Here is a 41,421-nt window from a genome sequence, read left to right as displayed (position 1 = left end):
TGCCCGATACGCGGTCCGGGCCGAGCCCGGTGGGGTCCGGGGCTTGCCCCGGTTCGGGAAGGGGCGGGTAGGGGACAGGCCCCGCGCAGCGGCCCCGCCCGCACCCGCCGCGCCCGTCACAGCTCGACCCGCAGCTCCTCCAGCCCCCGGATCACGAAGCCCCGCTTCCACCGCGGCTCCTCCACCAGCCGCATCCCCGGCGCCTCCCGCAGCAACTCGCCGAACGACGCCGCCAGTTCGACGCGGGCCAGCGGCGCGCCCAGGCAGTAGTGGATGCCCGCTCCGAACGCGACGTGCGGGTTGTCCGGGCGGGCCAGGTCGAGGGTGTCCGGGTGGGGGAAGCGGGCGGCGTCGCGGTTCGCGGAGCCGAAGAGCAGGGCGAGCTCGGAGCCGCGTGGCACGACGGTCCCGTCGATCTCGATGTCGTCGAGCACCCAGCGTTCGAAGAGCTGGAGCGGGGTGTCGTAACGCATGAGCTCTTCCACAGCTGTGGACAGCAGCGAATGGTCCGCCCGCAGCGCGGCCAGCTGCTCGGGATGGCGGAAGAGGGTCCACCATCCGTTGGCGGTGGTGTTGACGGTCGCCTCGTGGCCCGCGTTCAGCAGCAGCACGCACGTGGAGATCATCTCCTGCTCGCTGAGCCGGTCCCCCTCGTCGTGCGCGGAGATCAGCGCGGAGATCAGGTCCTCCCCCGGCTCCGCCCGCCGCACAGCGATCAACTCCCGCAGGTAGCCGGTGAATTCGACGGACGCCCGGACCGCACGCGCCGCCGTGTCCTGTGACGGATTCAGCTCGTACATCCCGCAGATGTCCGCCGACCACGGCCGCAGCAGATGACGGTCGGACCGCGGGATGCCCAGCATCTCGGCGATCACCTCGACCGGCAGCGGCTCCGCAATCTCGGCGAGCAGGTCACCGCCGCCGGCCTTCTTGAAGTCGGCGACCAGTCCGGCCGCGATCCGCCGTACGACCGGCTCCAGCGCCTGCACGGTCCGGGGTGTGAACGCCTTCGTCACCAGCCGGCGGATACGGGTGTGGTCCGGCGCCTCGAGGTCCAGCAGCCCGTGGTCGTTGAGCGTGTGGAACGGGTCGTGCTCGGGCGGCGGGGGCGTACGCCCGAACTCCTCGTGGCTGAAGCGGTGCAGATACGTCCGCCCCAGCCGCCGGTCCCGCAGCAGCGCCGACACGTCCGCGTGATGCGGCACCAGCCACTGCCGCGTCGGCTCGAACCAGTGCACCCGCCCCCGCTCCCGCAGCTCGGTGAGAGCCGGATACGGATCGGCGACGAACGCCGGGGACCAGGGGTCGAAAGGCACGTCCATGCCGGGGAACGGTAGCCCCGCTATCCGGGTGTGACCAGCCTCGCCTCGTACGCGAACACCGCCGCCTGCGTCCGGTCCCGGAGCCCGAGCTTCACCAGGACCCTGCTCACATGCGTCTTGATGGTCGACTCCGCGACCACCAGGTGCGAGGCGATCTCCGCGTTGGACAGGCCCTGCGCGATCAGCACCAGGACCTCCGTCTCGCGTTCCGTCAGATCACCGATCTGCGTCATCGCCGCCGGCCGCGGATTCTCGGAGAGTTTGGAGAACTCGGTGATGAGACGGCGGGTGACCGTCGGCGCGAGCAGCGCCTCGCCGGCCGCGACCACCCGCACGCCGTCGGCGAGCTGCCGGGCGGAGGCGTCCTTCAGCAGGAAGCCGGACGCCCCGGCGCGCAGCGCCTGGTACACGTACTCGTCGAGGTCGAAGGTGGTCAGCACCAGCACCTTCGCCTCGGCGTGCGCGGCGACGATCTCGCGGGTCGCCTCGATGCCGTTCAGCTCGGGCATGCGGATGTCCATCAGGACGACGTCGGGCGCAAGTTCCGCGACCTTGGTGACGGCCTCGCGGCCGTTGACGGCTTCGCCGATGACCTCGATGTCCGGCATGGCGTTCAGCAGGACCGAGAAGCCCTCGCGGACCATGATCTGGTCGTCGACGATGAGGACGCGGATCGTCATGAGGTCTCCTCGGAGGCGGCGGCCGGCTCGGTGGTGGCGACCGGGATGAAGGCGGTGACCTCGTACCCGCCCTCGTCGGTGGCGGCGGCGGTCATCTCGCCGTTCAGCATCGTCACACGCTCCCGCATGCCCGTGATGCCGTGACCAGCGCCGGGCGAAGGATTCACCAGTCCTCGTGGCGCGGTGTTGACGATCCGCAGGCCGAGGCCGCCGAGCACGTAGGAGATCTCGACCTTGGCGGTGGAGCCCGGCGCATGGCGCAGTGCGTTGCTGAGCGCTTCCTGGATGATCCGGTACGCCGAGAGTTCCACACCCTGGGGCAGCGCACGGACCGCTCCGGTGACCGTTTTCTCGGTCTGCAGACCGGCCTCGCGGACGTTGGAGAGCAGATTGCCGAGGTCGGCGAGGACCGGCTGCGGGGCGTCGGGGGCTTCGTAGTCCTCCGCGCGTACGACTCCGAGGATGCGGCGCAGCTCGGTCAGCGCGGCGACCGCGTTCTCGCGGATCGTGGCGAACGCCTTCTCCAGCTCCTCCGGCGGGTTCTCCACCCGGTAGGGGGCGGCCTCCGCCTGGATGGCGACGACCGACATGTGGTGCGCGACCACGTCGTGCAGCTCGCGGGCGATGGTGGTGCGCTCCTCCAGCAGCGTGCGCCTGTCCCGCTCGGTGGCGGTGACGGTCTGCTGGGCGGCGACTTCCTGCTTCGCGTCACGGCGGACCAGGAACATGCTCACGATCAGCAGGCTGACCGCGGAGGTGAAGAGCATCCCCGGCACGGTGGCCCCGTAGCCGCGCTGGATCACCGTTTCGGCGACCACCCCGTAGGCGGCGGTGATGAGCCACATCCAGGCCGCCGTACGGGGCCGGGTCCGCAGGGCGACGACGGTCATCACGGTGAGATGGGAGAGAAACCCGGCAGGTGCCCAGGGCCAGTCGCCGTAGGAGGCGAGCGCGCTCACGAACGGTGCGCTCACGATCGACACCCACCATGCGCCGACCGGCCGCACCAGCGTCATCACGACAGCGGCTGCCGGCACGAAGCCGCCGAACAGCATCGACAGGCTGCCCCCGTCGTCCGTGTACGCGACGACCAACGTGATGAAGGCGAGGAACAGGACCACGGCGTGCGGCAGCCACACGGCCGCCCGGCGTATCCGCTCTCCCGGCAGCCGGCGGATCACCGGCCCGTCGGCGCGCAGCGGCGACAGCGGCCGATAGGCGAACGCGTTGTGGAAGAGGTCCTGGCGGAGGCCGCTGAGCGCCCCTTGGGCCAGGTCGAATTCGGGGCTGCGGGTCTTCTCGGTCACGTATCGAAGGTACGGGGCCCGGCGGAGGCGGTCGTCAGCATCGATGCGGATCCTGCGGCATCCGTCCTGAGTACTACCTGGTGGGGCCGGGGTTTCAGTAGCCGGCCGGGCGGACGAGGCCCGTCTCGTACGCGAAGACGGCGGCCTGGGTGCGGTCCCTGAGTCCCAGCTTCACCAGCACCCTGCTCACATGGGTCTTCACCGTCTGCTCCGCGACCACCAGAGTGCTCGCTATCTCCGCGTTCGACAGGCCCTGGGCGATCAGTGAGAGCACTTCCGTCTCCCGCTCGGTCAGAGCGCCGATCCGTTCCTTGAGCGGGGCTCGCGGGGCGCCGGTGGTGCGGGAGAACTCCGCGATCAGCCGCTTCGTGATGTTCGGTGAGAGCAGTGCGTCCCCGCCGGCGACGACGCGGACGGCATGCGCCAGCTCGTCCGCCGACGCGTCCTTCAGCAGGAAGCCGGAGGCCCCGGCGCGCAGCGCCTCGTAGACGTACTCGTCGAGGTCGAAGGTGGTCAGCACCAGCACCTTGACGTCGGGCAGGTCGGCGGTGATGCGCCCGGTGGCCTCGATGCCGCCGAGTTCGGGCATCCGGATGTCCATCAGGACGACGTCGGGCAGCGTCCGGGCGACCTGGTCGACGGCGTCGAGCCCGTCGACGGCCTGGCCGACGACCTCGATGTCGGGCTCCGCGTTCAGCAGGACGGTGAAGCCCTGGCGGACCATCATCTGGTCGTCGGCTATCAGTACCCGGATCGTCATGTCTGCTGCTCCGTGGGGAGAAGGGCGGTCACTTCGTACCCGCCGTCGGGTGTGGGTCCGGTGGCGAGGTCGCCCCCCAGCATGGCGGCTCGCTCCCGCATCCCGAGCAGCCCGTGCCCGGTGCCCGGCGACGGCGGCGCTGCTCCGCGCGGCGCGGTGTTGATGATCCGGACGCGCAGCCCGGGGTCGGTGTGGGCGAGCTCTATCCGTACGGAGGCGCCGGGGGCGTGGCGGATCGCGTTGCTCAGCGCCTCCTGCACGATCCGGTAGGCCGACAGTTCGACGCCCGGCGTCAACGGCTCCTGCCGGCCGGTCCTCACGTAACGGACGGACAGTCCGGCGGCTCGCGCGTTCTCGACGAGGGCGCCGAGGCGGGAGAGCGTGGGCAGCGGCGCGTGCGGCGCCGTCTCCGCCGCCTCCGGGTTCTCGGACCGCAGGACGCCGAGTACCCGGCGCAGTTCGGTGAGCGCGTCCAGCGCGTTCTGCCGGATGCCCGCGAGGTTCTCCCTCAGTTCCTCGGTCGGCGCCTCGACCAGGTGCGGAGCGACCTGCGCCTGGATGGAGATCACCGACATGTGGTGCGCGACGACGTCGTGCAGTTCGCGGGCGATACGGCTGCGCTCCTCCAGGACGGTGCGGCGGGTGCGCTCCTCCGCGGTGAGCACCTCCTGCTCGACGAGCCTGCCGCGCGCCTCCCGCCTCCCCCGCAGAGCCGATCCGAGCACGACGGCGACGATGAACAGGATCGTCGCCGCGGGCAGCGACGACTGGTGTCCGCGGCCCTGTGACACCGCCTCCGCGACGGCACCCGTCAGCACGGTGATCAGCAGCACCTCGACAGCGACCCGGACCCGCACCCGCAGGGCGAGCAGCAGCACGATCAGCCCCTGCGTGAGCATCCCGGGGAGCGGCCACGGCCACGGCGTGTCGAGCTCGAGGGCGAAGAGGGTGCCGGACCAGGCGCCGGTGACAGTGAGTCCGGTCGACAGCCACCACGCGGGGACCGGCCGGAACATCGCGAGCAGTGCCGCGCCGCCGAGGGCGACGGCGAGCGGGACGGCCGTCGAGGGAGGAGTGCGGTAGGCGTTCATGAGCTCGAAGGCCTGCAGAACGGTGAGGGCCCACACGACGCAGACGACGAGCAGGTGGGGAAGTCGGCGCAGCAGTCGCGGCCCACCCATCGGCGGCAGCGGGTCGTGGGCGGCGGTGAGGAGATCGTCGCGCAGGGCGCGCCACACCCGTGCCCCCACTCCCCCCTTGGCCATGCCCTCAACCCTAGGCATGTGTCACCTTCTTGGGTGCGGCCGGGGGTGCCTCGGGGGTTCCCACGGGGCGCGGGCGGTGTTCGTACGTGCGGAACGCCGCCCAGCACACCGCGAGCGCGACGGCGAACACCGGCAGCCAGGCCAGCCGGGCCGCCACCCACACCGGGCCGTCGGGGACGGTGTGCAGGCCGGGCAGCGCCCGTCCGGCGAGCAGCCCGGTGGCCGTGACGGCCATCAACGCCGTCTGGTGCCACAGAAACAGCGTCATCGCCGACAGGTTCACCAGGGCGATGGCCGCCCAGAGCGCCGGCCGCCTCATCGCCCTGCGCAGCGGCCGGAGCAGCAGCAGCGCGGCACCGCACTGCGCCAGGCCGAAGGTGACGGCCGCGAGGGTCGGCGGGTTGAGGTTGGAGACGGCCGCGCCGGGGACGCCCACCATGGACGCGGGATACCCGGCCCACAGCACAAGGCAGGCCGTCGCACCGGCGCCGGTGACCAGCAGCGCCCAGCCCGTCGCCCGGCCGCGCAGCTCACCGCGCGCCCACACGGCGCCGAGGCAGTACGGCACGAGCCAGCCCGCGGCGAGGTTGACCCAGCCCAGAGCGTCGGGGGCACCGAACCCGAAACGGAACACGTCGACGTGGAGGACCACCGCCAGCGGCCACAGCGGGTGGAGCCGGGCGACCAGCGGCGTCGCGGCAGTGAGCAGGGCGAAGACGAGCAGGAACCACAGCGGTGACAGGACCAGCGTCAGCAGGGTGCGCAGCGTTTCCAGGGACGTCCCGCCGGCGAGCATCGCGCCCGCCGCGACGGTCCACAGGACGAGGACGGCAGCGACGGGCCGGAAGAGCCGACCGAGGCGTGCGGCCAGCCACCGGCCGTGGGTCGTCCCGCGGGCCCGCGCACTGGTGTGGCTGCGGGTGGCCACGTAGCCGCCGACGAGGAAGAACACGGCGAGGGTCTGGAACGCCCAGGAGACCGGGGCGAGCGGGGGCATGTGGGCGAGAGGGCTCGTCCCGTGCAGCGTGCCGCCGTCGGTGACGAGGGCGGTGACCAGCCAGTGCCCGAGGACGACGCCGAGGATGGCGAACGCCCGCAGGGCGTCCACGGCCCGGTCCCGTCCGGGCGGTGTGGCGGCGCCGACACGGCGCACCAGCTCACGCACCGGGCACCTGGCCGGCGCGGCCCGCGGCGATGAGCGCGAGGTTGTCGAGCGAGACGGTTCCGGGCCGGAGGTAGTCGCTGTGCCCTCCGTCGCCGGCGTCGAAGACGCGGGCGCCGAAGCCGTCGGACACCGGGTCGGTACCGAACCCGATGTCCGTGCCGGGGAGTTCGAGGCGTACGTGGGGCACGTCCGCTATCCAGTCGCCCCTTCCGCGGCCGGCCCAGACGGTGGCGCGGGTGCCCAGCTCGCCGACGGAGTCCGCGCCCGTGCCGGGGCTGCCGTAGAAGGCGATGTCGGCGGCGTCGAGTCCCTGGGCGGCGCGGGCGCACACGACGGAACCGTAGGAGTGGCAGAGCAGTGACAGCCCGGCGCGCGGTCGGGCGGCCTTCATTTCCCGTGCGAACGCCCGCAGTTGCCGAGCGGCGTCGTCGGCGCGGCCGGTGGTGAGCACATCGGTGCTGACGGTCCCCGGCGTGGCGTAGCCGAGCCAGGCGACCACGGCCGTACGCGTTCCGCCCGCCGCCCGGGTGGCGTCGAACAGCGTCACGGCTCCGGCGCGGAAGCGTTCGTAGGTGTCGAGGTTCGTGTCGGAGCCCGGGACCAGTAAGGCGATGCGGTCGGCGTGGGCCAGGTCGCCGAACACCTCGGCGGTGCGCCCGCCGTCACGGCCGTCGAACGTCAGGAGCTGCCGCCCGCCCGCGGCCATGACGTCCAGCGAGGCGGCCCGCCTCCGGTCACCGTGATCGGCCGCAACCCGTGCGGCCTCGCGGATGTTGTCCCGGTTGGCCGCGAACCGTGCTTGCAGAAGCGGGAGTTCGGCCGCGTCGAGCGGACCGAGGGCGGCGGGGGGCGGTGCGGGTACGGCTGAGGGCCCCGCGGCGGCCGAGACAGGGAAGACCACGGCAGCGGTGACGAGCGCGGCGAGCAGGGTGCGCCGAAGGCGGGACGCCATGAGGTTCCTTCCGGTCCGGATCGCTGTGTCAGGACCAGAAGTTATGAAGCGGGGCCGGTCGTCGGCGTCCCGCTGGGGAGCGCTCCTGCGTGGTAGCTCTCAGGTATTACGGGTAGGGCAGGGCCCTTGTGGATCTTGCCCCGGCCCGTACTCCGGACGGCTCGGGGCGGTCGCGGCCCTGGTCGTGGAGCTGATCGCTCTGCGAGCTCGCGCGGCTCGACGCCGGGACACGCCCCGCGACGCTCGACACCGGGACACGACCCGCGATGCCCGCCACCGGGACACGACCCGCGATGCCCGCCACCGGGACACGACCCGCGGGCGTCAAGGGCGCAGGGAGCCGCGCCGCGCCCCCTCCAGGCGGGTGCCGGTCAGCACCGCGCCCTCGGTCCGCGCGGAGATCAGCACCGCGTCCGACAGGTCGGCGCCCGTCAGATCCGCGTCGGTGAGATCGGCCGCGACGAGCCTGGCCCGGCGCAGTGACGCGCCGCGCAGAACCGTGCCCACCAGGCGGGCGCGGGACAGCACCGCGTCGTCCGCGCCGGCGTCGCCGAGATCGGCCCCGGTGAGATCGCTGAGGCCCGCGTTGACCCGGGTCAGCGTCGCGCCCGCCAGCTTCGCCCCACGCAGGTCGGTGCCGGTCAGTTGCGCGTCCGTGAGGTCGCAGCCGCGCAGGTCGCAGCCGCGCAGGTCGGCGTACGAGAGGTGAGCGCCCGTCAGGTCCCTCCCGGAGAGGACCGCGCCTTCCAGCGGAATGCCGGCCAGGTCGTTCTCGGCGCTCCACGGCCGCGTCCAGTCACGCACCAGAGCGTGCCGGTCGCCGTCGCCGGTCAGCGCGTCCCGGATCGCGGCGAGGGCGGAGGCGTTCTCCGGCCGCGACCAGCGCTCCCGCACCTCGGTGGCATGGCTGTTGTCGTCCGGTGACGTCACCGGTCCGGGCAGTCTTCCACCGAGATCTCCGCCACCGCCGCATTCCGGACCTGCTCGAGGTCGGCGATGTACGGCGGCGTGTCGGGCCGGGGCGTGCAGAAGGTGACGTGGGCGGTCAGGAGGTCGTCGTCCGTACCGCCGAGGGACAGGGAGAGGTACGCCAGCACCTGCTGATCGCCGAACTCCTTCTCCGCCGACCGAAGGCAGGCGCCGATGTACGCCAGGGACCGCCGCAGCAGCACCTCGGCACGTTCCTTTCCTGCGCCCGCGGGGAGGTCGTAGTCGGTCATGCCGCGTCCGTTGACCGTGGTCTCCTCCGCGAGCCGGTCGAAGTAGGACCGGTCCTCGTCGGGGCGGAGGTCGGCGAGCACGCGAGCGCCGCTGCCGGTCAGGGACCACCCCCGTTCCACGACCTCGCGGAACATCGGCGGGATGTCCCGCACCGACAGGCAGGTGAGGTCGGCGTCCGCCAAGAGGTCGGCCATCTGCTGGTTGCTGCGCACGTCTATCCCTCGCCGAGTGCGGCGAGCCCCTTCCTGATTCCGGCGATGAAACCGGGGTTGTTGCCGACGGCCTTCTCGATGCTGCGCGGAAGCCCGTCGAAGTTGCCGGTCTCGAAGTTGTACTGGTACTTCGCGCCCTTGTTGCTCTGGTCCTGGAAGTGCAGCTGTCCCGGTCGTTCGCCCGGGTTCGGATTCTCCACGTCGATCCGGTACGGCCCATGGTTCCACAGCGTCTTGCTGGTGATCTGCGTGCCGTTCGCGCCGATCATCCCGGGGCCGTCCGGGTCCTTGATCCCGTAGAGCTCGCGGTTCTCCTTGATGCGGCGCTCGACCACGTCCGGGTGGTACGGGTCCTTCTCGAACCCCGGCGAGGAGGTGTAGCCCTCGCGCAGCGGGTCGTAGGGGGCGAGCCCCAGCGGGTCGGCCCAGGTGTGCGGATTGTGGACGTAGGCAGACGGGTTGGGACCCGGAGCGAGGCCGAGGGGATCCTGGGTGAGGTAGTGGGCGGTCTGCGGGTCGTAGTGGCGGTGCAGGTTGTAGTGAAGGCCGGTCTCGGGGTCGTAGTACTGGCCCGGGAACCGCAGGGGCGTGTAGGTGATGCTCCCCGACGGCCAGGCGGTCTGGCCCCACAGCGTCGTACGCGTGCGCCAGGCGACCTCACCGGCCTCGGAGACGAGTTCGGTAGGGGTTCCGACGAGGTCCGTGGCGATGGCGAAGAACCGTTCGTCGAAGGCCTGCTGCGACGCGTCCGCGCCGAGCACACGCTCCGTCTGTGCCAGCGGCTGCAGCCCCCGGTGGTCCCAGGTCAGGGTCACCGGCCGGGGCAGATCGGGGGCCGTGGTGGTCTGTTCGCACAGGGTCGTGCCGTCCCAGGTGAACAGCACCTCCTCGACGACGGTCTCGCCGTCCGCGGCCAGGCGCTGCTTCGCGGTGCGCCGGCCCAGCGGGTCGTACCGGTAGCGCCAGCACGTCCCGTCGGGGGTGACGACCGCGGTGAGACGGTCCTCGGCGTCCCAGGTGTAGCGCCAGGTGTCGGGCTTGCGGGAGAGGCGGGTCTTCTGCCGCAAGGTGGTGCGGCCACCGCCGTCGTACTCGTACCGCACCGCTCCGGCGCGGGTGAGAGAGGTGCCGTCGTAGCTGCGGGGACCGGTCGCCTCATGGCCGGGGTGCGAGGCGGGCCAGGACGCCGCCGTCTGGTTGCCGGCGGCATCGTAGGCGTACGACTCCGTCCAGCCCTCGGCGGTCACCGCCGTCACCCGGCCCACCGGGTCGAGGTCGAAACGGAAGGAGCCCCGCAGGGAGTCGTCGAGGGCGGTGAGATGCCCGTCGGCGCGGTAGGTGTAGGTGCGGTGGTTGACGGTGCGGTCGCCGCTGACGAGGTCCTGGGTGGTCAGGCGGCCGGCCCCGTCCCTGCCCGACACCAGAGCGAGGGTGTCACCGAAGGTCCGGAGCCGTTCGCGTCCCGCGGAGTCGTGCGAGAAGGTGACGCGGTGCTCGCCGCTGGTCAGGTGGGTGGGGCGGCCTGCGGCGTCGTAGCCGTAGGAGGTGGCCAGGCCCGTGGGGGTGACGCGGCGAACTCTGCGGCCCGCGGCGTCGTAGGCGTAAGTGGTGGCCCGGCCCTCGACGATCTCGGCCTTGAGCAGACCTCGGCGGTCGTAATGCCGGATCAGGCCGCCGTCCGCGCCGGTGGCCTCCAGCAGTCGGCCCGTGGCGTCGTACACGTAGTCGGTGACGGCTCCCGCCGCGTCCTTGCGGACCACCTGACCGAGCGGTCCCCGCTGGTAGCCGACGGACGTGCCGAGCGCGTCGGTGCGGGCGGTGACCTGTCCGGCGGCGTCGGTCGTGTAGCGGACGGTACGTCCGTCGAAATCGGTCTCGGCCACGAGCCGGCCGGCCGCGTCGTACGTGTAGGACCAGGTGTGTCCCTGCGGGCCGGTCACCCGGGTCAGGCGCAGTGCGGCGTCGTGCTCGAACTCGTGACGCACCCCGTCCGGCCCGGTGCGGGCGGCGAGCAGATCGAAGTGCGTGTACTCGAAGCGGGTCGCCAGGCCTGATGCGTCGGTGTGCGCGGTGCAGTTGCCTTCACCGTCGTACGTCCAGGTTTCGGCGCTGCCGTCGGGGCGGACCCGCCGGGCCAGTTCGCCGTCGTCGGTCCATTCGAGGGTGGTCACCGCCCCGAGGGGATCGGTGATGCGTACGAGCCGGCCGAAGGCGTCCCGGTCCCAGTGCGTGGTCCCGCCGAGCGGGTCGGTCACTTCCACGGGCATGCCGGCGGGATCGCAGCGGAACGTGGTGACGGCTCCGAGCGCGTCGGTGGAGGAGACCAGGTGACCGTGGCTGTCGTAGACGTACCGGGTGGTGTGCCCGGCCGGGTCGGTGACGCAGGTGGGATTGCCCCGATCGTCGAACTGCCGCTGCCAACGTGCCCCGTCCGCGTCGGTGAACTCCACCGGCAGACCGCGTTCGTCGCGGACGGTTCCGACCCGGCTGCCGTCGGCGCGGACGATCGTGAGCAGACGGCCCGCCTCGTCGTACACGTAGCCGGTCGTGCGGCCGAGGGCGTCGGTCCGGCTGAGCTGGTTCCCGTGCGTGTCATAGGTGTAGCGAGTGGTGTTCCCCGCCGGGTCCGTGGTGGCCACCACTCGGCAGGCGCTGTCGATCAGATGACGGGTCGTGCGGCCGTCAGCGGTGGTCAGTGTGGTGCTCCGGTGACCGGTGACCGGGTCGGGGAGGCCGTAGGACAGGGTCAGTTGGAGGTGTCCGGCCTGGCCGCCCTCGCCGATGACCCGGTCCTGATCGTCGTAGACGTAGTCGTAGCGGCTGTCGTTGGAGTCGATCCAGGCGATGACCCGACGGCGGTCGTCGTACTCGTAGGTGAGGGTGGCGCCGGAGGGCTTGGTGACGCTGGTGAGGTCGCCGTCCGTATGGCCGTACCGGACGACGGGCTGTGCGTTCCCGTCGGGAAGCCGCAGGGACAGGCCGGTCACCCGGCCGTCGGCCGCTTCGACGTCGAGGTGGTACCCCGCCGAGTGGACGAGGGCGAGCGGCGTTCCGTCGTCGGTGCGGTCGACGGTGACGGTGTGCCCGTTGCGGTCGCTGATCCGCGCCAGCCAGGCGTCCCCGTCACCGCCCGGCTCCACGCCGCGGGGCGCGGTGTAGTGGCGTGTCACGCCGCTCTCCGGGTCGGTGAGCGTGTAGTCGCCGCTCTCCTCTCGGGTCAGCGTCCGGCACACGGTGCCGGACTCGGGGAGGGTGGGCACGCCCGGGACGGGATGCGGGTAGGTGAGCAGCAGGCCGTCCTCGGTGACGTGGACGACACCGAGCGCGTCGATCTCCAGGCGTTCGTCGGCGGTGGAGGACCAGGAGGGCCCGAAATGCCGGCCGCAGGTGTAGCCGGACTCGGTGCGACGGGTGAAGGCCAGCGGCAGCGTGCCGGGGAGCACGACGTCCGTGTGCGGGAGGAACATTCGGCCGGAGGCGAGGTCCACCGGGTCGGTCTCGCCGGAGTGGCGCCGGCCGTCCGGCCGGTTGTGGGTGCCGTTCGGGGCGTCGTCGATCAGCCTGCGCGCCCGGTTGGCGTCCGAGGCCAGGTCCGCCGCCTCCGCGGCGAGGCGCACCCCCTTCACACCGGCCCCGGCGCCGCCGGTGGCGGCGGTCAGCAGCAGGTCCGGCACGAGCCGGCCGAAGCCTTCCGCGGGGTCCTTCATGAAGTTGTCGAGCATCTGCTTGCCCGCGCCCCACGGGTCGTTGGCGACCAGCACCAGGCCGGAAGCCAGACTGTTGAGGCTGGTCGCGTACTCGGCGGGGTGGGTGATGTTGTACGGGTCGGTGGGGTTGACGCTGCGGACGAAGTTGACCAGGCCCGCTGTGCCCTTGACGATGCCGGCCCCGAAATGGGTCTGCATCACCTGGAGTTCCTCCAGTCCGTCCATCGCCTGCTCGCCGTACGAGGGCTTCGGCGGGGCGGCGTCCCTGGCCGCCTGCACCGCCGTACGGGCGGTCTCTGCGGCCGCGTTGCGCTGCTTGCGCGCCTCGGCGAGGATCTCCTGCGCCTCCTCCATCTGCGCCTTGCCCGGGTCGCTGAACGAGCCCGGCTTCGGCGGCAGGGTGGACGGGTCGCGCTCGTCCACCGGCTGGGCGTTGTAGCGGTCGGCGGCCTTGTTGTAGTCGTCGACCTTCTTGTTGTGCGCCTCCACGGCGTCGGACGACGCCTTGGTGCCCGCCTTCCACTTGTCGATGGCGGTCTGCGCCTGGCCCTGCGCCCACTCGACCGTGAGGGCGAAGCTCGCGAGCGCGTCCGCCGCCTTCCCGAAGGCGTCCGCTCCCTTGAACCACTTGGGCGGCTCGATCGACACCGTCTCGCGGAACGCGTCCGCCGCCTCGCCCTTGACCGCGGACGAGTCGAGGCCCTTGAGCCCCTGGCCCACCAGATCGAACGACTTCTCGAGGTCCCGCAGGTGCGAGGCGGTGGACCGCAGCTTGGACGGGCTGCCGTAGACCAGTTTCGTCTTGTCCTCGGTCTGCCCGAGGTCCATCTCGTCGACCTCGGCGCCCATCCGGTTGGCCAGCGAACGGGACTGCTCGCGCACCCAGTCGGCGCCGGACTCCCAGCCGACGTCCTCGAGCCGGTCGGCGGTCCAGTTCCCCGCGTCCTCGACGCGGTTGCCGGCCCACTCGACGCCGTCCTCCACCGCGTCCTCGACCACGTCCGGCGTGATGTCGCTGACGAAATCCCCGATGCCCACGGCTCAGTTCCCCCCGTCGCCCGGCTGCTGCTGCGCTGCCCGCTCCTCGGGTGAGGGGCCGAAGGTGTCGTCCACCGCGCGGTCGAACGCCTCCTGGTCCACGCCGAGCATCTCGTTCAGGATCCGGGACTGACGGCCGCCGTTCCCCTCCGTGAGCACGGCCCGGCCGGTGTCCTTCCAGGTCTGTCCGATCTCGTCGCCTGCCCGCTGGAACGATTCGGGGCTCCAGTCCGGGTTCAGGTAGTCCGGCGTGAACACATCGCCCCAGTTCTGCTTGACGACGTCCTCCTCGGAGGCGTGCGGATTGCCGACCGCGGCATTGACGGCGATCTTGAAGGTGCCCTGGATGTACTGGTCCTCCTCCCAGAGCAGGCCGGCGGAGAGCCCCAGAGTCGCCGCGATGACGTTGGCGTCCTGGAGGAGCGCCCGCACGCCCCATTCCCAGCGCTCGCAGTAGTCCTCGAAGTCCACCGACAGGCCGTGGTGCCCGGCCTCCATCCCGGTCATCGCCATGTCCGAGAAGCCCTTGCCGAGGACCGCCCCGGTGCCCGTGCCGATGTCCCGTAGTTCGGCCATGGCAGAGCGCATCCCGCTGGTGATGCGCTGCACGCTCTGCGGATCGAGCCGCAGGTCCTCCGCGCCGCCCATCAGGCCGCGCCGTCCCCGGCCGGCACGTCCACGGCGACCGCGTCCGGCACGATGCCTCTGACCGGCGGGAAGGCCATCGCCCCGTCCGGATCGGCGATGTCGACCGCCACGCCCGCAGGCACACCCATCGCCGGCACGATCTCGTCGAGCAGCCGCGCCCCGCGCATCTCGGCGAACTCCCAGGAACGGCCCGTCTCCCGTCCGTCGCCGGTGTCCCGCGCGCGGGCGAACCGGGCCAGGGCGGCCTCGTCGGTGAAGGCGCAGATCCAGCGCACCCCGCCGAGCTCGGCGGTCCACAGGCCGCCCCCCTCGACGGGCACCAGGACACGGGCGCGCCGCAACTCGCCCACCAACTCCCGAGGATCGCCCGAGCCGTCCCGCCGCTCGGCGATCCGTTCGGCGAGTGCAGTGCCGTCGCTCACCCGGAACTCCTCCCAGATCGTGCCGGCTTCCGTTCCGCTTCCGTTTCGCCTCGCCGGACACCACGCACGAGTATGGCCCGTCGGTTCCGGGGGCGGGGAGGTCCTCGTCAACTGCCGGCCGCGAACCGGACGGTCGAAGAAGAGGCCGCGGACCGGACCGTCGGAGGGAGAGGCCGCGGACCGGACGGTCAGGGGAGAGGCAACGGACCGCGGTCGGCCGCGGGCGATCCGGCGCTGGTCGCCGTCGCCGTCCACCGGGTCGAAGCCGAGGGTCCCTCGGCGCGGGCGGGGCAGGACTCCTTGCAGCCCTGCGCCACCCGCCCCCCGTGTCAGGCCCGGAAGGCGTCCGCGTGCTCCTCGGCCCACTGGGCGAAGGTACGGGCCGGGCGGCCCGTGACCCGCTCGACCGTGTCGACCACGGTGCGTCCTTCGACAGGCGTGTTGCCGTAGACGTCCAGCAGGAACCCGATGACCTCCTCGGACTGTCCCGCGGCCTTCCACTGCGCGACCGCCTGCTCCTCGCTCAGCTCCACCAGCCGGATCTTCCGGCCCCGGGCGGCGGCGATCGTGTCCACCTTGTCCTCGACGGTCAGCACTTGCGCCCCGGTGATCACGTACTCCCGGCCGTCGTGCCCGTCCTCGGTGAGGGCGACGGCCGCGACGGCGCCGATGTCGGCCTCATGGACCATGGCGCTGAGCCTGCCGACGAACGGTTCGCGTACCTCGCCGTCGGCGCGGATGCCTTCCGCCCATTCAAGGGCGTTGGCCATGAACTCGACGGGCATCAGCACGGTCCAGGCGAGGTCGCTCCCCCTGACCGCGTCCTCCAGCGGGCTCGGACCGCCGCCGTGCAGCACGGTGACCCGCCGCACGCCGGCCTTCCGGGCCAGCTCCACGATGCGCGGGCCGGTGGCCGGCGGGGCGAAGTACGGGCCGCCGAAGGTGATCAGGTGCAGGCCGGTGACGCCCTCCAGGGCGGCGGCCAGGCTCTCGGCGTCGGTGAGGTCGCCCTGCACGACGTCGACGCCTTCGGGGAAGTCGGCCTTCGCGGGGTCGCGGGTCAGGGCGCGAACGGAATGTCCACGGCGGAGAAGCTCCGCCACGACCTGGCGGCCTACGGTTCCGGTTGCTCCGGTCACGAGATTCGTCATGGGAAGAACGTATGAAGCCTTGCGGTCAGTTTCTGTCCGCGATCCCGTGTCACCAAGCGAGTTGGGCGATTTCCTCCGCGACCACCGCGCAGGCGTCGGCCGCCGGGTCGATCAGCGGGAAGTGCCCGACCTCGTCGAGCAGCGTCCACCCCACGGTCTCGCCCGCCTTGGCCGCCGCGCAGACGTATGCCTCCGCGACGGCCTGCGGGACGACGATGTCCGCACGCCCCTGGACCACGACGGTGGCGATACCGGTCGGCACCAGAACGGCGGGATCGGCGTGCGGCGCACGCTTCTCGTACTCGCCCTCGCCACCCAGCAGTTGATGGACCGCGCCGCCGCACACGCCGCGCTCGACGGCCGCCGCGAAGTCGGCGATCGGCGCGAGCGCGACGACACCGCGCAGTGCGGGCGGCGCGGGCAGCCGCCACGGCGAGTCGGCGGGCAGCACGTGACGGGCGGCGGCCCAGAGCGCGAGATGACCGCCGGCGGAGTGCCCGGTCACCACGATGCGCCGCGGGTCCGCCTGCGGCAGCGCCTGCCGCGCCAGGTCCGGGAGCGCGTCCATCGCGGCGGCCACGTCGTCGAACGTCTCCGGCCACCGGCCGGCGACCGGCTCGGCCTCGGTGCCGTCGCCGCCGCCCCGCCGGTACTCGACGTTGGCCACGGCCAGTCCGCGGTCGGCGAGGAACGCGGCGAACGGTGTGATGTGCCGCCGGTCGTACGGCGCGCGCCACGCCCCGCCGTGCAGCACGACCACGAGCGGCGCACCGTCCTGCCCGCCGCGCGGCGCGTAGAAGTCCACGACCTGATCGGGATCGTCCCCGTACGCGGCGGACGCGTCGGGCTCGACGGCGGGGTGCGCGAACGCCGAGGCTTCCTCGGTGGCGTCTCGGGCGACGAGGTCCGGCATGTGGTGCTCCAACAGTCCTGCGAGGCCGATGTGTTCGCTCTGATCAGCGCGGACGCTACCACTGGGCGTCTGCGCGCCAGGCGTCAGTGGGTGGTGGTCTCTTCGGGACGGAGTACGTACGTACCCATACCGGCCTCGGATCGGGTGAGCCCCTCGGCGCGGACCGACTCCATCGCTCGCTGAGCAGTCGAGTTGACGACGCCGAACTCGTTCGCAATCTGCACCACGCTGGGGATCTTGCTGCCGGGCGGGTAGGTGCCGTTGCGAATGCGCTCAATGATCACTGCGGCGATCTGTGGCCACATGGCGCGAGTCCGATCAATGCTCATAGGCCTAGTTGAGTGCGCCTCGGTATTCTTCGCATCCTCAGCGCACTTCGGTATACTTCGGTATGGTGGGCCAAGTTAAGGCCCCGGCGGGTACTGGCGGGCACCCCCGGGGCATGGCCAACGCTTCGAAGGAGCGTCGACGTGCACGACCTTATCCAGGCCCTCGTCCGGTGGGCGAGGCTCCTGCTCATCCCTCCGGGCACCGGCCGGCACCGGCCGCGTCCGGCTCACCCCAGGGCCGCGACCGTGCCGCCCCCTACCACGCGGCTGCCCGCGCTCCGCTCGCCGTACGGGCTCGACGTGCCGTTGAACGGGCACGAGACCGCCATGGTCCGGCCCTACCTGCTCGCGGACGAACAGCGGCAACGGCGGCTCGCCCTCGTGCTCGCCGCCGACTTCGGCCTCGACCTCGACCACCACCTCGTCGGAGCGCAGGGGGCCGCATGACAAAAGACGCCGACCGGCGCCGCGGACCAGTGCGGATGTGCGTGCGCTGCGACCGGATCACCACCGAGCCGGTGCTCGTCTCCGAGGTGCACTCCGCTTCCGGGCCCGGGTTCAACGTCTACGCCTGCATCGGCTGCGCGCCGTTGTTCCCCAGGCCGCCCGATGCGCTCGACCTGCTGGCGACCGGTCTGCGGGACCGGGGGGAGGACGAGCACTGACCGCGCCGGGTCCCGGGGGCGTGTCCCCCGGGACCCTTGTGGTCAGCCGGCCAGCACGTCCGCGAGGACGCGCGCCGCGCGTTCCGTGTCCGCGAAGCCCACGTACAGCGGCGTGAAACCGAAACGCAGCACGTCCGGGCGGCGCAGGTCGCCGACGACCCCGCGGGCGATCAGTTCCGCCATCACCCGCGGAGCGTCGTCGCAGCGCAGAGCGACCTGGCTGCCGCGTTCGGCGCGCGCGGCCGGGGTCAGCGAAGTGACCTGTCCTGCCGGGAGATACGCCTCGACGCACTGCAGGAAGAAGTCCGTCAACGCCAGACTCTTCTCGCGTACCGCCTCGATGGCGATCCCGTCCCAGACGTCCAGCGCCGCCTCGAGGGCGAGCATGGACAGGATGTCCGGGGTGCCGACCCGGCCGCGTACCGCGCCGTCCGCGGCCTCGTAGCCGGCGGTCATCGCGAACGGGTCCGCGTGCGACGTCCACCCGGGCAGGGGCGAGTCGAACGAGGCCTGGTGGCGCTGTGCCACGTACAGGTAGGCGGGCGAACCGGGGCCGCCGTTGAGGTACTTGTACGTACAGCCGACCGCCAGGTCGACGCCGTGCTCGTCGAGCCCGACCGGCAGGGCGCCCGCGCTGTGGCACAGGTCCCAGACGGCGAGCGCGCCCGCGTCGTGGATCGCCGCCGTCAGGGCCGGCAGGTCGTGCAGCCGGCCCGAGCGGTAGTCGACGTGGTTGAGGAGGACCGCCGCCGTGGTCGGGCCGAGCGCGGACGGCACGTCGGCCGGGTCGACGGGGACGATCCGGTGGCCGGTCATACGCGCGGCCGACGCCGCTATGTATCCGTCCGTGGGGAACGTCGTCGCGTCGACGAGGACGTCCGTACGCGCCGGGTCGTCGACGAGCCGAACCGCGCCCACAACAGCCTTGAAGACGTTCACACTTGTGGAATCGCCGACGACGATCTGCCCCGGCGCCGCCCCCACCAGGGGAGCGATCCGGTCACCGATGCGCTCGGGCGCGGTCCACCAGTCTCCCTCGGTCCAGGAGCGGATGCGCAGCTGCCCCCACTGGCGGTTCACCACGTCGGCGACCCGGTCCGGGACATGTGCCGGCAGCGCGCCGAGCGAGTTGCCGTCGAGATACACCGTGTCGTCCAGGGCGAAAAGCTTTCGCGCACCGGCGAGTTCGTCTGCGGCGTCCAGCGCCGCGGCCCGCTGGGCCAGGGACTCAGACATGGCTGCGCGCCGTCCACAGCTCGGGGAAGACGTTCTTGCGGGCGCGCTTCTCCAGCCAGGAGACACCGGCGGACCCGCCCGTACCGACCTTCGAGCCCATTGCCCGACGGGTCGCGACCAGGTGGTCGTTGCGCCAGCGCCACACCAGCTCGCCGACGTCGGTGAGCGCCTCGCCGAGGCGCACCAGCTCGGTGTCCTGCTCTTCCTGCGAGTACACCTCGGCCCAGACCCGCTCGACCGCCTCGGACGGCTCGTACTTCTGCGACAGGTCGCGCTCCAGCACCTCTGCCGGCACCGCGTACCCGCGGCGCGCGAGCAGTCGCAGCACCTCGTCGTAGAGGCTCGGCTCGTGGAGCGCCTTCTCCAGCTCGGCGTGGACCCTCGGTGCTCCGCGGTGCGGCACGAGCATGGAGGCGGACTTGTCGCCGAGCAGGAACTCCATCCGCCGGTACATCGCCGACTGGAAGCCGGAGCCCTCGCCGAGGGCGTCACGGTAGGCGTTGAACTGCGCGGGCGTCAGGTTGGCGATCGGCCGCCACGAGGCGTTGAGCGCCTCCAGCTCGCGCGTGGACCGCTTCAGGGCGTCCATCGCGACAGGTATCCGGTCCTCGCGCAGCGCGCGAGCGGCGGTCTCCCACTCGTGGACGACAACGGTGAACCACAGCTCCATGACCTGGGTGGTGACCAGGAAGACCATCTCGCCCGGGTCGTCCGACCGCGGATGCTGAAGGTGGGTGAGGACGTCCGCCTGGACGTAGTCCTCGTACGGCGTGGTGCCCGCGAAGTCCAGATTCGGGGCGGAGTCATGTGACATTGCTGTCTCCTCGACATCCGGGTAGCGGTCCGCCCCTTCCTTCTCGGTGTGGGCCCCGGTCCCCACCGGCATCATAAGCAGAAGTTCACGCGGGCGGGCCGGTGAGATATGTCCCGTCCTCGTCGAAGGGCCAGGCATTGGAGACACACCCGTTCAAGCCCTTGATCTGCTGCATCATCACCGGAGCGGGCTTTCCGGCGCCGGGGCAGCCCATGTGCGTGCGGATGCCGATCTCGTGTCCTATCTCGTGGTTGATGATCAGGTGGCGGTACTCGGCGGGCGTCCCGGCGAACGTCGGCGAGCCCAGCAGCCAGCGCCGCAGGTTCACCACCACCCCTTCGGCGGTCTCGCAGTTGAGTTCGCCGCGGGTGTTGAGACCCACGGCGAGACAGAGCTTGTCCGCGGTGGACGGCGTGGCGATCTTGATCACGAAGTCGGCGTCGGAGGAGACGAGCTGGAAGCGGCCCCGGCCGTTCGCGGCCCAACCGCGCGGGTGGGCCAGGATCTCCTGGATCTGGGCGGCCGCTTCCCGGGCGGAGACGTCGATGCCGTCCTCGACCTCGACCTTGTAGCGACGGAGCGTTCCCTCGCCGGCCGGAGCGCCGTTCGCCCGTGCCGCGGTGAACGTTCCCGGCCCGGAACGGGGAACCGCGGACGACTGGCTGCTGGGCGGTGACGCCTTGGGCTCCGGGGAGCTGGTCGGGCTCTTCGACGGGGACTGCGAAGGCGAAGGCGATGCCGAGGGCTTCGGCGACGCCTTGGGCGACATCAGCGGCGAGACCTCGGGCTCTTCGGTGGGGGCCGCCGCCTCCGTGACGGTCGGCCGGCCTTCCTTCCAGTGCGCGAGGGCGGCGCCGCCGCCGACCGACATGAGGGCGAGGCACAGGCCCAGCAGCACTATCGAGCCGGTCGACCGGCGCCGGACCGTACTGCTGCGGCTCCGTCGGCGGCTGCGCCCCTTGCGGGCGGCGGCGCGCTGGCCCAAGACAGACCTCTCCCCTGGTTCGGGCCGGTGTTTGGGGGGAGAGGTGAGTGGGGCCTCTGCACCGGCCGTGCAAGCGTGAATTCGGCAGTGCGTGCGATCGTACCGGCCGGGGACCGGCGAACCCGGTCCGGGTCGCCGGTCCCCGGCCGGTGGCCTCGACATCCTCCGTCGGCCGCGTCAGAAGCGCATCAAGCCGGGCGTCCCAGGCGTCAGAGCTGTGTCAACCCTCCTCCGCCCTCGGGACGATGGGCACCACGCTGAGTTGCATGGGCTCGCGCACGGCTTCGGTCGATCGGAGAGCAGGGCCCACTGATCTCGGGGTGTGTCGCTGTGGGCATGGATGCCGTCGGGGTGGCCCTTTCGCTGCTGCCCGTCCTCGTTCTGGCCGTCGTTCTCGTGCGGTTGCTGCGGCGACGCTGACGGCGCGCCCGCAGTGGGCGTGATCCAGAGCATTGCACCGTATGGATGCCGTCAAAGGTGCCGTCAGCGGCGTAAGGGCGTCATCAACGAGGGGCGCTTTCGCGCCAGGGGTGCGCTTTTCTCGTGGTGTCCGTTCCTCTCCGAACCTCTTCCAGGAGCATGCGATGGCCGATGTGGCCTTCGTCGTCACCACGATCGCGGTGTTCGCGCTGGTGGCCCTCATCGCCAAGGGGGTGGCGAAGCTGTGACCACCGAGAACATCATCGGGCTCGTCGTGGCCGTCGCCCTGCTGGGCTACCTCGTCCTCGCCCTCGTCAAGCCGGAGAGGTTCTGAGTACGGATATGAGCCCCGTTCTTGCTGACGTGCTCCAGGTCTCCGCACTGATCGTCGCGCTCGCACTGGTGCACCGCCCCCTCGGCGACCACATGGCCGCCGTCTTCTCCTCAGGCAAGCACCTGCGGGTGGAGAAGTGGATATACCGCGCCGTCGGCGCGAACCCCGACACGGAGATGCGCTGGCCCGCGTACCTGCGCGGTGTCCTGGCGTTCTCCGCGGTGAGCGTGCTGTTCCTCTACCTGATCCTGCGGATTCAGGACGATCTGCCCGGTTCGCTGGGCTTCACGGCGATCACGCCGGACCAGGCGTTCAACACGGCCGCCTCGTTCGTGTCGAACACGAACTGGCAGTCGTACTCGGGTGAGTCGTCCATGGGCCACGTCGCCCAGACCGCCGGTCTCGCCGTGCAGAACTTCGTCTCGGCCGCAGTCGGCATTGCCGTGGCCGTCGCGCTGGTCCGCGGCTTCGCCCGGTCCCGCACCGGTGAGCTGGGCAACTTCTGGGCCGACCTGGTCCGCGGTGTCGTCCGCATCCTGATCCCGATCTCGGTGATCGCTGCCGTCCTGCTGGTCGCGGCCGGTGCGATCCAGAACTTCGCCGGCATCCACGAGCTGACCACCGTCACCGGGCAGCCGCAGTCCATCAGCCCCGGCGCGGTCGCCTCCCAGGAGGCCATCAAGGACCTGGGCACCAACGGCGGCGGTTACTTCAACGCCAACTCGGCCCATCCCTTCGAGAACCCCAACGGCTTCTCGAACCTCCTGACGATCTTCCTGCTGCTCGTCATCCCGTTCTCGCTGCCGCGCACCTTCGGCAGGATGGTCGGCAGCGTGAAGCAGGGCTACGCGATCGTCGGCGCGATGGCCACGATCTGGTTCGTCGGCGTGGTCCTGGTGACCTGGCTCGAATACGCCCACCCGGGCACCGCCTCGCAGCTCGCGGGCGGTGCGATGGAGGGCAAGGAGCAGCGGTTCGGCGAGGGGGCTTCCTCCCTGTTCGCGGTCTCCACGACCATGACGTCGACCGGTTCGGTCAACTCGTTCCACGACTCCTTCGGCGGTCTGTCCGGCGGTGTGCTGCTGCTCGGCATGATGCTGGGTGAGATCGCGCCCGGCGGTGTCGGCTCGGGTCTCTACGGCATGCTGATCATGGCGGTCGTGGCGGTGTTCATCGCCGGTCTGATGGTCGGTCGTACCCCCGAGTACCTGGGCAAGAAGATCGGCACCCGCGAGATGAAGTACGCGGCCTGCTACATCCTGATCACCCCTGCCCATGTCCTGCCCGGCACGGCGATCGCGATGGCCACCGGAAACGGTGAGTCGTCGATGACCAACACCGGAGCGCACGGCTTCTCCGAGGTGCTGTACGCCTACACCTCCGCCTCGAACAACAACGGCTCGGCCTTCGCCGGTTTCGGCGCGAACACCGAGTTCCACAACACGGCACTCGGCCTGTGCATGCTGCTCGGCCGGTTCCTGCCGATGGTGTTCGTCCTCGCGCTCGCGGGCTCGCTGGCGGAGCAGAAGCCCGTCCCCGAGACCGCGGGCACGCTGCGGACCGAGAAGCCGCTGTTCACCGGCCTCCTGGTCGGCACCATCATGATCATCACCGGTCTGACGTTCTTCCCGGCCCTCGCCCTTGGCCCGCTCGCCGAAGGGCTCGCGGCATGACCATCGACGTAGAGAAGCACGAGGACGCCATGTCCACCACGACGACGAGCCCGGCGCCGCACTCGGACGTGCCCACCGGGCACAAGCCCGAGGGCGGGCGGGTCGGCGGGGGTCTGTTCGACCCGAAGCAGCTCCTGAAGTCCTTCCCGGACGCGCTGCGCAAGCTCGACCCGCGGGTCATGGTCAAGTCGCCGGTCATGTTCGTGGTCCTGATCGGCTCGGTCGTCACCACCGTGCTCGCGGTCAAGAACCCGGGCGACTGGTTCGGCTGGGCGATCACCGCCTGGCTCTGGCTGACCACGATCTTCGCCAACCTGGCGGAGGCCGTGGCCGAGGGCCGCGGCAAGGCCCAGGCCGACACCCTGCGCAAGGCCAAGACCGACACGGTCGCCCGCCGGATCATCGGCGAGAACGAGGAGCGGGTTCCGGGTACGGAGCTGAGGATCGGCGACCTCGTCGTCTGCGAGGCCGGCGACATCATCCCCGGCGACGGTGACGTCGTCGAGGGCGTCGCGTCCGTGGACGAGTCCGCCATCACCGGCGAGTCGGCCCCGGTCATCCGCGAGTCCGGCGGCGACCGCTCGGCCGTCACCGGCGGTACGAAGGTCCTGTCCGACCGGATCGTCATCAAGATCACGACCAAGCCCGGCGAGACCTTCATCGACCGGATGATCAACCTTGTCGAGGGCGCCGCCCGGCAGAAGACCCCCAACGAGATCGCCCTCAACATCCTGCTGGCGTCCCTCACCATCGTCTTCCTGCTCGCCGTCGTCACCCTGAAGCCGTTCGCGATCTACGCGGGCGCCGACCAGCAGACCTCGATGATCGTCCTGACCGCTCTCCTGGTCTGCCTGATCCCGACGACCATCGGCGCGCTGCTCTCCGCGATCGGCATCGCGGGTATGGACCGGCTCGTCCAGCGCAACGTTCTCGCGATGTCCGGGCGCGCGGTCGAGGCAGCCGGCGACGTGTCGACGCTGCTGCTCGACAAGACCGGCACCATCACCCTGGGCAACCGCCAGGCGGCCGAGTTCGTCCCCGTACGCGGTACGACGGAGGCCGAGGTCGCCGACGCCGCCCAGCTCTCCTCCCTCGCCGACGAGACGCCCGAGGGCCGCTCCATCGTGGTCCTCGCCAAGGAGAAGTACGGCCTGCGCGAACGGCACCAGGGCGAACTGGCCCACGCCACGTGGATCGAGTTCACCGCCCAGACCCGCATGTCCGGTGTCGACGTCGACGGCCGGCAGACCCGCAAGGGCGCGACCGGCTCGGTCGTCGCCTGGGTCGAGGAGCAGGGCGGCACCGTCGCCTCCGACGCCCGCGAGCTGACCGACCGCATCTCGCAGGCCGGTGGTACGCCGCTGCTCGTCGCCGTCAAGGACGACAAGGGCGCCCGCGTCCTGGGCGTCATCCACCTCAAGGACGTCGTCAAGGACGGCATGCGGGAGCGGTTCGACGAGCTGCGCCGCATGGGCATCAAGACGATCATGATCACGGGCGACAACCCGCTGACCGCCAAGGCCATCGCCGAGGAGGCGGGTGTCGACGACTTCCTCGCCGAGGCCACCCCCGAGGACAAGATGGCCCTCATCAAGCGCGAGCAGGCCGGCGGCAAGCTCGTCGCGATGACCGGCGACGGCACCAACGACGCCCCGGCTCTCGCCCAGGCGGACGTCGGCGTGGCCATGAACACGGGCACGTCTGCCGCGAAGGAGGCCGGCAACATGGTCGACCTCGACTCCAACCCGACCAAGCTCATCGAGATCGTCGAGATCGGCAAGCAGCTCCTCATCACCCGAGGCGCGCTGACCACCTTCTCCATCGCCAACGACGTCGCGAAGTACTTCGCGATCATCCCGGCGATGTTCGCGGTCGCCTACCCGAGCCTGGACAAGCTCAACATCATGGGCCTGGCCTCGCCGGAGTCCGCGATCCTCTCCGCGGTCATCTTCAACGCGCTGATCATCATCGCGCTGGTCCCGCTCGCCCTGAAGGGCGTCCGTTACCGGCCGACCAGCGCGGACAAGATGCTCCGCCGGAACCTCGGGCTCTACGGCCTGGGCGGCCTGATCGCCCCGTTCATCGGCATCAAGATCATCGACCTCGTCATCTCCCTCATCCCCGGGCTGCGTTAATCAGAAAGCGTGCTGACCGACCATGAAGAACTCCGTAGCAAACACGGGACGCCTGGCCTGGGCCGCGCTGCGCATGCTGCTCGTCCTCACGGTCGTGACCGGCATCCTCTACCCGCTCGCGGTCACGGGCATCGCCCAGGGCCTCTTCCACGACAAGGCCAACGGGTCGATCGTCAAGGTCGAAGGCAAGGAGGTCGGCTCCGAGCTCATCGGCCAGACCTGGGACCTGCCGAAGAAGAACCCGGACGACGAGAACGAGGTCGCCCGGCCGGACCCGAAGTGGTTCCAGCCGCGCCCGTCCAACAGCGGGTACGACCCGCTGTCCACCGGCTCCAGCCAGCTCGGCGCCTCCGACCCCACGCTGACCAAGTCGGTCGGCGACACCAAGAAGGCCGTGGCCACCTTCAACGGCGTACCGGAGTCCGAGGTCCCCAAGGACGCGGTCACCGGCTCGGCCTCCGCGATCGACCCGCACATCTCCCCGGAGTACGCGGAGATCCAGATCAAGCGGGTGGCCAAGGCCAACGGCCTGTCCGAGCAGCAGGTCACGAAGCTGGTCGAGGACCACACCGAGAGCCGCACGGCGGGCTTCCTCGGCGAACCGCACGTCAACGTCCTCAAGCTCAACCTCGCGCTGAAGGACCTGGCCGCACACTGACGGTCCCGTAGGCAGAACGTTGGAAACGGCAGACCGCTGGAAACGGCAGGCCGCTGGGAATCGCCGGGCCGGGACTCCTCCCGCCCGGCGGTTCCCGTACCAGCGGACCCCGTACCCGCCGACGGATTCCGTGAACGACGAGACGACAAGAAAGGTGGCACCCCCGATGACCCGGGTGCTGGTGGTCGAGGACGAACCGCCGCTCGTCAGGGCCCTGACGATCAACCTCCGGGCGCGCGCGTACGAGGTGGACGCGGCCCCCGACGGCACCACCGCGCTGCGGCTGACCGCCGAGCGCAGACCGGACGTCGTCGTCCTCGACCTCGGCCTTCCCGACATGGACGGCATCGACGTGATCAAGGCTCTGCGCGGCTGGACCCGCGTGCCGCTCGTCGTCCTGTCGGCCCGGCGCACCACCCACGAGAAGGTCGAGGCGTTCGAGGCGGGGGCCGACGACTACCTCACCAAGCCGTTCGACATGGCCGAGCTGCTGGCGCGGCTGCGGGCCGCGGTACGGCGCAACAGCGGGGACGGCGCGGGCCGCGTGCTGCCGGCCGACGAGCCGCCGTCGCTCACGGTCACCACGGAGGACTTCACCGTCGACCTCGCCGCCAAAAGGGTCCGGCGCGACGGGCAGCCCGTCCGTCTCACCCCCACGGAATGGCACCTGCTGGAGATCCTGGTACGCAGCCCGGGGCGGCTGATCAGCCAGCGGCAGCTCCTCGAAGAGGTCTGGGGACCCACCTTCGTCGCCCGGACGAACAACCTCCGCGTCTACATGGCTCAGCTCAGGCGCAAACTGGAGAACGACCCCTCCCACCCGCGCTACCTGATCACGGAACCGGGGATGGGCTACCGCTTCGAAGGCTGAGTGGCGCTCGCCCCGGGCAGGTCGTGGGATCGTCCGCGGCGGCCGACGGAACCATCCGCTTCGACATGAAAGATCGCACCCATGGGACGCGGAAAGCTCCGGATCTACCTCGGCGCGGCGCCGGGCGTCGGCAAGACGTACGCGATGCTCTCCGAGGCCCACCGCCGTGTCGAGCGGGGCACGGACTGTGTGGTCGCCTTCGTCGAACACCACAGCCGGCCACGCACGGAGGTGATGCTGCACGGCCTGGAGGAGATCCCGCGCCGGGAGATCGAGTACCGGGGCAGCACCTTCACCGAGATGGACGTGGACGCCGTGCTGGCCCGCCGCCCGGCCGTCGCCCTGGTGGACGAGCTGCCGCACACCAACATCCCCGGCTCGCGCAACGGCAAGCGCTGGCAGGACGTCGAGGAACTGCTCGCGGCCGGCATCGACGTCATATCGACGGCGAACATCCAGCACCTGGAGTCGCTCGGCGACGTCGTGGAGTCGATCACCGGTGTACGGCAGAAGGAGACCGTCCCCGACGAGATCGTCCGCCGTGCCGCCCAGATCGAGCTGGTCGACATGTCGCCGGAGGCCCTGCGCCGACGCATGGCGCACGGCAACATCTACAAGCCCGACAAGATCGACGCCGCGCTGTCCAACTACTTCCGCCCCGGCAACCTCACCGCCCTGCGGGAGCTGGCACTGCTGTGGGTGGCCGACCGGGTCGACGAGTACCTGAACCAGTACCGGTCGGACCACGAGGTCTCCGCGATCTGGGGGTCCCGGGAACGGATCGTCGTCGGCCTCACCGGCGGTCCCGAGGGGCGCACCCTGATCCGCAGGGCCGCCCGGCTCGCCGAGAAGGGCGCGGGCGGCGAGGTCCTGGCCGTCTACATCGCCCGGAGCGACGGGCTCACCTCGGCCTCGCCGAAGGAGCTGACGGTGCAGCGGACCCTCGTCGAGGACCTCGGCGGAACGTTCCACCACGTCATCGGCGAGAACATCCCGTCCGCGCTGCTCGAGTTCTCGCGCGGCGTGAACGCCACCCAGATCGTCCTGGGCGCGAGCCGCCGTCGTTCGTGGCAGTACGTGTTCGGGCCCGGGGTCAGCGCCATCGTGGCCCGCGAGTCGGGCCCCGACCTGGATGTCCACATCGTCACCCACGACGCGGTCGGCCGGGGTCGGGGGCTGCCCAAGCGGCAGCGCAGCCGTCTCGGGGGTCCGCGGCTCGTGGCGGGCTGGCTGGTCGGCGTGGCCGGGCCGCTCCTGCTCACCCTGGTGCTGACGTCGATGGGCGGCGGGACGGGGCTTGCCAACGAGATGCAGCTCTTCATGGCCGTGACCGTTGCGGCGGCGCTGCTGGGAGGGATGTGGCCGGCGCTCGCCTCGGCCACCGTCGGCTCACTGCTCCTGAACTGGTACTTCACGCCCCCCGTCCACACGTGGACCATCGCCGACCCCGAGAACATCTTCGCCTTCTTCGTCTTCTTCGCCGTCGCGGCGTCCGTGGCATCGGTCGTCGGCCTGGCGGCGCGCCGCACCCAGCAGGCAGCCCGGCTGCGGGCGGAGTCCGAGACCCTGTCCCTGCTCGCGGGCAGTGTGCTGCGCGGCGACACCAGCCTGGAGGCGCTGCTCGACCGGGTGCGGGAGACCTTCGCCATGGAGTCCGTCGCCCTGCTGGAGCGGACCAGCGACGTCGAGCCGTGGACCTGCGTGGGCAGTGTCGGCCAGGCCCGGCCGGTGGCCCGCCCCGAGGACGCCGACGTCGACATGCCCGTCAGCGACCACCTGGCCCTGGCCCTGACCGGCCGGGTCCTGCCCGCCGAGGACCGCCGCATCCTGGGCGCCTTCGCCTCCCAGGCCGCCGTCGTACTGGACCGTCAACGCCTGGTGGGCGAGGCGGCCGAGGCCCGCAAGCTCGCCGAGGGCAACAAGATCCGCACCGCCCTGCTCGCCGCCGTCAGCCACGACCTGCGCACCCCGCTGGCCGCCATCAAGGCTGCCGTCACCTCGCTGCGCGCCGACGACGTCGAGTGGTCGGAGGACGACCGTGCCGAGCTGCTGGCCGGCATCGAGGAGGGCACCGACCGCCTCGATCACCTGGTCGGGAACCTGCTCGACATGTCCCGGCTGCAGACGGGGACCGTCATGCCGGTGTTCCGCGAGACCGACGTCGACGAGGTCGTGCCGATGGCGCTGGGCGGCGTACCGGAGGACAGTGTCGCCCTGGACATTCCGGAGACCCTGCCCATGGTCACGGTGGACCGGGGTCTGCTGGAGCGGGCCGTGGCCAACATCGTCGAGAACGCCGTCAAGTACACCCCCGCCGGCACACCGGTCCTGGTGGCCGCCAGCGCGCTCGGCGACCGTGTGGAGCTGCGCGTCGTCGACCGCGGGCCCGGTATCCCCGACGAGGCCAAGGACGCCGTCTTCGAGCCCTTCCAGAGGTACGGCGACGCTCCGCGCGGTGCCGGTGTCGGGCTCGGCCTCGCGGTCGCCCGCGGGTTCGTCGAGGCCATGGGCGGCACCGTCACCGCCGAGGACACGCCCGGCGGCGGGCTGACCATGGTCATCGCCCTGCCCAAGACACCGTCCCACCAGCCGGTCCGGCCCGAGCTCCCGGCCGCGGCGACCACCTGAGCCGTGGCCGTCGGCCGGGCCCTGCCGACCCGGCCCGGCGTCAGCTTATTTCGGCGAACGCCTCTACCGCCTGGATCTTGCCGGTGACGATGATGACGTCTCCCCTCGCGACCACGGTCTCGGCGGTCGCGTGGGTGAAGCCCTCGCCGGGGCGCTTGATGCCGACGACCGTGACCCCGTGCCTGGATCGCACTCCGCTCTCGCCCAGCGGTACGCCCGCGATGCTGTCGGGCGCGACGGTCTTCACCAGGGCGTAGTCGTCGTCGAACTCGATGAAGTCGAGCATTCGCCCCGTCACGAGGTGGGCCACCCGCTCGCCCATCTCGTGCTCGGGCAGCACGACGTGGTGGACGCCGAGCCGCTCCAGGATCTGGCCGTGCTGGCGGCTGATCGCCTTCGCCCAGATGTTGGGGACGTTCTCCTCCAGGAGGTTGGAGGCGATCAGGATGCTGGCCTCTATGTCGGTGCCGATGCCGACGACCGCGCTGGTGAACTCGTGGACGCCGAGCTGGCGCAGGACCTCGGGGTCCGTGCAGTCGGCGACCGCGGAGTGCGTGAGGGCGTCGCTGTGGCGCTGGACGAGCTGCGGGTCGGTGTCGATCCCGAGCACGTCCCAGCCGCGCCGGGTCAGCTCCAGGGCCAGGGAACTGCCGAACCGGCCCAGGCCGATGACGGCGACCCGCTGGTCGCTCATCTCGGGGTATTGCTGGGCGAGCCGCTTGCGGCGGCGTCGGCGCAGGTTGTGCAGGTAGTTACCCAATGACGGGTCGCTCCTCGGGTAGCTGGTAGCGGCGGATCCGCTCGCGCAGGGCGAGCGCGGAGACCAGGGTGACCGGGCCGAGTCGCCCGACGAACATGAGCAGGATGAGCACGAGCCGTCCGCTGTCCGGGAAGTCGGCCGTGATGCCGGTGGACAGTCCGACGGTGCCGAACGCGGACACCGCCTCGAACAGGACGGCTTCCATCGGGGCCGAGGAGACGGTCAGCAGGGCGAGCGTGGCCCCGATCACCAGCCCGACGGCCAGCAGAGCGACGGTCAGGGCCTGGCGCAGCACGTGGGGGGCCAGACGCCGGCCCATGACGGTGGAGTTCGGCTCGCCCCGCACCTCCGCCCAGATGGCGGCGGCCAGGACCGCGAACGTGGTGACCTTGATGCCGCCCGCCGTGCCCGCGCTGCCGCCGCCGATGAACATCAGCGTGCAGGTCATCAGCAGGGTGGAGGCATGCATGGCGCCGATGTCGACGGCGTTGAACCCGGCCGTGCGGCTCATCGCGGAGTGGAAGAAACCGTTGAGGAGCTTCTTGTCCCAGTCGAACAGCCCCAGCGTGCCGGGGTTGGTCCACTCCAGGAGGCAGGTGAGCACCGTGCCGGTCAGCAGCAGGACGAGGGTGGTCAGCAGGGTCATCCGGGTGTGCAGCGACCAGGTGCGCCGGCCGGTGAGCCTTCTGCGCGTCCGGTGCCGCAGCAGCTCAAGGAGGACCGGGAAGCCGAGCCCGCCCAGAATGACCGCCAGGGCGATGGGCAGTGTCACCCAGGGGTCCTGCGCGTACGGGGTGAGGCTGTCGACGTGCAGGCCGAAGCCCGCGTTGTTGAAGGCGGAGACGGCGTGGAAGAGCCCGGAGTAGGCCGAGTCGGCGATGGACTGGTCGTAACCGAACCGGAAGCGCAGCGCGAGCCAGGCCCCCACAGCGAGTTCCACCGCCAGCGTGGTCCCGGCGACGCCGAGCAGGACACGGCGTACGTCGCCGATGCCGAAGCTCTTCGTCTCCGCCGCCGCGGTCAGCTGCATGCGCAGCCGCAGCTTGCCCGAGACGAGCAGCGCGAGGAGCGAGGCCATCGTCATGATGCCGAAGCCGCCGACCTGGATCAGCGCGAGGATCACGCCCTCGCCGAACCCGCTCCAGTACGTGCCGGTGTCGACGACGACCAGTCCGGTCACGCATACCGCGGAGGTGGAGGTGAACAGGGCGGTCACGAACCCCGTCGCCCCGCCCTCCGCCGAGGACACCGGCAGCATGAGCAGGAACGCGCCCAGCAGGATCACCGCGCCGAAGGCCATGACCAGGGTCCGGGCCGGGTGCGCGGCGAACACCGACCGCCGCACCCTCGTCAGCTGCCCAGCCACCAGTCGGCCTCCCTCGCTTCACCGCTTCGGCCGCGGGCGTATCGAACCCGTCAACGAACCGGCGGCGGTCACCCTACATGGACACTCCTGACCAGGCAGCGGGGGCACGAGGCACTTCTCCGCGAGGCGTTCAGAACTTCCCCGGACGCATCACGGCCGCCGCCAGATAGCCGACCAGTGACAGGGCCACCATGAGCCCGACCCAGTTCTCCTCGCTCACGAGCGATCAACTCCCTTGTGCTGCGGGTTGCCCCGCCGGAATCCGACCGACTCAGGAAACCGCGCGTGCCACCCGCACCGAGGGAGCGTTGACGGGCTTCTTCCGTCGGCGGGAGCGATTCTGACGCCGCTTTGACGCGTTTCGGCATGATCCGTCAGAGCGCCGTCAAAGCCGTGCGCGAAAGGCGGACCGCGCGCCGGAATGCTCGTACTCGCCGACCTCCTCGTCGGCCACACCGCCTGAAGGAGCACTCCGCCATGTACCGTGCGGCGCCTCACCGCGGCCGACGCGCCGGCACTCGCGGCGCTACATGTGATCGTTCGTTTTCCGCGCTCCGTGCCGCCGCCACTGTCTGAATGACGGCGGCACAGACGTCTCAGCCGCGGTGATCGCTACCGCTTCAGCTCGGCGTACGCCTCGGCGCTGCTGTCCTTCAGGAACTGCCAGCACCGCTCCGTCTCGTCCTTCTCGTTGATCTCGCCGGCGGCGCGAGCGAGGGCGGCGAGGCAACGCAGGAACCCGCGATTGGCCGGGTGGTCCCACGGCACCGGGCCGTGGCCCTTCCAGCCGTTGCGCCGCAGCGCGTCGAGGCCGCGGTGGTAGCCGGTCCGTGCGTACGCGTACGACTCGATGACGCGGCCGTTCTCGAACGCGTCGTCGGCGAGCTGCGCCCAGGCCAGCGAGCTGGTCGGGTACTTGGCCGCGACTTCGGCGGCAGCGGTTCCGCCGGCCAGAAGCTCTCGCGGTCCGGGCTCGTCGGGCAGGTGGGTCGGGGGCGGGCCCCCGAGCAGGTTCTCGTGAATGGACATGGCCCCCAGTCTCACAGGTCGGGCAGGAATGCGCGGCGTCGGTCCGAAAGACTCGCTAGCTCTGCGGCTCCAGGGGCGGTGACGTCACGCCGCAGTTGACCTTGCACTCGGTGTGGCAGCGGCTCGGGTCGTCCGGTCGGCGCACCGTCAACCAGGCGATCAGCGAGCCGGCCACCAGCACCCCGGCGCACATCGGGATCGCCCGCCGGAACGTCCCCCCGAACTCGGCGGCCGAGCGGTACGCCTCCGGTCCCATGCCCGCCAGCAGCGGCAGCGCCGCCACCGCGATCAGGCCCGCCGCGCGGGCGGCCGCGTTGTTGATGCCGCTCGCGATGCCGGCCCGCCCGGTCTCCACGGACGCCAGCACGGTCGCCGTCAGCGGCGCGACCAGCGCCACCATGCCGAGGCCCATCACCAGCAGCGCCGGCAGCACATCGGTCAGGTACGACGCGTCCTCGCCCACCCGCAGCGTCATCATCATCCCGGCGGCGCAGAGCAGCGGACCGACGGTGAGCGGGATACGCGGGCCGATCCGTTCGCCGAGCTCTCCCGAGCGCGCGGACAGCAGAAGCATCAGCAGGGTGGTCGGCAGGAGCGCCGTGCCCGCGCCGAGAGCCGAGTAGCCGGCCACCACCTGGAGCTGCAGGACGACGAGGAAGAAGAATCCGCCGAAGGCGGCGTACACGCACAGCGTCACCACATTGACTGCCGTGAACTGGCGCGACGCGAAGATCGACAGCGGCAGCATCGGCTCCGGCGCCCGCCGTTCGACGAGGACGAAGGCGACTCCCACCGCAGCGCCCAGGAGCCCCGCCCACACCGTCGCCGCGATCAGCGCGTAGGTGACGAGACCGAGGGCCGCCGCGCCGAGGAACGCGCCCAGCATGTCGAAACGGCCCGTCGCCTTCGGGTCGCGGGATTCCGGCACATGGCGCATCGCCACCGGAACGCACAGCAGCGCCAGCGGCACGTTGAGCAGGAACACCCACCGCCAGCCGGGCCCGTCGACCAGCCAGCCGCCGACGAACGGCCCGATCGCCGCGCCGAACCCGCCGAGACCGGACCACAGGCCCACGGCCCGGGACCGGTCGTCCGGATGGAAGCTCGCCTGGATCAGGGCCAGCGACCCGGGTGTGAGCAGGGCACCGCCGATGCCCTGGAGGGCACGGGCGGCGACCAGCACGCCACCGTTCGGCGCGAGCCCGCACAGCAGGGAGCCGATGGCGAACCAGACCACACCCAGAACGAAGATCCGCCGGCGGCCGTAGCGGTCGCCGAGCGCACCGCCGAGCAGGATCAGCGCCGCCAGCGTCAGCATGTAGGCGTTGACGGTCCACTGCAGAACGGCCAGATCGGCGTCGAGGTCCTCACCGATCCGGGGGAGGGCGACATTGACGACGGTCGAGTCCAGCAGCGCCATGCCGGAGCCGAGGACGGTCGTCAGAACCACCCAGCGGCCGGTGGCCGACGCCAGCCTGATCTCTCCCGGCCTCGTGTCCATACCGGGATCATCGCAGCAGCTCCGCCACCCTACGACCCGGCAGCCGCACCCTGCCCCGGGCGTGCATGGGCGCCGGACATACGGCGGACCCGGCACCCTCGAAGGGATGCCGGGCCCGCTGTCGCGGCCGAAGCCTTACTTGATCCTGGTACCCGCGGAGCGCAGGGCCGCGCAGGCCTCGGTGACACGGGTGGCCATGCCGGCCTCGGCCGCCTTGCCCCAGGTGCGCGGGTCGTAGGTCTTCTTGGAGCCGACCTCACCGTCGACCTTCAGCACGCCGTCGTAGTTCTTGAACATGTGGTCCGCCACCGGACGCGTGAAGGCGTACTGGGTGTCGGTGTCGAGGTTCATCTTCACGACGCCGTTCTCCAGCGCGGTGGCGATCTCCTCGGCGGTCGAACCGGAGCCGCCGTGGAACACGAAGTCGAACGGGTCGGCCTTGCCGTACTTGGCGGCGACACCGGCCTGCAGGTCCTTCAGCAGCTCGGGACGGAGCACGACGTTGCCCGGCTTGTAGACGCCGTGCACATTGCCGAAGGAGGCGGCCAGCAGGTAGCGGCCCTTCTCCCCCAGGCCGAGCGCCTCGGCGGTGCGCAGCGCGTCGTCGACGGTGGTGTAGAGCTCGTCGTTGATCTCGTGCGAGACACCGTCCTCCTCACCACCGGTCGGGGTGATCTCGACCTCAAGGATGATCTTCGCGGCGGCGGCCTGCGCCAGCAGCTCCTGGGCGATGGCCAGGTTGTCGGCCAGGGTCTCGGCCGAGCCGTCCCACATGTGGGACTGGAACAGCGGGTTGCGGCCGGCCTTCACGCGCTCGGCGGAGATGTCGAGCAGCGGCCGTACGTAGCCGTCCAGCTTGTCCTTCGGGCAGTGGTCGGTGTGCAGCGCGACGGTGATGTCGTACTTGGCGGCGACGATGTGCGCGAACTCGGCGAGGGCGACCGCGCCTGTGACCATGTCCTTGTTGTACTGGCCACCCAGGAACTCGGCACCGCCGGTGGAAATCTGGATGATGCCGTCGCTCTCGGCCTCCGCGAAGCCACGCAGTGCAGCGTGCAGGGTCTGGGACGAGGTCACGTTGATGGCCGGGTAGGCAAACTTGCCTGCCTTCGCCCGGTCGAGCATCTCGTTGTAGACCTCGGGAGTCGCGATGGGCATGTGTCCGCTCCTTGTGATGTGCGGGTATGTGGTGCTGGGCCCTGACCTTGGGCGACGTCATCGTCGCGGCCTATCTTTCCAGACTCCCGTGTCGGCACCAGACTGCCTGGCTGGCCGTTGCGCGACAAGGGCGCCCTGTTTCACGTGAAACAGGGCGCCCTTGAATGTATGCGCAGGTCAGGCCTTGATCAGGCGAGGCCGAGCTCCTCGAGCGAATACGCGTTGACGTACGGAAGACCCGCCTCCGCGATCTTGGGGGCGGCGCCGCGCTCGACGATGACGGCCACCGCGACGACCTCGCCGCCGGCCTCCCTGACCGCCTCGACGGCGGTCAGCGGCGAGCCGCCGGTGGTGGACACGTCCTCGACGATCAGGCAGCGGCGGCCCTTCACGTCCGTGCCCTCGATCCGGCGCTGCATGCCGTGGGCCTTGCCGGCCTTACGGACGACATAGGCGTCGAGCCGCTGCCCGCGCGCGGCCGAGGCGTGCAGCATCGCCGTCGCCACGGGGTCGGCGCCCAGCGTCAGACCGCCCACGCACTCGTAGTCCAGATCGGCGGTGGCGTCGAGCATCACCTGACCGACCATCGGCGCGGCCTCGCCGTCGAGCGTGATCCGGCGGAGGTCGATGTACCAGTCGGCCTCGATACCCGAGGAGAGCGTCACCTTGCCGTGCACCACGGCCTTGTCCTTGATCTGCTCGAGCAGCTCAGCACGTACGTCAGTCATGCCCATGAGCTTACGACCTCCCCCGCGACAGGGAGTGGGCTCCCCATCGCGGGGGAGATTGTTGAAGCCGTCGCCTCACAGCCGTCGCCAGGTCCAGGTCGTCGCCATCTCCAGCGGCTCGATCGGTGTGACGAGGAGGGGGTGGGTGTTGAGGCCGTTCGGGGGACCCGACTGCGGCTCCACACACACCGCCTCCGGCTGCTCGTCGTAGAGCACGACCCACTCGGCCGGACTCCTGACCGTCAACTCGAGCTGCCCGGGCCAGGTGAGGGTCACGGCGACCCCGTCGGGCATCCCGAAGCAGTCGTCCCACGGGCCGGGCAGCGGGGCGATGCGCTTGCCGGTGGGCAGATGGTCTTCGCCGCGCTCCTCCTGCCACTCGGGCGTGAAGTCGACCCGTACGTCCTCGCCTTCGCCCTCGCCCGCACCGCCGGCGAGCTTCCGCAGGAACCAGGGGTGCCAGCCGGCCTGGGCGGGGAACGACGTCTCGTACGTCTCCACGCCCATCCTGATGGTGAGCGCGTCGTCCGCCAGCTCGAATGTCTGCGTGACGCGCCCGCTGTACGGCCACGGATCTGCCAGGTCGTAGGTGCAAGCCGCCTCGTTCTTGCCGGCCCTGGCGGTGCGCCATGCGGTGTCGCGGCCGGTGCCGTGGATGGCGTTCGGCGGTGCGTTGAGCGGCAGTTGGTGCTCCACGTCACCGTTGCGGAACCGCCCGTCCCGCGTACGGCCGCACCAGGGAACCATGGGGAACGCGCCGTACCGCTCGCCCTGGCGCAGCACCTCGGTGCCCCCGATGCGCAGGCTCCCGATGCGGCAGCCGATCGAAGGATGCACGGTCAACTCGACGTCACCGGCGGCCAGCCGGATGCTCTCTTCGCTACTCACACCCCGACATTACGGCGTGTCACCTCCGACGACGCAGCGCCCTGCCGACCACAACCGCCGATGCCAGTGCGAGAGCCGCGGCGGGCGCGAGCCACCGAAGCGTCGCGCCCGCGGACCCCGCGTCGGACGCGGGTGTGGGTGCGTAACGCCCGCGCGGTGGCGCGTGGTCGACCTCCTCGGCACTCCGGCCGATCATGGTGCGCCGCGCATGGGCGGCCTCTGCCGGGACCGCGTCGGGCAGGCCGGTGAGGTCGTCGAGATCGTCGATGCTCTCGATGCCGTCCACGTCGTCCACGTCGTCCACGTCGTCGAACTCGTCGTCGGCGTCGGGGCGGAGCGAGGGGGGAGGGACGGGCGTGTCGAAGACGGACCCACCCGTCTCGTCGGACGCGGCGTCGGCCTGGGGCGAGTCGGGGTGCGCAGCCGCGTCGGCGTCGGCGCTCTCCGCCGGGGACGCGGCCGCGCCCTCGGCGCCCCGGGCGGACTCGGGGTCCTCGAAGGCGGCGGCCGACAGCGCCTCCGCGAACCGGTCGAGCAGCCGGTGCGCGGCGGACACCTTCATACCTGCCGCAAGGTCGGCCAGGCGGCCCTCGGCCCGCGCCGAGGCCGTGAAGGTCATCGTCGTACCGCCGTCGGTCGGCTGCGGGCGGATCATCAGCGTGAGCTTCACCGAGCCGGTGCCGCGTGCTTCCGCGCCCTCGCCCTCGACCGCGAAGACCCCGCCCCGTTCGCCGTCCTGCTCCGTGATGTGGAAGGCGCCGCGGTAGGTGATGGTGTGACCGCCGACTCTGACCTTGAGCCGCCCGGCCAGAGGACCGGCCGACTCGTCTGCGTCCCGCTGGAGCCCCGGGATGCAGCGGGCGACCCGGGCGGGGTCCCGCAGCGTCTGCCGGAGGGTCTCAGCCGGTACCGGAACGAACACCTCATGCTCCATGGGATCCGAGCCTACTCAGCACGGCGCGCCGCGTCTGCCTTTCCGACGCCCGGCGCGTACCCCGCCCGCGCACCGCCGGCGGTCAGTGTGCGTAGCGCGGCCGGACCAGCGTCGACGGAACAAGACCCGGCAGCCTGGTGCGCTCCGCGGCGAGGGCGTCCTGCTCCAGCGTGTCCTCGGCCTCCGAGCGCAGCGGCGGTGCGTCGGCATCGAGGCCGAGGTGCGGAGCACCGCCCTCCGCCGCGAGCAGCAGTCCCCAGTCCGCGGACGCCTCCCCGGGGGCACTGAACCGGTCCGGGCCGCCCGCCGCGCCGCCCGTAGCGGTACCGCGCACCAGGTACGGGCTGGTGGCGAACCCGGACGCGCGCAGCGTGGCGTCGACCGTCCAGAAGTTGCCCGGCTGTGCCGTGGGCCCGGCCTGGACCACGAGCCGGCCGTCGTCGGCCAGGACACGCCGAGTGAGTCCGTAGAACTCCAGTGAGTAGAGCTTGCTGCTCGCGGTGATGCCCGGGTCGGGCAGGTCGGAGACGATCACGTCGTAGCTCCCTCGGTGCCCGCGAAGCCAGGAGAACGCGTCCGCGGTGACGACCCCGACCCGCGGGTCCTCGTAGGCACGTTCGTTCAGCTTCGTCAGCGCGGGTTCGGTGCGGGCCAACCGGACGACCTCGGGGTCCAGTTCGACGACGGTGAGCGTGCGGACCTCCGCGTAGCGCAGCACCTCGCGCGCCGCCAGTCCGTCACCGCCGCCGAGAATCAGGACGCGCTCGTGCGGTCCGCTCATCGCCGGGTGGACGAGCGCCTCGTGGTAGCGGTGCTCGTCACGGCCACGCACCTTCAACCGCCCGTTGAGGAACAGGTCCGGCGGCTCGGACGGCCCGCCCGTGAGCACCACCTCCTGGATCCCCGTGCGCACGGCGACCCGCACGTCATTGCCGTAGACCGCGCGGCGTGCGGCCTGCTCGAAGTCGTCGACCAGTACGGCGGCACCCGTGAGCAGCGCCAGCACCAGCGCGTTGACCGCGATCAGCCGTACCCGCCAGCGCGCCGTGAGTTCGCCGCGGAACAGCCAGAACACCACCGCCCCGCCGGCCACCGCGTTCACCGCGCCGGTCGCCAGCGCGCCGGTGAGCTCGCCGAGCCACGGCAGCAGCAGAAACGGGAAGGCCAGCCCGCCGACGAGAGCGCCCACATAGTCCGCGGCGAACAGGTCGGCGACCGTGCCGTCCGCGTCCCGCCGCGAGATGCGCTGGATCAGCGACATCAGCAGCGGCATCTCCGCACCGATCAGGACGCCGATGGTCAGGCTGAAGCACACCAGCGCCCACCGGGACTCGCCGAACCAGGCGAACGACGCGTACAGCACCATCGCCGAGGTGCCGCCGACCAGAGCCAGCGCCGCCTCCAGCAGCCCGAAGCCGACGGCGGCCCGGCAGCGCAGCCGTTTGGCGAGCAGTGATCCGACGCCCATCGCGAAGACCATCACCGACAGGACGACGGACGCCTGGGTGACCGAGTCACCGAGCAAGTAGGTGGCGAGAGCGACCAGCTCGAGCTCGTAGACCAGACCGCACGCGGCGCAGACGAAGACGACGGCCAGCACGATGTGGCGGCCGGCGTCCGGACGCACGGGAAGCGGCACCATGCCTTGAGGCGGCGAGGGCTGCGTCCGGTCGATCACGTCGGAAACGCTACGTCACGGCGAACGCACCACCTGTCACCCACAACGCGTCACCTACGCGCCGGAAGGCTCGGGGTGGCTCTCGGCGCTGCCGCCCTGCAAGGCGGGCCGCAGGGCACCGACACGTGTTCGAGTGACGACCAGCCGGCCCTCCTGCGGATACGCGTGCCAGGTGCGCCACCGCACTTCGTCCTCGCCGCCCTGCGCCACCATCGCGGTGAACGCGTGCGGCGAACCGGGGAACGTACCGGCGAGACCGTGCGGATGGTCGGCCACCAGAGCCAGCAGCTCCTGGGCGCGGCCGGCGAACGAGCGCCGCGACAGCGTCTCGACCCGGGCCGCGAATTCGTACTCCCAGTCGCCGAGCCGCTTCGCCACGCCCAGCGGAAGCGGGGTGCTGCTGCCGGGGATACAGGCGACGGTCTCCGAACACGCGCTTTCCCCCTCTTCGAGCAGCACTTGATGGGACGCGCCCAGGAGTCTCAACTGCAGTTTGTAGTCCGCCAGTTCGAGGTCGAGTACGGCCAGGGCGGGCAGCGGCTCCCTGCCCAGGGCCCAGGCGAGATCGTCGGCACGGGTGTCGGTGTAGGCGGTATCGATGGTCGTGAGCATGGGTCGGCTCCGCAGGCGCGCTTCGGCGGGAGATGGACGCGTGGACCGGCACTCCGGCACGGAGTGCACAGCCTGACCGGCCGCGATCTACCGGTCAGGCTCTGGACGTGTGGGGGGTGGCCTGCTCTGGTCCACGTGAGGTCCGAGGGCTGGATGGATCCAACAGGTTCCGACAGGGAGAAAATCACGAAGTGGACGGCGACCACAGCGTTTTTACCCAACTTCGCGCGGTTTCCATCCCCCCGGGGGCCCAACGGTTCAACTGTTCAACGGAAATCCCGGCCGTGAAGTCAACGTGCCGACCAGACATTCTTCCAATCGGAAGATGCCCGGCGGGTGTTGGTCGTGCGGTCGGCACACCCGCCGGGCACATTCACGGCTGCGAAGTCAGCTGCCCCGTGTCAGCTGCCTCCGCCGCACCCTCCGCCGCCTCCGCCGCCTCCGCAGGAGGAGCTGCTGCTGCAGGACGACGAGCTGCTGCCGCACGCCGAGCCGCCGGCACTGTGGGAGCCGGCCCACCAGCCCGTGTCGCTGCTGCGGCGGCTGCGGCCGCTCCTGCGACCGCCCGAAGCGGACGCGCTCACTGCCACGAGCACGACGACCACCACCGCGATCGCGATCAACCCGATCCAGAAACCCATCATCTTTCCCACCGTCCTTCTCGTTCCCCCGAAGCGAGACCCCCGCGACGTTGCGTGACCGCTTCTTGTTTACGGGCCGCTTATCTGCGTGGCATGGAGATGCCCTCGGCCGCGCGGCCCCAAAGCAGACTTGAGCAACTCCAGAGGTTCCGCGCAGGATGGCGGTCATGACGACGGACAGGACGGCACGCGACCAGGGCCCGCGCCCGCTGCTCAACCGCAGGCTGGCGGAGTTCGGCACCACGATCTTCGCCGAGATGTCGGCGCTGGCCCTGAGCACCGGTTCCATCAACCTCGGCCAGGGCTTCCCCGACACCGACGGCCCGGAGGAGGTCAGGGAGGCCGCGGTACGGGCGCTGCGCGACGGCCGGGGCAACCAGTACCCGCCCGGGCCGGGCGTCCCCGAGCTGCGCTCCGCGATCGCGGAGCACCAGCTGCGCTTCCACGGTCTGCGCCACGACCCCGACACGGAGGTCCTGGTCACGGCGGGCGCGACCGAGGCGATCGCGGCCGCGCTGCTCGCCCTCGTGGAGCCCGGCGACGAGGTGATCGCGCTGGAGCCCTACTACGACTCGTACGCCGCGTGCATCGCGATGGCGGGCGGCGTACGGGTGC

40 protein-coding genes (1 of these 40 running past the window's edge) are annotated in these 41,421 nt (G+C 71.1%); 11 read left to right on the top strand and 29 right to left on the bottom strand.

The annotated features are described in order from the left end of the window. Positions 1-116: 116 nt before the first annotated feature. From ACIQ7Q_RS07205 to ACIQ7Q_RS07135, 15 genes are all read right to left on the bottom strand, one after another. Positions 117-1,322, bottom strand: a complete 1,206-nt coding sequence (locus ACIQ7Q_RS07205) for a cytochrome P450 (protein WP_403857354.1) — start codon at positions 1,320-1,322, stop codon at positions 117-119. A 20-nt stretch (positions 1,323-1,342) separates the two neighbouring features. Beyond that, entirely contained in the window at positions 1,343-2,002 is a 660-nt protein-coding gene (locus tag ACIQ7Q_RS07200; RefSeq protein ID WP_403857351.1) for a response regulator, read from the bottom strand. Further along, the gene (locus ACIQ7Q_RS07195) at positions 1,999-3,309 is read right to left on the bottom strand and encodes a sensor histidine kinase (protein WP_403857348.1); all 1,311 of its coding nucleotides are present in this window, start codon (positions 3,307-3,309) and stop codon (positions 1,999-2,001) included. Before ACIQ7Q_RS07195 ends, ACIQ7Q_RS07200 begins: the two co-directional genes overlap by 4 nt. A gap of 94 nt (positions 3,310-3,403) precedes the next feature. Next, the gene (locus tag ACIQ7Q_RS07190; protein ID WP_403857345.1) at positions 3,404-4,069 is read right to left on the bottom strand and encodes a response regulator; all 666 of its coding nucleotides are present in this window, start codon (positions 4,067-4,069) and stop codon (positions 3,404-3,406) included. After that, positions 4,066-5,352 carry a sensor histidine kinase gene (locus tag ACIQ7Q_RS07185; RefSeq protein WP_403857342.1) on the bottom strand — a complete coding sequence of 429 codons (1,287 nt, stop codon included), beginning with the start codon at positions 5,350-5,352 and terminating at the stop codon, positions 4,066-4,068. Before ACIQ7Q_RS07185 ends, ACIQ7Q_RS07190 begins: the two co-directional genes overlap by 4 nt. Further along, on the bottom strand, positions 5,345-6,499 hold the full coding sequence (locus ACIQ7Q_RS07180; protein ID WP_403857339.1) for an acyltransferase: 1,155 nt from the start codon (positions 6,497-6,499) through the stop codon (positions 5,345-5,347). Before ACIQ7Q_RS07180 ends, ACIQ7Q_RS07185 begins: the two co-directional genes overlap by 8 nt. Next, the gene (locus ACIQ7Q_RS07175; protein WP_403857336.1) at positions 6,492-7,451 is read right to left on the bottom strand and encodes an alpha/beta hydrolase; all 960 of its coding nucleotides are present in this window, start codon (positions 7,449-7,451) and stop codon (positions 6,492-6,494) included. The genes ACIQ7Q_RS07180 and ACIQ7Q_RS07175 overlap by 8 nt, the downstream gene beginning before the upstream one ends. A gap of 324 nt (positions 7,452-7,775) precedes the next feature. Further along, on the bottom strand, positions 7,776-8,381 hold the full coding sequence (locus ACIQ7Q_RS07170) for a pentapeptide repeat-containing protein (protein ID WP_403857333.1): 606 nt from the start codon (positions 8,379-8,381) through the stop codon (positions 7,776-7,778). After that, positions 8,378-8,884 (bottom strand): hypothetical protein, encoded by a 507-nt coding sequence (locus ACIQ7Q_RS07165; protein WP_403857330.1) that lies wholly within the window; start codon positions 8,882-8,884, stop codon positions 8,378-8,380. Before ACIQ7Q_RS07165 ends, ACIQ7Q_RS07170 begins: the two co-directional genes overlap by 4 nt. Before the next feature lie 2 nt (positions 8,885-8,886). Further along, positions 8,887-13,629, bottom strand: a complete 4,743-nt coding sequence (locus ACIQ7Q_RS07160) for a putative T7SS-secreted protein (protein WP_403857327.1) — start codon at positions 13,627-13,629, stop codon at positions 8,887-8,889. A 3-nt stretch (positions 13,630-13,632) separates the two neighbouring features. Beyond that, positions 13,633-14,277 (bottom strand): hypothetical protein, encoded by a 645-nt coding sequence (locus ACIQ7Q_RS07155; RefSeq protein ID WP_403857324.1) that lies wholly within the window; start codon positions 14,275-14,277, stop codon positions 13,633-13,635. Then, the gene (locus tag ACIQ7Q_RS07150; protein ID WP_403857321.1) at positions 14,277-14,699 is read right to left on the bottom strand and encodes an SseB family protein; all 423 of its coding nucleotides are present in this window, start codon (positions 14,697-14,699) and stop codon (positions 14,277-14,279) included. Before ACIQ7Q_RS07150 ends, ACIQ7Q_RS07155 begins: the two co-directional genes overlap by 1 nt. 329 nt (positions 14,700-15,028) lie before the next feature. After that, the gene (locus tag ACIQ7Q_RS07145; RefSeq protein WP_403857318.1) at positions 15,029-15,850 is read right to left on the bottom strand and encodes an NAD(P)H-binding protein; all 822 of its coding nucleotides are present in this window, start codon (positions 15,848-15,850) and stop codon (positions 15,029-15,031) included. 49 nt (positions 15,851-15,899) lie between these two features. Further along, positions 15,900-16,763, bottom strand: a complete 864-nt coding sequence (locus ACIQ7Q_RS07140; RefSeq protein ID WP_403857315.1) for an alpha/beta hydrolase — start codon at positions 16,761-16,763, stop codon at positions 15,900-15,902. 83 nt (positions 16,764-16,846) lie between these two features. Then, positions 16,847-17,092 carry a winged helix-turn-helix domain-containing protein gene (locus tag ACIQ7Q_RS07135; RefSeq protein WP_403857312.1) on the bottom strand — a complete coding sequence of 82 codons (246 nt, stop codon included), beginning with the start codon at positions 17,090-17,092 and terminating at the stop codon, positions 16,847-16,849. Between the two features lie 141 nt (positions 17,093-17,233). Between ACIQ7Q_RS07135 and ACIQ7Q_RS07130 the strand changes: the two genes are divergently transcribed. Beyond that, the gene (locus ACIQ7Q_RS07130; RefSeq protein WP_403857309.1) at positions 17,234-17,539 is read left to right on the top strand and encodes a hypothetical protein; all 306 of its coding nucleotides are present in this window, start codon (positions 17,234-17,236) and stop codon (positions 17,537-17,539) included. Then, positions 17,536-17,757 (top strand): hypothetical protein, encoded by a 222-nt coding sequence (locus ACIQ7Q_RS07125; protein ID WP_403857306.1) that lies wholly within the window; start codon positions 17,536-17,538, stop codon positions 17,755-17,757. Before ACIQ7Q_RS07130 ends, ACIQ7Q_RS07125 begins: the two co-directional genes overlap by 4 nt. Before the next feature lie 42 nt (positions 17,758-17,799). Here the strand turns inward: ACIQ7Q_RS07125 and kynU are convergent, their stop codons facing one another. The 3 genes from kynU to ACIQ7Q_RS07110 all read right to left on the bottom strand — a co-directional run bounded on the left by kynU (position 17,800) and on the right by ACIQ7Q_RS07110 (position 20,792). Further along, entirely contained in the window at positions 17,800-18,993 is a 1,194-nt protein-coding gene (gene kynU, locus ACIQ7Q_RS07120) for a kynureninase (protein WP_403857303.1), read from the bottom strand. After that, positions 18,986-19,807 carry a tryptophan 2,3-dioxygenase gene (gene kynA / locus ACIQ7Q_RS07115; protein WP_403857300.1) on the bottom strand — a complete coding sequence of 274 codons (822 nt, stop codon included), beginning with the start codon at positions 19,805-19,807 and terminating at the stop codon, positions 18,986-18,988. Before kynA ends, kynU begins: the two co-directional genes overlap by 8 nt. An 85-nt stretch (positions 19,808-19,892) precedes the next feature. Beyond that, positions 19,893-20,792, bottom strand: a complete 900-nt coding sequence (locus tag ACIQ7Q_RS07110) for a DUF3152 domain-containing protein (RefSeq protein ID WP_403857297.1) — start codon at positions 20,790-20,792, stop codon at positions 19,893-19,895. A gap of 530 nt (positions 20,793-21,322) precedes the next feature. Between ACIQ7Q_RS07110 and ACIQ7Q_RS07105 the strand changes: the two genes are divergently transcribed. From ACIQ7Q_RS07105 to ACIQ7Q_RS07075, 7 genes are all read left to right on the top strand, one after another. After that, on the top strand, positions 21,323-21,460 hold the full coding sequence (locus ACIQ7Q_RS07105; RefSeq protein WP_403857294.1) for a hypothetical protein: 138 nt from the start codon (positions 21,323-21,325) through the stop codon (positions 21,458-21,460). Further along, positions 21,457-21,546, top strand: coding sequence for a K(+)-transporting ATPase subunit F (kdpF, locus tag ACIQ7Q_RS07100; protein ID WP_403857291.1), 90 nt, complete (start codon positions 21,457-21,459; stop codon positions 21,544-21,546). The genes ACIQ7Q_RS07105 and kdpF overlap by 4 nt, the downstream gene beginning before the upstream one ends. 8 nt (positions 21,547-21,554) lie before the next feature. Next, positions 21,555-23,219 carry a potassium-transporting ATPase subunit KdpA gene (gene kdpA / locus ACIQ7Q_RS07095; protein WP_403857288.1) on the top strand — a complete coding sequence of 555 codons (1,665 nt, stop codon included), beginning with the start codon at positions 21,555-21,557 and terminating at the stop codon, positions 23,217-23,219. Beyond that, the gene (gene kdpB, locus ACIQ7Q_RS07090) at positions 23,216-25,354 is read left to right on the top strand and encodes a potassium-transporting ATPase subunit KdpB (protein ID WP_403857285.1); all 2,139 of its coding nucleotides are present in this window, start codon (positions 23,216-23,218) and stop codon (positions 25,352-25,354) included. The genes kdpA and kdpB overlap by 4 nt, the downstream gene beginning before the upstream one ends. Positions 25,355-25,376: 22 nt before the next feature. Then, positions 25,377-26,012, top strand: coding sequence for a potassium-transporting ATPase subunit KdpC (kdpC, locus tag ACIQ7Q_RS07085; RefSeq protein ID WP_403857282.1), 636 nt, complete (start codon positions 25,377-25,379; stop codon positions 26,010-26,012). Positions 26,013-26,178: 166 nt separating this feature from the next. Continuing rightward, positions 26,179-26,883, top strand: a complete 705-nt coding sequence (locus ACIQ7Q_RS07080; protein ID WP_403857279.1) for a response regulator — start codon at positions 26,179-26,181, stop codon at positions 26,881-26,883. An 81-nt stretch (positions 26,884-26,964) separates the two neighbouring features. Then, a complete protein-coding gene (locus tag ACIQ7Q_RS07075) occupies positions 26,965-29,511 on the top strand; it encodes an ATP-binding protein (RefSeq protein ID WP_403857276.1) in 2,547 nt (848 codons plus the stop codon). A gap of 40 nt (positions 29,512-29,551) precedes the next feature. Here the strand turns inward: ACIQ7Q_RS07075 and ACIQ7Q_RS07070 are convergent, their stop codons facing one another. The 11 genes from ACIQ7Q_RS07070 to ACIQ7Q_RS07020 all read right to left on the bottom strand — a co-directional run bounded on the left by ACIQ7Q_RS07070 (position 29,552) and on the right by ACIQ7Q_RS07020 (position 40,165). After that, complete coding sequence (locus ACIQ7Q_RS07070; protein ID WP_403857273.1) at positions 29,552-30,271, bottom strand: potassium channel family protein; 720 nt, start codon at positions 30,269-30,271, stop codon at positions 29,552-29,554. Then, a complete protein-coding gene (locus ACIQ7Q_RS07065; protein ID WP_403857270.1) occupies positions 30,264-31,637 on the bottom strand; it encodes a TrkH family potassium uptake protein in 1,374 nt (457 codons plus the stop codon). Before ACIQ7Q_RS07065 ends, ACIQ7Q_RS07070 begins: the two co-directional genes overlap by 8 nt. Before the next feature lie 130 nt (positions 31,638-31,767). Beyond that, on the bottom strand, positions 31,768-31,857 hold the full coding sequence (locus ACIQ7Q_RS07060) for a potassium-transporting ATPase subunit F (RefSeq protein ID WP_327165486.1): 90 nt from the start codon (positions 31,855-31,857) through the stop codon (positions 31,768-31,770). Positions 31,858-32,249: 392 nt separating this feature from the next. After that, positions 32,250-32,666 carry a DUF3151 domain-containing protein gene (locus ACIQ7Q_RS07055; RefSeq protein WP_403857267.1) on the bottom strand — a complete coding sequence of 139 codons (417 nt, stop codon included), beginning with the start codon at positions 32,664-32,666 and terminating at the stop codon, positions 32,250-32,252. A 55-nt stretch (positions 32,667-32,721) separates the two neighbouring features. Further along, complete coding sequence (locus ACIQ7Q_RS07050) at positions 32,722-34,167, bottom strand: MFS transporter (protein WP_403857264.1); 1,446 nt, start codon at positions 34,165-34,167, stop codon at positions 32,722-32,724. 135 nt (positions 34,168-34,302) lie between these two features. After that, a complete protein-coding gene (fbaA, locus tag ACIQ7Q_RS07045; protein WP_403857261.1) occupies positions 34,303-35,325 on the bottom strand; it encodes a class II fructose-bisphosphate aldolase in 1,023 nt (340 codons plus the stop codon). 188 nt (positions 35,326-35,513) lie between these two features. Then, complete coding sequence (gene pyrE, locus ACIQ7Q_RS07040; protein WP_403857258.1) at positions 35,514-36,053, bottom strand: orotate phosphoribosyltransferase; 540 nt, start codon at positions 36,051-36,053, stop codon at positions 35,514-35,516. A gap of 75 nt (positions 36,054-36,128) precedes the next feature. Beyond that, positions 36,129-36,941, bottom strand: coding sequence for an aldose 1-epimerase (locus tag ACIQ7Q_RS07035; RefSeq protein ID WP_403857255.1), 813 nt, complete (start codon positions 36,939-36,941; stop codon positions 36,129-36,131). A gap of 19 nt (positions 36,942-36,960) precedes the next feature. Continuing rightward, positions 36,961-37,875 (bottom strand): CoxG family protein, encoded by a 915-nt coding sequence (locus ACIQ7Q_RS07030; RefSeq protein WP_403857252.1) that lies wholly within the window; start codon positions 37,873-37,875, stop codon positions 36,961-36,963. A gap of 82 nt (positions 37,876-37,957) precedes the next feature. Further along, positions 37,958-39,553 (bottom strand): polyamine aminopropyltransferase, encoded by a 1,596-nt coding sequence (locus tag ACIQ7Q_RS07025; protein ID WP_403857249.1) that lies wholly within the window; start codon positions 39,551-39,553, stop codon positions 37,958-37,960. Between the two features lie 54 nt (positions 39,554-39,607). After that, positions 39,608-40,165, bottom strand: coding sequence for a DUF2617 family protein (locus tag ACIQ7Q_RS07020; RefSeq protein ID WP_403857246.1), 558 nt, complete (start codon positions 40,163-40,165; stop codon positions 39,608-39,610). 345 nt (positions 40,166-40,510) lie between these two features. Between ACIQ7Q_RS07020 and ACIQ7Q_RS07015 the strand changes: the two genes are divergently transcribed. Both ACIQ7Q_RS07015 and ACIQ7Q_RS07010 read left to right on the top strand, forming a co-directional pair. Then, positions 40,511-40,864, top strand: coding sequence for a hypothetical protein (locus ACIQ7Q_RS07015; RefSeq protein WP_403857243.1), 354 nt, complete (start codon positions 40,511-40,513; stop codon positions 40,862-40,864). A gap of 109 nt (positions 40,865-40,973) precedes the next feature. Next, positions 40,974-41,421: the start of a pyridoxal phosphate-dependent aminotransferase gene (locus ACIQ7Q_RS07010; RefSeq protein ID WP_403857240.1), read on the top strand. The gene runs 752 nt beyond the window's last position; only the first 448 of its 1,200 coding nucleotides appear in the window; the start codon lies at positions 40,974-40,976; its stop codon lies off the right edge, out of view.

This window comes from Streptomyces sp. NPDC096176 (assembly GCF_044763255.1).
Lineage (GTDB): Bacteria > Actinomycetota > Actinomycetes > Streptomycetales > Streptomycetaceae > Streptomyces.
Note: the sequence above shows the minus strand (reverse complement) of the source record. Positions and strands in the feature narration are given on the sequence as shown.

Bases quoted from the DNA above. Each gene is read 5' to 3' on its own strand.
- ACIQ7Q_RS07205 (WP_403857354.1), bottom strand. From the start codon at position 1,322: ATGGACGTGCCTTTCGACCCCTGGTCCCCGGCGTTCGTCGCCGATCCG.
- ACIQ7Q_RS07200 (WP_403857351.1), bottom strand. From the start codon at position 2,002: ATGACGATCCGCGTCCTCATCGTCGACGACCAGATCATGGTCCGCGAG.
- ACIQ7Q_RS07190 (WP_403857345.1), bottom strand. From the start codon at position 4,069: ATGACGATCCGGGTACTGATAGCCGACGACCAGATGATGGTCCGCCAG.
- ACIQ7Q_RS07185 (WP_403857342.1), bottom strand. From the start codon at position 5,352: ATGCCTAGGGTTGAGGGCATGGCCAAGGGGGGAGTGGGGGCACGGGTG.
- ACIQ7Q_RS07175 (WP_403857336.1), bottom strand. From the start codon at position 7,451: ATGGCGTCCCGCCTTCGGCGCACCCTGCTCGCCGCGCTCGTCACCGCT.
- ACIQ7Q_RS07155 (WP_403857324.1), bottom strand. From the start codon at position 14,277: ATGGGCGGCGCGGAGGACCTGCGGCTCGATCCGCAGAGCGTGCAGCGC.
- ACIQ7Q_RS07145 (WP_403857318.1), bottom strand. From the start codon at position 15,850: ATGACGAATCTCGTGACCGGAGCAACCGGAACCGTAGGCCGCCAGGTC.
- ACIQ7Q_RS07140 (WP_403857315.1), bottom strand. From the start codon at position 16,763: ATGCCGGACCTCGTCGCCCGAGACGCCACCGAGGAAGCCTCGGCGTTC.
- ACIQ7Q_RS07135 (WP_403857312.1), bottom strand. From the start codon at position 17,092: ATGAGCATTGATCGGACTCGCGCCATGTGGCCACAGATCGCCGCAGTG.
- ACIQ7Q_RS07125 (WP_403857306.1), top strand. From the start codon at position 17,536: ATGACAAAAGACGCCGACCGGCGCCGCGGACCAGTGCGGATGTGCGTG.
- kynU (WP_403857303.1), bottom strand. From the start codon at position 18,993: ATGTCTGAGTCCCTGGCCCAGCGGGCCGCGGCGCTGGACGCCGCAGAC.
- kynA (WP_403857300.1), bottom strand. From the start codon at position 19,807: ATGTCACATGACTCCGCCCCGAATCTGGACTTCGCGGGCACCACGCCG.
- kdpA (WP_403857288.1), top strand. From the start codon at position 21,555: ATGAGCCCCGTTCTTGCTGACGTGCTCCAGGTCTCCGCACTGATCGTC.
- kdpB (WP_403857285.1), top strand. From the start codon at position 23,216: ATGACCATCGACGTAGAGAAGCACGAGGACGCCATGTCCACCACGACG.
- kdpC (WP_403857282.1), top strand. From the start codon at position 25,377: ATGAAGAACTCCGTAGCAAACACGGGACGCCTGGCCTGGGCCGCGCTG.
- ACIQ7Q_RS07080 (WP_403857279.1), top strand. From the start codon at position 26,179: ATGACCCGGGTGCTGGTGGTCGAGGACGAACCGCCGCTCGTCAGGGCC.
- ACIQ7Q_RS07075 (WP_403857276.1), top strand. From the start codon at position 26,965: ATGGGACGCGGAAAGCTCCGGATCTACCTCGGCGCGGCGCCGGGCGTC.
- ACIQ7Q_RS07055 (WP_403857267.1), bottom strand. From the start codon at position 32,666: ATGTCCATTCACGAGAACCTGCTCGGGGGCCCGCCCCCGACCCACCTG.
- ACIQ7Q_RS07050 (WP_403857264.1), bottom strand. From the start codon at position 34,167: ATGGACACGAGGCCGGGAGAGATCAGGCTGGCGTCGGCCACCGGCCGC.
- fbaA (WP_403857261.1), bottom strand. From the start codon at position 35,325: ATGCCCATCGCGACTCCCGAGGTCTACAACGAGATGCTCGACCGGGCG.
- pyrE (WP_403857258.1), bottom strand. From the start codon at position 36,053: ATGACTGACGTACGTGCTGAGCTGCTCGAGCAGATCAAGGACAAGGCC.
- ACIQ7Q_RS07030 (WP_403857252.1), bottom strand. From the start codon at position 37,875: ATGGAGCATGAGGTGTTCGTTCCGGTACCGGCTGAGACCCTCCGGCAG.
- ACIQ7Q_RS07020 (WP_403857246.1), bottom strand. From the start codon at position 40,165: ATGCTCACGACCATCGATACCGCCTACACCGACACCCGTGCCGACGAT.